Source organism: Vibrio sp. 10N.286.51.E5, from assembly GCF_041469125.1.
Taxonomy (GTDB): domain Bacteria; phylum Pseudomonadota; class Gammaproteobacteria; order Enterobacterales; family Vibrionaceae; genus Vibrio; species Vibrio crassostreae_C.
On sequence record NZ_JBFRJZ010000023.1, the window covers coordinates 1 to 57,671 of the forward strand.

Genomic DNA, 57,671 nt, shown 5'->3' on the forward strand with positions numbered 1-57,671 from the left:
AGTCGCTTCAAACACAAGTTTGTTATTAACGATAGTCACCAGACCTTTGTCCGAGCTCACACTGTCTAAAGTGAACTTAGCACCATCGTCTAAATCGGTGTCGTTAGCCAATACATCAACGGTTACGGTGCTGTTTTCTTCCACTGCACTAGTGTCGGCGTTTGCGATTGGAAGGTCATTAGTGCCTGTGACTGTGATAATTAACGTTGTTGTATCAGTTGCACCTTGGTCATCAGTTACTGTGACTGGTACTTCAATCTTTAGTTCTTCACCTTCGGATAGATAACCATAAGAAGACGCATCGAATTCATAACTACCGTCTTCGTTTAAAGTTAGACCTTCAACTAAGGTGTCCGTAGTAAACACTAGTGGTTCACCTACAGGTTGATCTACATCCGTAGCATTGATGCTACCGCTAATAACCTGGTCCTCTAATAAGGAACGGTCCTTAGGCTCTGCTACTGGCGCATCATTCACTGGCGTAACATCAATTGTGACAGTTAACGTGTCTGTCAGACCAGTTTCATCCGTCACGATAACTTGGAAGCTATCTGGGCCGTTATAGTTTGTATCTGGAGTGTATTGCCAAGAGCCATCTTCATTTAGGGTAAGGCTACCGTTAGAAGGGCCCGATTCAACTGAGAAGGTAAGAAGGTCATTATTTGCATCGGTCGCAGTTAACTGGCCGCTTAACAAAGTATCTTCTGGAACAGATGCACTTAGTGCATCTTCAAGCGCGCTAAAAGAAAGGTCTACAAAGATTGGCTCTTGTTGTGCGAAACGGAATTGCTCTAGAAGGCTCAGGCTTTGAGTTCGCGACATGCCCAGCGCTTCAAATCCCGTTGTTATAAATTCGGTTGCTGGGATCGTTTCTTCACCGTCTCGCTCTACAGTCCCACTAGTTGCCAAGCTAGAACCATTTTGACCAGCAGCGGTAGCGAACTCATCTCCTAACTCAGTAGGGTCTTCACCTTCTTCTAATGCGGCAAAAATATTTGCGATATCCTGGTCTAGTTCAACTTCACCGTCTTCAGGTGAAAAACGCTTAACTGATACCTGAGGTTCATTAGGTCCATTTTGAGATTCAAGAGTTACATCTCCAGCCTGTAGAGGCTCTCCCTCTTCGAGTACTCTAACCGTGCCATCAACTGAAATAACAATGCGCTGACCCAATGCAAGAGCACCGGTCAAATTCAATGCTGTAATGTCCATATCAACCCCTAAAAACCATTTTCGCTTGTCACGTCAACTTTGTGACATCTTATTTATAATATTAGCCGAAATATAACATTTAACATCACATAATTCCTAGTTATGAATCGTACATTTAACATACCGAGTGACAAGGTAATGACGCTGATCACATCACACAATAATGAAAGTGCTCACACTATCAATATAAGTTATTGTGTTTGCGAAAAATAACAGAGCTAAAAACGTAAAATTGACGTTCTCAAAATCATCATAAAACGCACAGCAAACTGTTAACAACTTTACAACCATTTACGGTAGCTTCTCGAGCGAACGTTATTTTTTTGGCGGTTCATCTAAATTTCGTATCTAGCACATTAAAAAGCGTAGGTTTAGATGCAGTCCAATTTGGAGAGATGGAAATTGAATTACATTCAAACGACAACATTAGGGTTAGCTATAGCGCTAAGTTTGCCGACAACAGCACAAACCTTAGAGCAAGCCGTTGCGTTTACATTAGAAAGCAACCCTGAAATCAAAAGTGCTTATAACGAATATATCAGTAAGCGTTATCTTAACGACGCTTCTGGTGGTGCTTATCTACCAAGTATAGACTTAGATGGTGGGATTGGTTATGAACATACTGATCTAGCAACCAACCAAGACACTACCGATCTGACTAGAAAAGAAGCAACGATCACCTTGACCCAGTTAATATGGGATGGCGCTAATACATCCAATGATATTGACCGTACTGCGGCTGATGCAGAGTCCGTGCGCTATCAACTACTATCTAACGCGCAAGACATCGCTTTAGAAGTAACAAAGGTTTATCTTGATGCAGTGAAAGCCTATGAAGTGCTTTCTCTTTCGGAAAGTAACTTAGCGACGCACAAAGAGATATATAACGATATTCGTAAGCGCGTGGAATCAGGTATTGGTTCAACCGCAGATATGTCACAAGTTGAAGCTCGTATTGCGAAAGCGCACGGGAATTTGCTTGCTGCTCAAAACAACCTTTTTGATACGCATACTCAGTTTAAAAGACTTGTTGGTCAATCTCCTTTAGGGTTAACTTTCCCTCGCGCAGATGCGGGTGCAATTCCTTATACCGTTGATGGTGCGTTGGCAAAAGCGTTTAACCAGCATCCAGTCATTAAGATTGCACAAGCCGATGTTGACTCAGCGAAGTTCCAATACAAACAATCTAAGAGTACCAACTACCCGACTGTTTCTTTTGAAGCCGCTCAAACTTGGCGTGATGACGCCGGTGGTACAGAAGGCAGCAGCGATGAGTTTTCTGCCATGGTTCGTTTAAGATACAACCTTTACAATGGTGGTTCGGATCAAGACCGCACAGAAAGTGCAGCCTACCAACTCAACAAAGCCAAGGACCTTCGCGAAAGTACTTACCGCAATGTAGAAGAGAGTCTACGTCTATCATGGAGCGCACTTGATTTAACGGTTCAGCAAAAAGAGTTCCTATCTGACCACGTAGACTCGGCATCAGACACGGTAATCTCATATGAGAAACAATACCGTATCGGTAAACGTACCCTTCTCGACTTACTTAACACTGAGAATGAATTATTCGAAGCTCGTAAAGGCTATTTAGATGCTAAGTATGACGAGCAATACGCAAAATATCGCGTAATGAACGCAACTGGTAACCTACTCATCGGTTTACGAGTTGAGATCCCAGAAGAATGGAATGAAAAGGTGGAATATTAATGAAGCTTACCAACACAGTATTATCGCTTTGCTTCATGGTTGTATCTGCCAATGTTTTAGCTGAAAACAACGAAGATGAATTCGAATATCGCGCTCTACCGCCGGCCACTCAAATTTACGATCTTCAAGATGATGACAATGACGGTGTAATAAACGCGCGAGATTTATGTCCCGATACACAAATTGGTGCCGAGATCGATAACGACGGTTGTGGATCATATTTCGAGTCATCGGAAAAGAAAGAGCTGCATATACTCTTCGCTAATAATTCAACGGAAATAAACCCTGTCTTTCTAGGGCAGATACGCCAAATGGCGGCATTTTTAAAGCGCTACGAAAGTACCAGCATTGAATTGCAAGGTTATGCCAGCAAAGTAGGTAACGCGGAACATAACCTAAAGCTTTCGAAAGAACGTGCATCACATGTAAGACGAGCGCTAATTAGCAACGGTATTCAGCCATCTAGAGTCAGCATCGTAGGTCATGGTGATTCTGAATTCAGCAGTGATGACACCCAAATCAATCACGCACTGCATCGAAAAGTTGTTGCTTCCGTTGTTGGATTTAAGGGTAATATCAAAGAAGAATGGCACATCTTCACCAAAATTAAAAAGTAGGCGTACCCAGCTTTTACCATACTGAAACGTTATCTTAAGTTAACGTTTCAGTATGGTGATAATTCCTTGAATAGCATATACCTAAGCCGTCTATAATGTTAATCTTGCCACGTTATCAACATAGAGAATTAATCCATGAGCAAACTAACAGCTGATACTCAAGCAAATCTAGAACTTTTCGTTTCTGAAACACAAGAAACTAAACTGGTATGGGGCCTTCGCAACGAAGAAGGTTGGCTAGCATGTGACTCAAGTGAATTCGAAAACAGCGAAGTGATGCCATTCTGGTCTTCAAAAGAAGATGCTCAAACTCACAACGTTGAAGAGTGGGCTGACTTCGAAGTATTAGAAATTCCACTAGATATCTTTGTAGAAGATTGGTTACTGACTCTTGCTGAAGACGGCGTTCTTGTTGGTACTAACTGGAATGCAACATTAGAAGGCAAAGAACTTGAGCCTTCTGACCTAGCGAAATTATACATCTAATTTCCGATATCGGTCGCACGATTCGCGCGACCGATATACCTCTGATTAGTATCAATAAATTAGAGACCTACCTCGCATAACCACGTAGTCGCACCATTCAAAATTTGAAGCAACATCAAACTAATAATAGAATATCGTTCTTTATCTGATTGATCGTCTCTTGTGAATCACTTCGTTTTTGTTACCTTTCTACTATTCATTAGCTTTTGTTCTTATAGCCAAGTATCAACATCAGATCGTGACCACAACTCACCAGTCTATACCTCCAATCTAAGCTCTACTCCAAATGCTGATTGGAACGCGCTTTATCTCTCTACTTTAAACCACTCTCCTGAGCGCGCATTAAACATGCTGCAAACACGCTACATCGGCTCAACGGTTTATGGAGATAAGCTTTACCTTGCGTCTCTTCTGTATCAATACATGAGCCACCGAGATCAGCCGTTCTACGGAATCGCTTCAAACGACAATGACTACCAAGCGATAGAAACAGCGTTTATTTCTGCTCTGAGGAAAGACGGCAAAGGCCAATATGAACAAGCACAACAAGGCTTTCTAACACTTTTGGCGAAAATGCAATCTCGCAGTGATTTAACTGGTAAAGCCTTACTAAAGTACCAGCTATGCCGATCGCTTAACGAGCAAGCTAAATACCATCAAGCGAACTATTACTGCTCTGCGCTTCAGTCAGATTTACATGACATCGCTGACCCTGTATTACCAAAATTCGGGAATTATCGAGTCATCGCGAACAATCACCATTTCCGCAGTGACTATCAAGCAGCACTAGATACCTACCTATCACTAATAAATGTGTTTCCACAAGGACATGATATTTCAGGGGTTTACAACGATGTGGGTAACTTGCTCAAAGAATTAAAGCAATATGAAAAATCGGCGGAGTATCTAGAGCAAGCTCTCATTCTCAGAACAAACGCTTCAGATTTAATGAAAGCACAAGTGCATCACAGCCTTGCGGATCTCTACCTCAACCAAGAGCAAAGTGACCTAGCAATTCATCACTTTCAGACAGCAAGAACACTGTTGAGCTCATCGTCGCATAGTTACGGTATCGCACTCACAAGTCTTGGCTTAGGAAAGGCGTACACTCAAACGAAAAACTATGATGTGGCGAGAGCCTTCCTAATCGAGTCTCTTTCAGCTTCGAGCGAACTGAGTAATGATGTCATTCGCATCAATGCTTACTTGGCGATCAGCGACATGTTCGAAGAACAGAAATTGCCAACGGAAGCGCTCAACTATGCTCAACAAGCGCTAGAAATAGCAGAACAAGTCACAAGGCATAAATACATCGCGCAGTCACTTCTGCAGCTTTCTGATATTCATCAATCACTCGGCGATTACCAACAAGCTTTCTATTTCTACCAGCGATACTCGTCAATGCAAATGGAAGCTAGAGACATCGATAATCGACTCGCACTCGAAGCGCTCGGCCTAACGCACGCCAAATATGAACAAGAACTAGAAAGCTCTTTCCTGACACATCAGACGAAACTCGACCGCGTTCAAATTGAAAAAATGGAACATCAAAGATGGATGTACAACATCGTTGTTATTCTGTTGCTTTGCGCTGCAAGCTTCACGGTATTGATAAACAAAACGGTTCGCGCAAAAGCAGCAATTGATGGCTTAACGAAAGCATATAGCCGAACTGAGATAATTCGAAGAATCAAAAGAGTGAAACGCTGTAAAGGGACGGACAAACAGCATGTGCTCGTGCTGCTCGATCTAGATAAGTTTAAGAAGATTAATGATGAGTATGGGCACCCTACTGGTGATCGGGCACTGGTCCATATTAGTGATCAAATTAGAAAACACTTAGTGAATGGTGAATTGTTTGGTCGCTTAGGGGGTGAAGAATTTGTCATCATGTTAACCGATACCCCACCAGCAGAGGTACGAGAACGCGTTGAAGAGTTGCACTACGCCATTTCAAGCACTGTCTTTTTATCAGAAAGCAAAAAGTCACTTAATGTGACCGCGAGTTTTGCTTATCTAGCAACCTCAAACGCATTAAGTGACTTTGATGACTTGTATTCAGTGCTCGACCAAGCACTCTATCAAGCCAAAAGCAACGGCCGAAACTGCATTATTGATGCATATAACGAACCGATTGATTTACCTGAAATTATTTATTCTCAGCCTGTTTGCGAACCAACTCAGCCATGATGCTTTCGCGATCACCGAGGTAATCGTTAAGGCCAACTTTACGCAGTTCACATGCCGGACAATCGCCACAGCCATCACCAACAATGCCGTTGTAACAAGTCAGTGTTTTGTTTCTAACAAGTTCAAGTGCTGAGTACTGGTCTGCTAGCGCCCATGTCTCAGCCTTGTTTAACCACATTAGCGGTGTTTTGATATCAAGCTGCTTGTCCATACCTTGTACAAGTGCAGAGTTCATCGCCTTCACAAAGTCATTACGACAATCAGGGTAACCAGAAAAGTCTGTTTCACACACACCTGTAATCACGGTTTCAGCACCGATTTGGTAAGCGTAAATACCCGCTAGAGTCAGAAATAGAATATTACGACCAGGAACGAATGAATTCGGCAGCCCATTCTCTTGCAGCTCATGAGACACAGGTATATCGTCACGAGTCAAAGAGCTGATAGCCAGTTCATTCAACAGAGTCACATCCATCACTTTGTGCGCTTTCACACCAAGCTCTTTCGACAATGACTCAGCAACTTCAATCTCGAGTCTATGGCGCTGACCATAATCAAACGTAATCGCATGAACTTCATCATACTCTTTTAATGCTTGAACAAGACACGTTGTTGAGTCTTGACCACCACTGAATACTACCACTGCTTTTTTCATCTTAAATCCTTACGAGAACCTTCTACTAGCGACTTATCTTGCCCAGTAAAAATACAACCTATGCGATGCTCAAATATTTGTGAGTTTGTATTGATAAGCGCCAATTGCGCTCAATGCAGGTATCAATACAAAGCTGAGTAGCGCGGTCTTTTTGGCTGATTGGTTGCAGAGCGATAACAGTGTCGTTAGGAACTGCTGCTCGCTCCAATAAACCGTCAAGTTGTTCGATGTCTTTGCTTGTACCTACTGGATGCTTAATTTCGTTAGCACGTTGCAAGGCGCTATCTAAGATTTCCAGTCTCGCTTTCATTGCCACTTTCGGTGACACCGTAACCCAAGTGTCCGGTGTGGCTTTAACTTCTGATGTTCCGCTAGTCTCAATCTGACAGCGACAACCGTGCTGCTCAAACTCTTCAGTAAGAGGAACAAGATCATAAATGCATGGCTCACCACCAGTAATCACAATGTGCTTAGCAGTGTAACCTTGCTTGATATATTCATTCACGATTCCTTGAGCATCGATTGCTGACCAAGTAGGTGAATCTTCTGTCTTAACCATAATATCGCCAAGGCTGGTTTCCTCTTCTGGCAACGCTTCCCAGGTCTGCTTGGTATCACACCAAGAACAGCCCACTGGGCAAATTTGCAGACGAACAAAAACAGCGGGAACGCCAGTAAACACGCCCTCACCCTGAATGGTTTCAAACATTTCATTAATCTTGTACAACTTTCCCTCAGCTCAATCATTTGATGAAATTAATCAACCGCAGACCTTAAAGCACTTCCCCCTTTTGGTCAAACAAATGAGTACTGATAAATGAGTTGATCAAAGCCCTAGCCTGAACTTTCAAGTTCCCTTATCCTTTCGCCCATAGATTTCGTTAGCTTTTAATTTTTTAGTAAGGAACAACATGTACAAACTGATTGCTCTTGATATGGATGGCACACTACTCAACAGTGAAAAAGTGATTTCTCAAGAGAACAAAGACGCAATCGCCAAAGCACGAGCTGCAGGTGTGAAAGTAGTTCTCGCTTCTGGTCGCCCTTTAGAAGGCATGCAAAGCAAATTAGATGAGCTTTCGATTGACGGCGAAGATGACTTTGTACTCTTCTACAACGGCTCTATGGTTCAGAACGTATCGACAAAAGAGATCATTCACAGTGAGATCAGCAACGGTAAAGCCGCAAAAGAGATTGCTGCCCTCGCTGAACAGCTTGGTGGTTATGTCCATGCTTTCAGCAAGATCCACGGCTTAATCACACCTGAGAACAATGAGTACACTGGTATTGAAGCGCGTATTAATTGCTTAGATATAACCGAGTTCGACTTTTCTCAACTAGAAGATGACCACGAAATCATCAAAACTATGATTGTCGCTGAACCAAGCAAGCTGACTGAAATCATCGGTAAGTTGCCACAAGAGCTTAAGACTCAGTTTACTATCGTACAAAGTGCACCATTCTTCTTAGAGTTCCTAAACCCGAAATCAAACAAGGGTGTCGGTATTGAAGCGATAGCGAAACACTTAGGCATTAAAGCGGAAGAAGTCATCTGCATGGGTGATGCTGAAAACGATCACCATATGCTTGAATACGCAGGCCTTGGCATTGCAATGGAAAACGCAATGGAAGAAACCAAGAAACTGGCGGATCACATCACAGCTAGCAACGACGACCATGGTGTAGCGGTCGCGATTGAGAAGTTTATCTTCAACTCATAAACGCTCAACAGGTTCTAATAAGAATTACTTTTTGCTTGTTTCAGAAATGACAAAGGCTGTGCACTGCACAGCCTTTTTGATTTTGTGTTAGTCGAGTCGCTTACTCTCTTTTCCATGGCAGACGAAATGCCACCACACCAAACAGAATCAAGATTGGGAAACGTAACGTTTCAACAATAAATGAAGCAATACCGCTGAAAGAGACAAAGCTTCCAGCCCAGCTAATCAGCAGATTTCCCGCTAACAACATCGCCATCACTCCAAGAACGATCTTGAATGAGAACTGACCAACCATAGGTTTCGAGTCTGTTAACGTCACTAGGCATGCAATCGTCATCAAAATCGCCACCCAGAATGAGAATGTTGGCAGTGGCCATATCACCGTCAGAACAATCGACAGTAAGCACAATGCCCACCAAACACCTTTAGAACTCAATAAGGCGCTAATATCAACATCCGGTTTCGCGTCTAATCTCACGATATGCCACGTCGTTAAAGCGCCTAATACGCCACCCATTAATACATCACTAAAAAACGCACTACCTGAATAAGACTTAAATAGCATGATCCACAGCAGGCCAGCGAGCACTACCAGAATGGCTTTTTGCTCCAAGAGGCGCTTTAGTTTCCAAAAGACTAACAAGGTTAAACTGACCCACAAGGCAGCCAACAGATTTGGAAAACTATACCCACTGCTCATCACCAGTTTCAATGTTGGCAAGTAAGCGTGTGGACGTGGAAAACCAAAACCTTGGTGCGCGATTAAAGTAAGTAGTGTCACCGAGATCAAAGTGAAGCCAAACTTCAACGCGAAGTTACGGCCAAAGTACCAAGCAATTAACGGCAATATCACAATGAAGACCCATGGCTTGGCCAACAAGTCAGTCAAAAGCACAGTATTCGCAAATACGCTTGGCATCTTATCGAACGTGTTTTGAAGTGACACAATCCAATTTAATTCAACTTGATGGACTTTCGGTGCCGCGCCCACCAGCTCAGTCACATACGTCACAGGTTGATCTGTCGCGGATAGGAAGAATTCGTTAATCTCAGACCATTGCTCTGGGTAACGGTATTGATTGGCTTGCAACTCCGTAGGTGGTAATAACATCGCGCGACTGACTTCCACACCATAATGAGGAGCAAACCAGATTGGTAGCTCAAAGCCACCTAACTCATTTCGAGCTTTGTAACTGATCACTTCAGAGTCAGAGACACAATCATACACAACGGCACTGTCGGTATATCCCAACACATCACCGACCGTTACCGACAACCCCGCCTCTTCCCAAGTTTCTCGTTGCGCCGCGACCGATGGCGGTTCACCAGAAACCACAGTGCCTCCCGGTAGAGACAATTGACCTGTAATCAACTCATCAACCAACACGATTTGGTTATCAGCACGTACTACACACAAGGCGCCCGCGACATGATCGGGCAAAGTGTTGCTTGCCCAAGCGGAAGTAGTACTCAAAAGAGACAGTATGAAAACTAATAAATATCGAATAACCAACGAGTTTACCTAAAAAATAATAGAAGAATATTGAAGACTGCTGTTGCAGTTGAACTATTGTAATCAAAGCCACACAAAATCGCTGTCTACGTTTTGTGCAAAGCCTTCCTCATCCATTGAATGTGAGGTGTGAACCCCATTTTTTGATAGAAGTCCTTGGCAGGCGAGTTAAAGTCCCAAACTTCTACAAAGACTTGTTCAACCCCATAATCATCAAAAGTACTTTCAACTTTGTTAAACAACTTTTCAGCAATCGATTCTTTTCGATAATCAGGCAAGACAAACAGTTCATCGACACTTCCCATCGGCACTGGTTTGCTGACCGTTGAGATAAGCTCACAAAAATGCCCAGAGATAAAGCCAACAATGAGCTCTCCTTTTAATGCCACATAAACCAAACATTCAGGGTCATCCAAGTATCGTGCAATGCTTTTTTCCTGCTCAATCTCTTCTGCCGTTTTAAAGTGCTCTGGGCTAGCAAGGTGGTGGTGATGGTGGAGATCGAACATTAACTCGTTAAGTTGTTCTAAATCCGCGTGCTTTGCGGCCCTTAAGGTGACATTCATGACTATTGCGCTTCTCAAACCAAATTAATATCTAAACTGAGTCTAGTTTACTTGGCGTGAGTATCTATACAAGTTATTGAATTAATTCATTGTTTGAAGTGTGTATTTTAGATACAAAAACGGCCACATTACGTGGCCATTCTGTTTGAATGATTTTGAATTAAACGAATATCGAAGCTATGGTTTTTGCTGTGGCTTTTGCTGTAGCTTCAGCTTTATGCACCGTTATCTTCTTTCTCTTCTTTGAGATCAGCAAGCTGTTGTTCCAGTTCAATAAGCTTAATTTCCGCCTCTACTTCCGCAACTCGCTTTTCTGCATCAGTGCGATTGTCTTGCGCTAGACCATCAGCAGTAACTTGGGTTCGTTGTGCGTTTCTTGCATCGTCCGTATCTTTCATTGAACCCGCAACACCACCGGTCACACCACCTAATGCAGCGCCCTTAACGGCTAAACTCGCATCTCCAGTTAGAGCGCCGGCTGTTGCTCCTAATAAAGCACCACCTACCGCACCACGATTACGTGCGGCATTCTCATTTTCGTTATCCATTGCTGGTGATGCGCAACCAGAAAGAGTCACAATCAGTGTCGCTAAAAGAAAAGGTTTAGTGAATTTCATAGGAGTCTCGGTTAGTTCTTCGTTTTGAGTAGAACCATCTTAAGCAGAGCCGTTAATGAGATAAATAAAGCCACGTTTAGACGATACATCATGTTCAGCTATGTATTATTCAGCCATCGCATAACTGATTAATGATATATAGCTTTGAGCTCGCTTTATCCTCACCAACAAAAAAGGCGACCAATAAGGTCGCCTCAATCGCGCTTTCTCTATAATTCTTGCCTTTCACATATCTCTTAGCCTTTAGACCAAAAGTTTTGCATGTTTGCTACGCTAGGTGGTGGCCTAACACCACAATCTCGATAATGATTTTTATCGCCGATCCCCAGTATCTTGCCATTTTCGTCATCAATCATAGCCGCAACTTTAACACCGTCTCCCACATGGCGAGTTAACACGACAATTTCACCAGCTCTTTCAGACCTTACTGCGCCTAAGATTTGATATTCGTAGCGGCCTTTCCTTGAATTAACGATCATCTTCGAGTTAATAGGGTCGGCTTCATATCCCACACCAATATCAAAAACCGCTTGATAGAGATCGACGCCAGTCTTTGATACACATTTAAATACCTTGGGATGACTCAAAGGTTCTAACAACGCTCTACTCGCTTCATCCTTTGAAATACTGGCACTAGCAGCACCACTGACCAATAAAGCAATCAACAAAAAGTAAGCTCGCATAAAAAGACCTCAATATGTGGGATTCATAATGAGGTCATAGTAAACGCAATGGATAAGCGGATGAATAAAGTAGAGTTTAGGTAAACCATCACGCCGGATTATGTATAAATCAACAAGCCGAAGGTGAGATTACCTAAACTGCGACGTCTATTTGCCGAGCTTTTCAGCAATTTCAGTTAAGCTGGTAGGGTCGTCAATAGTTGAAGGCACCACATATTGTTCACCTTCTGCGATCTGCCGGATCGTTCTACGTAAGATCTTACCTGAGCGCGTCTTAGGTAATCTCTCAACAACCAAGGCTTGCTTAAAACAGGCGACCGCGCCAATCTCATTGCGAACCTTGCCAACCAACTCCGCTTGTAACTCAATACCATCGACTTTTACGCCATCTTTCAGCACAACTAAACCAAGAGGTAGCTGCCCTTTTAAGTCATCATGAATCCCGACTACCGCACATTCTGCAATGGCTGGGTGACCACCCACAATCTCTTCCATTTCTCCCGTCGACAGACGGTGTCCCGCTACGTTTATCACATCGTCGATACGGCCCATAATAAATAGATACCCATCTTCATCGAGATAGCCACCGTCCCCAGAAACATAATAGCCTGGGAACTGACTCAAATAGCCCGATTCAAACCGATCATGATTGCGCCATACCGTGGGTAAGCAACCAGGCGGCAATGGTCGTTTAAGTGCCACAAACCCTTGTTGATTCGTTTGTGCGATTTCACCCAACTCATTGAGGATCTCCACTTGGTAACCGGGTACTGGCTTGGTTGAAGAACCCGCTTTTACAGGCAAAGATTCAAGCCCTGTCGGATTGGCAGAAATAGCCCAACCCGTTTCGGTTTGCCACCAGTGGTCAATAACCGGTTTATTGGTATGAGACTCAACCCAATCCAATGTTGGCGGGTCCAAACGCTCTCCCGCCATAAAAATCGACTTGAGCGATGATAAGTCATACTTGGTGAGTAACTCGCCTTCAGGATCTTCTTTCTTGATAGCTCTAAATGCCGTTGGCGCAGAAAATAACACATCGACGTTGTACTCTTCACACACACGCCAGAATGCCCCCGGATCTGGCGTTCTAACTGGCTTTCCTTCAAACAAGATGGTTGTGCAACCATGAATCAATGGCGCATACACAATATAGGAATGCCCCACTACCCAGCCGACATCAGAAGCCGCCCAAAACACACCATCTTGCGGCATATCGTAGATAGTGCTCATCGAGTATTTCATCGCGACCGCATGACCACCATTATCGCGCACCACGCCTTTTGGCTTACCCGTCGTCCCTGATGTATACAAGATATATAGTGGGTCAGTCGCTAGAACAGGCACACATACGTGAGGCAAAGCATCCTCAACAGCTTGCTGCCAAAGTACATCGCGTTCATTGTTCAATTCGGCTAGAGACTGCTCTCTTTGGAATACCACCACTTTCGCAGGCTTCCAACGACTGTCCATGATCGCTCGATCAACCATCGGCTTATATGGCAGGACTTTATTTATCTCGACACCGCAGGAGGCAGTAATCAAGACCTTCGGTTCAGCATCTTCGATACGAACGGCAAGCTCATGAGGAGCAAACCCACCAAACACCACCGAATGCACCGCACCTAGTCGTGCACAGGCCAACATTGCCATCGCCGCTTCAGGAATCATTGGCATGTAGATCACCACACGATCACCTTTGGTAACGCCTTGCGTGGCTAACATACCAGCGACTTTAGCCACTTGGTTACGCAATTGATTGTAAGTGTACGAGGATTGAGTTCCTGTAACTGGAGAGTCGTAAATCAGTGCGGTATTGTCACCTCGCCCATTTTCACAATGATAATCCAGCGCGAGCCAGCAGGTGTTCATCACCCCATCAGGAAACCAACGCTCAATTCCGTTATCGTCAGTTTGTAATATCGTTTTTGGTGGTTCAAACCAATCTATCGCTTGTGATTGTGTTTCCCAAAACGAATTTGGGTCTTCCCTCGCCCATTGATACTCGGTGATGTAATCTGTTTTTCTAGTCATTCGATTCGTAGCAGACATAGTGCCTCCTCCATGATTTATCCATTAGTCCAAGCGACTAGCTTTTAACAGTTTCACTTGGGTGCACTCTTTTCTCAGCGTTGTATTCGTGAACATTTAACCGTTCACGACAATCGCTTTACTTGGGAAAAGGCACACGAATGGCACCTTCCATGATCACTCGGGCACTACGACTCATAATCGCCCTCTCAATTCTCCACCCACTTTCGCCTTGTATCGCTTTAGCACCCACTTTTAAGGTTCCTGATGGATGACCAAAAGTCACAAAATCTCGGGAACCCTCACCGGCTGCCAAGTTCACTAAGGTGCCAGGAACACTTGCCGCTGAAGCAATAGCAACCGCAGCCGTACCCATCATGGCATGGTGCAGTTGCCCCATAGACAAAGCACGCACCAGAAGGTCAGTATCTTCGACAGCAACCGATTTACCACTGGAAGCTTGGTACGCTTGAGGCTTAGCAACAAACGCGACTTTAGGTGTATGTTGACGTGATTCAGCTTGTTCTAAAGAATCAATAAGACCCATTGCTACTGCACCATGTGCTCGTATGGATTCAAACAGAGCCAAGGCTTTGGTATCACTGTTAATATCCGATTGAAGCTCTGTGCCTTGATAGCCCACAGCTTCAGCATCAACAAAAATGGTTGGTATCCCTGCATCGATATATGTCGCTTTGATGCAACCCAGATCTGGAACATCTAAAAAATCGACAACATTCCCTGTCGGAAACATTGAACCACTCGCATCGGCTGGGTCTAGAAAATCAACTTGGATCTCAGCGGCGGGGAAAGTGACACCATCGAGCTCAAAGTCACCCAACTCTTGGACTTCACCACCAGCGATAGGCACATGAACAATGATGGTTTTCTCTATGTTCACTTGCCATACTCGCACCTCGACCACGCCGTTTTCTGGAATACGATTCGAGTCGACTAGGCCACTATGAATAGCAAATGGGCCCACTGCAGCAGACAGATTGCCGCAGTTACCGCTCCAATCAACGAACGGCTTGTCTATTGCTACTTGGCCGAATAGGTAATCAACATCGTGATCGGCTTTACTGCTTTTCGAAACAATAACGGTTTTACTGGTACTGGATGTTGCACCACCCATGCCATCGGTTTGTTTGCCATAAGGATCTGGACTACCAATCACGCGCAGAAGTAATGCGTCTCGAGCTTCTCCGGCAACTTGCGCATCTTCAGGTAAGTCACTTAAGTTGAAAAAGACACCTTTGCTTGTTCCACCCCGCATATAGGTAGCAGGTACTTTTATCTGTTTGATGTTCATAACTAGCTCCTAATTTGCAAGAAAGTCTTTGGCGAAACGTTGCAATACGCCACCAGCGCTGTACACATTCACTTCGTCTGCCGTGTCTAGTCGGCAGGTCACAGGAACATCCAGCTTGTCACCGTTTTTACGAGTGATGACTAGAGCCAAATCAGAACCTGCTTCAATGTCACCGTACACGTCGTAAAGCTCGGTGCCGTCCAGTTCTAAGGTGTTGCGATTGGTCCCCGCTTTGAATTGCAAAGGCAGCACGCCCATGCCAACCAAGTTGGTTCTGTGAATTCGTTCAAATCCTTCAGCCACAATCACTTCAACACCCGCTAAGCGCACCCCTTTGGCTGCCCAGTCACGTGATGAGCCTTGTCCATAATCAGCACCAGCAACAACAATCAAAGGCTGTTTACGGTTCATATAGGTTTCTATCGCTTCCCACATGCGAGTAACCTGCCCCTCAGGTTCAACTCTTGCTAATGAACCTTGCACGACTTCTCCAGCGTCCTTCACCATTTCGTTAAAAAGCTTAGGGTTGGCGAATGTTGCTCGTTGCGCGGTTAAATGATCACCTCGATGGGTCGCATAAGAGTTAAAGTCCTCTTCCGGCACTTCCATTTTGGTGAGGTATTCCCCCGCAGCACTCGAAGCGAGAATCGCATTTGAAGGAGATAAGTGATCCGTGGTGATGTTGTCACCCAGAATCGCTAAAGGTCTCATTCCAGAAAGACTTCGTTCCCCCGCAAGAGCCCCTTCCCAATAAGGTGGTCTGCGAATATAGGTACTTTGAGGTCGCCAGTCATAAAGCGGTTCAGTCGTCACCTGTTCCTCGTCTGGCTGGAACATTTTCACGTAGATTTGTTGGAATTGCTGAGGCTTAACATGTTCACCGACAACAGCATCGATCTCCGCATCACTCGGCCATAAATCACTTAAGTAGATTGGCTTGCCGTTGCTGTCAGTGCCTAAGCTGTCTTTCTCGATATCAAAGCGAATCGTGCCAGCCAAGGCATAAGCAACCACCAATGGCGGTGATGCTAAAAACGCTTGTTTGGCATAGGGATGGATTCGACCATCGAAGTTGCGATTCCCTGATAACACAGCGGTTGAATACAGGTCGCGGTCGATGATCTCTTGTTGGATAGCAGGATCTAGGGCTCCGCTCATACCATTACAGGTAGTACACGCATAGCCGACGATACCGAAGCCTAGCTTTTCCAGCTCAGGTAGCAAACCTGCCGACTCAAGATAGAGCTTGGCAACTTTAGAGCCCGGCGCAAATGATGTTTTCACCCACGGCTTGCGAACTAATCCAAGCTGATTGGCTTTCTTAGCAACCAATGCCGCGGCGACCACGTTTCTTGGGTTACTGGTGTTAGTACAAGAAGTAATTGCCGCAATGATTACGGCACCATCGGGCATCTGATCATCGCTGTACTGCTTAGCATGCTGCTCTTTCCAAGATGCTTGACTGATACCTTGTTCAGCCAGCTCTCTGGTTGGCAAACGGCGATGAGGATTTGAAGGCCCCGCAAGGTTACGCTCAACTTTAGACAAATCAAACTCAAGCACACGTTCGTATTGAGCGGAATCTAAGTCATCAGCCCAAAGTCCGGTTTGCTTGGCATAGCGTTCGACTAGTTCAACCTGCTCAGGCTCACGGCCAGTGAGTTTTAGGTATTGAATGGTCTGTTCATCGATATAGAACATACCCGCAGTCGCGCCGTATTCTGGCGTCATGTTAGATATAGTCGCACGGTCACCAATGGTCAGTGCACGCGCGCCTTCACCGAAGAATTCCAAATAGCTTGAAACCACTCTCTCATTGCGAAGGAACTCCGTTATTGCGAGCACAATATCCGTTGCGGTTATCCCTTCTTGTCGTTGACCAGTCAGTTTAACGCCCACAATATCAGGCAAACGCATCATTGACGGGCGACCGAGCATCACTGTCTCAGCTTCCAAGCCGCCCACACCGATCGCAATAACGCCCAGCGCATCTACGTGCGGTGTATGGCTGTCTGTGCCGACACAGGTATCAGGAAACGCGATGCCTTCTTTAGATTGAATGACTGGAGACATTTTCTCCAAGTTAATCTGGTGCATAATTCCATTACCCGCAGCAATCACACTCACGTTTTTAAACGCGATTTTACACCAGTCAATAAAATGAAAACGATCTTCGTTTCTGCGTTCTTCAATCGCACGGTTTTTATCAAAGGCTTCACTATCAAAGCCTGCATGTTCCACAGCTAAAGAGTGATCAACAATCAGTTGGGTTTCGACAACGGGGTTCACCTTGGCAGGGTCTCCGCCTTGGTCGGCAATCGCGTCTCTTAATCCAGCCAAATCTACTAGGGCTGTTTGACCAAGAATGTCATGACACACCACACGCGCAGGATACCAAGGGAAATCAAGGTCACTCTTGCGTTCAATGATCTGTTTTAAGCTGTCTTCAAGGGTTTCAGGATCACAGCGTCTTACTAATTGCTCTGCCAATACTCTCGACGTATAAGGCAAGGTTTTATAACTGCCCGGAGATATCGCTTCTACCGCTTCGCAAGCATCGTAATATTCTAAATGAGTTCCGGGTAAAAGTTTTCGGTACTGATTTTTATCAAGGTACTGAGCTTGTTCAAGTTTCACATCAGACATACATCCACCATTATCTGTTAAATTCTATTCGTTGGTTCTTGAGGCCTTGTCGTATGAAGACGGAAGTCACCTCAAGACATAAGTCGGCTCGTTATAGAGGGCTAACGTAGATGAATAGGTAACCAGTCTTGATGCTCTGGCCCGGTGTAGTCTGCACTTGGACGAATGATGCGATTGTTTTCTCTTTGTTCGAACACATGCGCCGTCCAACCTGTAAGGCGGCTCATCACAAAGATCGGAGTAAACAATTTGGTTGGGATGTCCATGAAGTGATATGCCGATGCATGGAAGAAGTCAGCATTACAGAACAAGCCTTTCTCGCGCTTCATAACCGCTTCAACACGTTCTGAAACGGCGTAAAGCTGTTTATCACCGACCTCTTGAGCTAGCTCTTTTGACCAACGCTTGATTAGAGCATTTCGTGGGTCGCTTTCACGATAAATGGCATGACCGAAGCCCATGATTTTGTCTTTGTTAGCAAGCATCTGCATGATGTTAGTTTCTGCTTCATCAGCGGATTTCCAATCTTGGATCATTTCCATTGCCGCTTCATTCGCACCGCCATGTAAAGGACCTCTTAGTGTGCCAATTGCTGCTGTAACGCACGAATGAATATCTGACAGTGTTGATGCACAGACACGGGCAGCAAAAGTAGATGCGTTAAACTCATGCTCTGCGTAAAGCGTTAGCGAACAGTGCATTACCTGCTTATGCAGTTCACTCGGCGCTTTATCTGTTAGCATTTTCAAGAAGTAGCCACCCAGACAGGCTTCACTTTGATCTTCAGTATCAATTCGCACGCCATCATGGCTAAAGCGGTACCAATAACAAATAATGGCAGGGAAAAGCGCGAACATTCGTTCAGTCGCAGGCAGTTGCTCGGAGAAGTCAGACTCTTGCTCTAGATTACCTAGCATTGAACAGCCCGTTCTCATCACATCCATTGGATGAGCGTCTGCTGGGATAAGCTCTAGTGCTGCTTTCAAAGGTTGAGGCAAGCCGCGCAGACCAACCAACAATATTTTATAATCATCGAGCTCTTTTTCAGTGGGTAAGTGACCCCTTAGTAGCAGATGCGCCACTTCTTCGAACTGAGCATGATTAGCAAGGTCGGTAATATCGTAACCACGATAAGTTAAACCCGTTCCTGACTGGCCTACGGTACATAGCGCGGTGGTTCCCGCACTTTGGCCACGTAGACCAGCACCACCGATTGCAGGTGCGCTGGCTATTTTTTCGCTTTGTTGTTGGTTTTCTGTTGAAGCCTTTTCGACAGCTGCTTTATCACTCAAAGATACAGACATGGTGAACTCCTTTTCTGTGTTAGCCGCCTGCACTCTTTGGTGCTGCCTGTTTATATGTCCGATGATCTTTATGATCGGTACTGGATATGGCGACTAACCATTTCACGTTATTGGATTAAGTTGATTTTTGATTAATTGAAACTGGTTTACCCTTCACTTGAAAACAACTGATCAAGCTTGTTTTCGTAGTCGTGGTAATTCAGGTGTTCGTAAAGCTCTTTACGGGTTTGCATTGAATCCAACAGAGCTTCTTGATTGCCTTCAACTAACAAGTGCTTGTAAACATTCTCCGCCGCTTTGTTCATCGCACGGAACGCACTCAATGGATAAAGCACCATGTCGACACTTGATTGGGCCAACTCATTACAGTTGTAGAGTGGCGTTTGGCCAAACTCAGTGATGTTCGCAAGAATAGGCACGTGCTTACCCGTTGCTAATTTCAACGCCGCCGAGAACTTCACGTATTGGTCTAGCTGATTCATCGCCTCAGGGAAAATCATGTCAGCGCCCGCTTCAACACACGCAATCGCTCGTTCAATCGCACTATCAATACCTTCAACCGCCAATGCATCCGTACGCGCCATAATCACAAAGCTCTCATCGGTTCTAGCATCTGTTGCCGCTTTGACTCTATCGACCATCTCTTGCTGGCTCACAATCGCTTTATTTGGTCGATGACCACAGCGTTTCTGGGCCACTTGATCTTCCATATGAATTGCAGCTGCGCCTGCCTTCTCCATAGCGCGAATGGTACGTGCAATATTAAATGCGCCACCAAAACCCGTATCGATATCCACCAGCAAAGGCAAATCACACGCATTGGTAATACGTTCAACATCCACCAACACATCGTTCAATGTGGTGATACCTAAATCAGGCAAACCGTAAGACGCATTGGCGATGCCTCCACCAGACAAATAGATCGCCTGATGCCCCAAGTTCTTTGCCATCATCGCGCAGTACGGATTGACCGTGCCGACGATCTGCAATGGGTCGTTGTCTTGCACAGCTTGTCGGAACTTAGCTCCTGCTGATAACTTCATAATGACGCTCCCTGTTAATTGTTTATTTCTAGCTAACCTTTAAGACTTACGGCTTTTGGTTATCGCCAGCTCTGACCCGCTGACAGATACCAGTCGCCAGTTAATCAAGATCTTTGGATTGGATTTGTTGTTCTATAAGCAGTCGACTTCCCGATATGTGTCTTCGCATAAGCATTTCTGCTAGCTCTTCATCACGGTTACGGATCGCTTGTAGAATGTATTTGTGTTCATCTAGCGCCTCTTTTGGACGAGACTGCGCCCTAGGTGATTGATAGCGATACATGCGTAATAAGTGATAAAGCTCGTCACACAACAACGAAATGAGTTTGCTGTTGCGACTCGCTTTGATAATGCGGTAATGGAAATCAAAATCCCCATGTTGATGAAAGTAAGAAGAACCTTCTACTTCATCGATATGCTTTGAATGTGTCGACAATAACCCTTCAAGCCCGACAAGCTCTTCTTGTGTGATATGTCTCGCTGCGAGTCGAGCAGCCATGCCTTCCAAAGCCTCTCGCACCGCGTAAAGCTCTAGCAGTTTTTCTGCCGAAAAAGTAATCACTCGCGCGCCAACATGTGGAATGCGTTCTATTAGGCCAAGCCCTTCAACTCGCATTATCGCTTCACGTAATGGGCCTCGGCTTACTTCGAAGCGTTTAGCCAATTCAGGTTCCGAAATCTTACTGCCCGGTAGTAATTCACCGCTAACAATCGCCTCAACGAGATACTCAGTGAGATTTTCTGATTTAGTGTTCTCTTTATCGCTAACACGTGTTTTCGTGTTTGCATTTAAGCTGAGATCTTTTATCGCAGTATTCATATTCACGCTGCTCACTTCTATTTGCTGAACCTTAATTGTCAACAATTCCATAACATGAACATAAAATACACGATTAAATTGTCAACAATCAATCAAATTGTCGACAATTTAGACTAAGGTAGTACTTTCTATAGGCGATAAAAACTAATCCAAAAGGACACTAAAAACAATTCAACCACTTGTTATTTATCGATTTAAGCAAAGAAAGAGCCGCTAAACCCTTCCCTACCCTAAAATCACTCGAAACCAATGTGTCGACAACTTATAGACAGACTTGACAAACGCAGAGCACTTTGTGTCGATCTACCTGTTCACCGATAAACAGATATAAAAAAGGCGCACTCATGTGCGCCTTTCATTCATAGACCCCGTTCTAACAAGCCACCTTTACTCAAGCAATCTGACGAGTAACATCTAGGTATTTGCTGATATCAACGAAATCAATTTGTTCCGGCTTCAGATACTCTTCTGCATAACGCAGGTGAGTGCCGCTGGTTAAGAACAATCTAAACAGTTCGATATCGAGATGCTCGTCCAATGCCATTTTATACATGATGTCGACAGCAACACTGATTGGCTTAGCCTTCTTATAAGGCCTATCTGCAGCGGTTAATGCCTCAAAAATATCAGAGATCACCAGAATACGTTCTGGGATTGAGAGGTCATCACCAGTCAGCTTCCTTGGATACCCTGTACCTTTAAGTGTTTCATGGTGAGTTGAAGCGTAGCGAGGAACACGACTTAGCTCTTTCGGGAATGGCAGGTTCTCAAGCATCTTAATCGTGCCAAGCATGTGCTCGTTTATCTTAAATCTATCTTCAGCAGTCAATGTACCGCGTGCAATACTCAGATTGTAGACTTCGCCTAGGTTGTATAAGTGCTCAGGCACATCCATTTTAATTTGATGTTTCGGGTCAAATTCTAACGGCCTATCTCTTTTCACTATGTGCTCTGGCTTATCACTCAAAAGTGGTTCTGTGGCTGGTAAACTTGAACTCGGATCTCGATTCATTGCCTCTATCGGTGATAGACCAAGTTGATCATCAAAGTGACGCGTCCAGGTCGTCTCAGCTATCGAGCGAATACGAGTGACTTTGTCATCACTCATGAACTCACCACCAACGTTCGACGTAGCGATAAAGGCAAAGTCATCTTGTAGCTGCTGCTTCGTTGCCGTAAGTTCATCGGCTATCAGTTGCGTTGATAGCGTACCATCAAGTTGTTTTCTCAAAGCGGTGATTTCCGCATCACGCCAAAGTACTTCAAATCGAGTTCTCACCTCGTGGATTCGGTTGTAGTTCGCTTCTAACTTCGTACCTTTATCGACGATGTGTTCCGGTGTCGTGATCTTGCCACAATCATGAAGCCAAGCCGCAATTCTAAACTCACGGCGTTCGTCATCATTTTTAAACTCAAAGTCTTTGAAGTGCTCAGACTGCGATTGTTCCGCCGCGTCAGCCAGCATCAAGCCGAGTTCTGGTACACGATTACAATGCCCTGCCGTATAAGCGGACTTATCATCGATCGCTTGAGCGATGAGCTTGATAAACGACTCAACAAACGCCTCTTGCATCTGTTCATGTCGTTTAATCCCCATAGCCATATCTTTTACAGCAACAGATAATTCCCACACTTCTTTGATTCGAGTATCAAGAATTGTCACGTTGTCATAATCACGCAGCTTAACCTTATGAGTCTCTTCCTCTAATTGGCGAATTGGATGCACTATCGGCGCACCAAAAACCCAAGCAATAGGCAACGTCAAACTCATCAGTAACACCGTTACACCAACAGAGGTTGCTAGACGTTTATTGACTGTACTGAAGACTTCAGATTCGGGAATCAATACCGCAAAATACTCAGAGTAGTGTTCGCCCGTGTCTATTTTCTTTAAATAGAGATGCTTGATCTCGCCATTCAACTCTACCCTTACCATACTGCCTTCAACCGTTGCTTCCTTAGTCAAATCATAAAGTTCAGTATAAGGAACCGTCGTATTCGTATTAAAGCCGGTATCATGCAGCCACTTTTTCGCTAAGGTATCAAGTTGTTCATCACTTAACCTGCCGATAGCTTTGTCAATAATTGGAAGCAATTGCTTATGCTTGCTCTGCAACACCAAATGGAATTGATTTGAGTAGTTCTGTTTTAGATCTTCTAGAGCCCCATTTACAACAAGGCCTGGTTGGAAAAACCTATCTAATGCAAACGAGAGTACGGGTTCAGCGTCTAAGAATGCAAAGTTCTCTCCGCTTTCAATTGAATCAAGTGCGGACTCTAGGTTTTCAAACTCAACTAAATCAATATTCGGAAAGTCTTCCCTTAGATTAGGAATAATTGACCACCCAGATAAAATGGCCACTTTTTTATCCTCAAGCTCGGCATAATTAGTAATAATCTTCGCGTCTTCTCTGGTCACGATAGCAAACGGTAAATCATAGATTGGAGTGGTGTAGAGGCCGGTTATGCCATTATTTTTATAATTTTGCACCGATTGCAGCCCATCTATAGTTCCTTCTTGAAACTTATTAACAAGCTCTCCCCAAGAAAAACCATTCACAAATTCAAACCTGATCCCAGTCATACCACCAATCATTTTGAGAAGGTCTATCGCATAGCCGTCTGGTCTTCCCGCCACTGAAAAGTCCATCGGCCCCCAATCATTTTGATTAGACACTAAAAGCGGAGGAGTATCATTAACCAAGGCTTTTTGCTCAGATGATAGCATCAGTTTTGATACATCAAACTCCGATTCCTGATTATTAACCTTGAGGTTAGACGCAATAATGTTACCCGATTTCGAATATAAGAAAGACTCAACCTTACTATCTTCTGCTAATCCAAGCGCCGTACCTGATAATTTGTTAGCCAAAGAAGACAGCACAATATCAATACCAATCACATGTTGAATTTCAGATTCGATTTTCGACTCAAACGCTAAAGAATAAGTTTGTCCGGTAATTTGTAAATGCTGAAAAAGATATGGCTGAGTTTTTTCGACCGACAGAACATTGGCAGCAACATACCAAGGCCTGGTCGTTGGAAAGTAGTTGCTCTGCTCCGTAGTTGAGCTTCTGAGGGAAAACTCTTGGTCAAAGTATTTCGTTGTCCGGACTCGCTCCTGCCCTATATTTTGAATCTCAACCACAACCCAACGATCCGTTTGTTGTGCTCCTATTTTTTCTCTAACGACAGGGGCAGATTCTAGGTTAATAATTTGGAAGAAATTTTCATCGGATGAGCCAATGTAAATACTATAAAAGAGAGGGTTATCTTTAATGGCTTCAGAAAGAATACTACGCGACTCTTCTTTCGATATTTTGTTACTGATAGATCGTTTCACTGTAGCAAGTAAACGCGCGGTGTTGGCTGCGTCAGAGTCAATCGCGCCGATATAATCACTCAGGTCATGAGATACCATCGTCAACTTTGACAGAGTATTCTCCGTCGCCATTTTTTTACTGAAGTAGTATTGAAGAGAGACCGCAACCACAGCCGTTAGCACAGTCGCGAGTATGAACATTGTTCCAACGGTAAAGCGTAACGAAATTTTTTTTAATGCCATTATTTCATCCTTGAATAATCGCCAACTCCAAAGTTAACAGCCTAGCGCAATCAATACCGCTTAAGTTGCATATCAACTATAGTAACTCATTATTCCACATCTAAAATCTAACACCTCTATACACCTGACTATTTTGCAGAAATAGTTATCGTAGTCACATCTAACAATATAGACCAACAACCAATGCACTCGAGTAGAAAACGCTAGTTAAATCCAACCTTTGTCAATGAATTCAATCATTCTGAGACAATAACTACGATTTTAGAATCCAGATATCATTCAACAGTAAATGGACAAAAACACGTTACCGTGAACTTTATGAACAATATTAATCCAATGTTCTTTATTCTCAATATCGCCGCATTACAGACATTTCATTAACACACCGTTAACTTTAGCTTCATCTGCTAAGCAATATCCTACTCATCTGTTTAGTAGCTGGAAATAAAACATAAGTTTCTCTCCATTGAAGAGATCCCCTACATAAGGAACGTGAACCATGTTCAAGGCACTGAAACCTACTCTTGCGGCTTCTATCATCGCAGCAACCTTTTCTTTCAACACTTTTGCTGCTGACGTAGAAAAAATCCACTTCCTAATCCCTGGCGGCGCTGGTGGTGGTTGGGATATGACAGCTCGTGGTACGGGTGATGTATTGGTGAAATCAGACATCGTAGAAAATGTCTCTTTCCAAAACCTGTCTGGTGGCGGTGGCGGTAAAGCGATTGCTCACCTAATCGAAACAGCACAACGCCAAGAAGACACGCTAATGGTGAACTCAACGCCTATCGTTGTTCGTTCACTAACAGGTATCTTCCCTCAATCTTTCCGTGACCTAACTCCGGTAGCAGCAACCATTGCCGATTACGGCGCAATCGTCGCTCCTGCGGATTCTAAGTACGACACTTGGGAAGACGTCGTTAAAGAGTTCGAAACCAACCCACGTAAAGTGAAGATTGCTGGCGGTTCAGCTCGTGGCAGCATGGACCACCTTGTAGTAGCGGCAGCGTTCAAAGGCGAAGGTTTTGATGCGAAGAAAGTACGTTACATTGCCTACGATGCTGGCGGTAAAGCGATGGCGGCACTGCTTTCTGGCGAAACACAGCTGCTTTCAACGGGCCTTGGTGAAGTGCTAGAGATGTCTAAATCTGGCCAAGTAAAAGTGCTTGCTGTGACGGCGCCAAAGCGTCTTGATGCTGCACCTAACATCCCAACACTGACTGAGTACGGCAACGAAACCGTATTCGCTAACTGGCGTGGTTTCTTTGCGGCACCTGGCACAAGCCAAGCGAAGATCGACGAGTGGAATGTAGCGCTTGGCAAAATGTACAAAACCGATGAGTGGCAAGTGGTTCGTGACCGTAACGGTTGGATCGACAACTACAAAGCTGACAAAGATTTTTACGCCTTCCTAGAAGATCAAGAAAAACAGATGGGCGACCTAATGCGAGAGCTTGGTTTCTTGAAATAACCAACAACCATAGAGGGCCTATGTGCCCTCTTACTCTTTCCTTGTTTCGCCGTGCATGAGTTAACTTCAAACTCCTTTGTTTATTCGTAGACGTATTACTAACGCTTGCCGATTCGTTGTAAACGCAAGTGGCTGATAAACCAGTACCGTAATTCGCTTACCTTTGGTTAGTGATCCCAGACATTTCATTGACTCGCTCATGTACGGCTTTTTTACTTTTTATACCACCCCAAATGGAGTTGGATATGTCGGACTTACCAACCAAATTTCTGAGTAAGGAATCTTTGCTTTCGAAGGATCGCATCGGAGCCATGATCTTTATGCTGGCGAGCTTGTGCTACGGCTATCAAACCACGCTGATTCCTCTGTTCCCCGGTGACGAGTACGAACCCTTCACAGCAAGAACCTTACCTACCCTTTTGACGTTTATCGGCATTGGCCTTTCGTTGATCCTGCTAATAACAGGACAACCGGATAAGAAAGTCACATGTGACACAACACCGCTGAACTGGAAACTGCTGATTGGCTTCTTGGTGTTAATGGCTCTGTACGGTGTTGGGCTGACTTATCTTGGCTTTGTTTTAGCAACCAGCTTCTTCTTACTTGCAGGCTTTTACCTACTGGGTGAGCGCCGCAAAGCTGTCTTATTTGGCGCGTCGTTTCCTTTCGTTATCGCGTTCTTTCTTTTATTAACTCAAGGCTTAGATATCTACCTAGAGCCGGGTTTAATCTTCACTCTTTGGTAGGGATAACATTATGTTAGACGGAATTTTACAAGGACTTTCGACCGCCGTGATGCCAATGAACATCATGATGGTAATTGTTGGCTGTTTTGTTGGTACCTTTATTGGGATGCTACCGGGACTCGGTCCAATTTCAGCAATCGCGTTGATGATCCCGATTACATACGGCCTAGACCCTTCTTCTGGCCTAATCTTGATGGCTGGTGTGTACTATGGCGCTGTATTTGGTGGCTCGACGTCATCAATATTAATCAACGCTCCAGGTTGTTCTTCAACGGTAGTAACCGCATTCGATGGCTACCCGATGGCACAAAAAGGCCAAGCGGGTAAAGCACTTGCACTCGCGGCTTACTCTTCTTTCACTGGTGGCACACTTTCGGCAATCATGCTTTTGATTGCGGCTCCGGCTTTAGCCAGCGTGTCATTGAGCTTCCAGTCTTCAGACTACTTCGCATTGATGTTGTTAGGTTTATCGGCAGTAGCGGCGTTTGCGGGCCCAGGTCAGGTAATCAAGGCATGGATGATGACTATTCTTGGTTTGATGCTGTCTACTGTTGGCATCGACAAAGGCGTTGGTGTTGAGCGTTTCACGTTTGGTCTAACAGACCTGATGGATGGCTTTAGTTTCCTACTTCTTGCTATGGCAACCTTCGCTTTAGGTGAGACTTTAATGGGTATTCTAAAACCAGAGCAAGACACCAGCGCGGAAGAAAGCCAAAAGATGTCGGATATTGGTAGCATGAAGGTCACCAAAGAAGAGTTCAAAGAAGTGGCACCAGTTTCAATTCGATCTTCTATTCTCGGTTTCTTTACCGGTGTTCTACCGGGCGCAGGTGCCACTATTGCGGCATTCCTAAGTTACGGCATGGAGCGTAGCCTCGCGCCAAAAGACAAGCAGAAAGAGTTCGGTAAAGGCAGTATTCGTGGTCTTGTGGCTCCTGAATCAGCAAACAATGCAGCTTCAAGTGGTTCATTTGTACCGCTGTTAACACTCGGTATTCCGGGCTCTGGTACTACAGCAATTATGCTTGGTGCATTGATTGCCTACGGTATTCAGCCGGGTCCTCGCTTGTTCGTTGATCACCCAGACGTATTTTGGTCGGTGATTATCTCGATGTACTTTGGCAACATCGTGCTGGTTATCTTAAACCTACCGTTGATCCCATATATCTCTAAACTGCTAGCGGTACCAAGAACGGTACTACTGCCAATGATCATTTTCTTCTCAATCACAGGCGTGTACTTGGTGTCTTTCAACACGATGGATGTGTTTGTGATGCTAATTGTGGCAATGGCGGCGATAGCGTTAAGGCTGGCCAACTTCCCATTGGCACCATTACTGTTAGGCTTCATATTGGGCGGCTTGATGGAAGAGAACTTAAGACGAGCATTGATGATCAGCGATGGTGAGTTGAACTTCTTATGGGAACGCCCTATTACGATGACCTTCACTATTCTGGCGGTATTGGTGCTGTCTAGCCCGATTCTAGTGAAACTATTTAAGAGTTTTAGAGCGAAGCCAGTAGAAGTGTAAAGCTTTATCGAATCAACTAAACCTCAACGAAAGGAGCCATTGGCTCCTTTTTTCATTTAAAGCCTCAATTAAAACCAGCGGTTAAAGATGGTAGCAAACTCACAAACCTATCTTTACAACACACATGGCGCTGATATTCATAACAAATTCAAGTAAGGTAACCAGTTAGTTAACGTATTGGATTCTAAAACTATGGATTGGTTGATTCTATTCTTATCAGGGGTGGTTGGCGGTGTGCTTAACTCCATTGCGGGTGGCGGCAGCTTCATCACTTTCCCTGCTTTGTTATTTGCTGGCGTTCCACCAATAGCAGCCAACGCGACCAATACCTTTGCTTCGTGTGCTGGATACATTAGCGGAGCCTACGCTCTGCGCCACGAAATTCAATCTGGTACCAAACAACTCAAGCTCGTTGTGGGGCTATGCGTAATTGGCGGCGGCATTGGTGCATTTTTACTACTACACACGCCAGAAGCGCTATTTACCCAATCCGTACCTTGGTTATTACTGTTCGCCGCTCTGCTTTTTACCTTTGGTGGCACTCTCAACAAATGGCTAAAGAAAGTAACCGCTAAACATAAGCACGCCACCAGCGCAGGGGCGTTCTTTTCCGCTGTATTGCTTTTGATCGTGTGTGTTTATGGTGGTTATTTTAATGCAGGCTTAGGCATTGTGACATTGAGCTACTTGGCGCTGGCTGGTTACACCAACATCAACGTGATGAATGGCATCAAACTGCTTGTATCCGCTTGTGCATCACTTGCGGCGATCGTGTTTTTTATCGTCAATGGTTCGATTGATTGGCCGTCCGGCATGGCCGTTATGATGGGGACACTAGTTGGTGGTTATTACTCGGCAAAAATCTCTCGCCGAATCCCACAACAGTATGTTCGTAACACAGTGATCATCGCGAGTTTCTTAATCACCGCTTACTTTTTCTATACTAACTAGGCTTTATACTAAGTCGGTTTGACACTAATTTAACCCGAGATTGAATCTAATTCTAACTGGAAAACACAGCGGGAAAGCTGACTCTCACATTACCTATGCCGCTATTTTATTGCTTATAAAACAACCGTGTCGATATATGTGAGACGAGTCCTTTAATTAGTAAATTTGATAACAATTTAGACTGTTTTTTAGCCTTTCTTTTAAGGAAAGTGGGATAATTCTCCTGTCGAAAGTGAGACTTCATTAGGAGGCGTTATGAACATTAAACTCGGTCATGTCATGTCATCAAGTCGACTCATTTGCTTTGTCGCTTTTCTTGCTGCCACATTCGCGTGGATCTTAAAAATGCCCGCTCTGTTTTCTGTGTCAGCGCTATTCTTACTGGTCAGTGCGATCGTTTATGTCACCGATCTTTGGAAGAATCAAAGAAAGAACCGCGAAGCTTAGCCAATTACGGTTTAATCGAACGAATTAAAAAAGGAGCTCATAGGCTCCTTTTGTGTTTTTCGCTTATCTAATTAGGCGTACTAATCGTCGACGCCTTATCTAACGACGCCTTCTTATTAACGACGGAAGTTACGACCGTTACCGCCGCGGCGCTCTTTAAATGCAGACGCAGCTTTAGCTTGAGAAGCGTGGATAGACTCAACCGTTAGTTCCATTGGCTCACGAGGCTCTAGCCCATGGCGGAATGTACGTGAACGCGGAGGCATCTGGTATTCGATGTCCGATGCTTTAGGCATGCGCTTGAAACGGTAAAGGTAGAAGTTTTCAACCTTCTCACGAGCCCATTCGGTTTTCTTCAGGTATTTAACTGCGCTTGCCACTGTAGGCTTAGTGTTAAAGCAGTTCATACGCATTGCCGCATCTAAAATTTCCCAACCATAATGATCCACTAATTCAGTGATCATGGTTTCAAGCTTTAAGCCGTGTAGCGGGTTATTTTGTTGCAGTTCGATTCTTTCTTCTTCAGTCATAACATTACCTTTTTCAAGGCAACTAAAGGCCTTGAATTTACTCTAGAACACCGTCATCACTGACCATTTCTAGCTCAATCACTTGGGCATTACATCCATTGCCCTTATTTATGCCTTTATGATGGCATAAAGCATACTCGTTATCCTATTTATCTTTTCATTTAATTTTAAAATGGTTATTTAACGTCCAGATCATCATTAACAGCACTTTAGTTAAGCAATAGCGCATACGCTATTAACTGGCAGACGTATTCGATGCGTTAATGAGTAAAAGAGCCTATAAACACGCTTGGTCACTGAATGAGGTGATGGCCTATATAGAAGCAAACACTGGTTCAATGTTTGACCCAGAGTGGGTTGAAGCGCCTAAACAAAACCTAGACAGCTTTATGGCCATTCGAGATCAATACAACGACGATGTACAACCACATATCATGACCGCCTAAGCGATAATTAGTTGTGTGTTTGAAGTGACCATCTAAAAATACGCAAACCAACAAAAAAGGATGCCACTGAGGCATCCTTTTGTTTTCTAGTTTGCAGCTGAAAGAACAAATTTGTTCTCTACTGATTCTAACTAACGATTATACGTCGTAAGTTGTAGAAGCAGTATCGCCGCCTGTACCAGTCCAGTTTGTGTGGAAGAATTCACCACGTGGACGGTCAGTACGCTCGTAAGTGTGAGCACCGAAGTAGTCACGTTGAGCTTGAAGCAGGTTCGCTGGTAGACGTGCAGTTGTGTAACCGTCTAGGAAAGATAGCGCAGAAATCGTACATGGCATTGGGATACCAGACTCTAGAGATTTCGCTGCTACTTTACGCCATGCCACTAGGCTGCCTTGTAGGATGTTTTTGAAGTACTCGTCAGAACCTAGGAACGCGATGTCTGGGTTTGCTTCGTACGCATCACGTATGTTGCCTAGGAATGCAGAACGGATGATACAACCACCACGCCACATTAGCGCTACGTTACCGTAGTTTAGGTCCCAGCCGTTTTCGTTCGACGCTTCACGCATTAGCATGAAACCTTGAGCGTAAGAGATGATCTTAGAAGCCAGTAGAGCTTGACGTAGTGCATCAACCCACTCTTGCTTGTCGCCTTCAACTGGAGTGATTGTCTTCTCAAACAAAGCTTCAGCTTCAACACGTTGGTCTTTAAGAGCAGACAGGCAACGAGAGAATACAGACTCAGAGATCAGTGTTAGTGGGATACCTAGGTCTAGTGCGTTGATACCAGTCCACTTACCCGTACCTTTTTGGCCTGCAGTGTCTAGGATCTTCTCAACTAGCGCTTCACCGTCTTCATCTTTGTAGCCAAGGATGTCAGCAGTGATTTCAACTAGGTAGCTGTCTAGCTCAGTCTTGTTCCAGTCAGCGAATACTGCTTGCATCTCGTCAGCAGACATACCTAGGCCATCTTTCATGAACTGGTATGCTTCAGTGATAAGCTGCATGTCACCGTATTCGATGCCGTTGTGTACCATCTTAACGAAGTGACCAGCACCGTCGTTACCAACCCAGTCACAGCAAGGCTCACCAGCGTCAGTTTTTGCCGAGATACCTTGGAAGATTGGCTTAACCGCTTCCCAAGCTTCAGCCGCACCACCTGGCATGATTGAAGGACCGAAACGAGCACCTTCTTCACCACCAGATACACCAGTACCGATGAAGTGGATGCCTTTCTCACGACAATGCGCTACACGACGGTTAGTGTCTGGGTAGTTAGTGTTACCACCATCAATGATGATGTCGCCTTCGTCTAGAAGTGGGATTAGGTTTTCGATGAACGTGTCTACAACGTCACCAGCACGAACCATAAGCATCACTTTACGTGGCGCTTCTAGCTTCTCAACTAGCTCTTCTAGAGAGTAAGCACCAACAATGTTAGTACCTTTAGCTGGGCCTTCTAGGAACTCGTCTACTTTAGCAGCAGTACGGTTATGAGCCACAACTTTGAAGCCGTGGTCGTTCATGTTTAGGATAAGGTTCTGACCCATTACTGCTAGGCCAATTACACCGATATCACCTTTCATTATTTTATCTCCTTGCGGCTATTCGCACTTATGCGATAGCACTTGCTGCATTTGAATCTAGGAACCACTCTGTTTCGCCAGTTTTAGACTGGATTTTCGCTGCCGGGTAAGGCAGTTCTGAAGCAGGAGTTGTATGAATTTCTTTAACGATCTCAACTTTACCTGCACCCAGTACTAGGTAGCTGATTCGTTTTGCTGCTTCTAAAACTTTCGCTGTTTTAGAAACACGGATTTGACCAGACTCAGGGTGAGAAGCTAATACAGATAGGTTCTCATCTTGGTAGTTGGTTGCACCTGGGAATAGTGAAGCTGTGTGGCCGTCTGCGCCAACACCAAGCAGAATCCAATCGAATACAGGCGTGCCGTTTTCTGTTGGGATTACGTCTGCCATCTCTTTTGCGAAACGCTCTGCTTCTGCTTTTGGTTCATCTTCACCACGGATGCGGTGGATGTTTTCAGCAGGAAGGTTTACTTGAGTAAACTCTTTTAGTTTTGAAAATAAGAGCGCGTTTGCTTCACCGAAATTGCTTTCAGCGTCGTCTGGTACAACGCAACGTTCGTCGCCCCACCAGAAGTGAAGGTTATTCCATTGAATACCTTCCGCGTATGGCGCCTGTGCTAAAAGTTTGAAAAGCATTTTTGGCGTGCTGCCACCAGACAGTGAAATGTGAACAGGTTTGCCCTGCTCGCTGTATGCTTTCATTTCATTTGCTAGGTTTTCAACAACCAGTTCAGGCGTTGCAAAGATCTTGTGATTGATCATAGTTCGCAGTAATCCGTGTCTGTTAAGTTTTTGCATGGGAAACGCCATGCGCGGCCATCACGTTGCAGAAGTTCATCTGCTTCCTGTGGGCCCCAAGTACCACAAGCATAGCCAAACAGTGCTTGAGGGTCTTGCTTGAAGTCTAAGATTGGTTGAACGTACTTCCAACATGCTTCTACCGCATCGGTACGTGCAAACAGAGTCGCATCACCGTTCAGTGCATCAAGAAGAAGACGCTCATAAGCCGTCAGCATCTGAGTTTCAGGCAAGTCAGAGTAAGAGAAGTTCATTTTCACTTCTTTTGCTTTGAAGCCTGCGCCTGGCTCTTTCAAACCAAAGCTCATCTGAATACCTTCATCCGGTTGAATACGGATAATCAGCTTATTCTCTGGTGCATCTTGACCAAATACTGGGTGTGGCGTGTTCTTAAAGTGAATCACGATTTCAGTCACACGTGTTGGTAAGCGTTTACCTGTACGTACGTAAAAAGGAACACCATTCCAACGCCAGTTATTGATGTGAGCTTTCAAGCCGATGTAAGTCTCGGTACGAGAATCATCCGCTACACCATGCTCTTCACGGTAACCTAGTAAGTGCTGACCACGAACATCTGATGCTGTGTACTGACCTAATACTAAGTCTTTACGCAGATCATCTTCTTCTAATGGTTTCAGACACTGAAGCACTTTAACCACTTCATCACGAATAGAATCAGCGTTAATTTGTGCAGGCGGCTCCATACCTACCATCGCTAGCACTTGCAGCAGGTGGTTTTGGAACATGTCGCGAACTGCGCCAGAACCGTCGTAGTATCCGCCACGCTCTTCAACGCCAAGGAACTCAGCACCTGTGATTTCAACGTATTCAATGAAGTTACGGTTCCACAGTGGTTCAAACATCGCGTTTGAGAAACGAAGCACTAGAAGGTTTTGAACCGTCTCTTTACCAAGGTAATGGTCGATACGGTAGATCTGGTGTTCTTGGAAGTGATGATGGATCTCTTCATCCAACGCTTGAGCTGATGCTAAGTCGTAACCAAATGGTTTTTCGATGATCAGACGACGCCAGCCGTTCGATTCATCGTTAAGGCCATGCGCAGCAAGGTTTGCTGGAATCACACCGTATAGGCTTGGCGGGGTTGCCAAGTAGAACAATGTGTTATGGTTTTCGAATTGGTAGTCTTGCTCAAGCTTGTCTAGACGTTGTGCTAAACGAGCATAGTCGTCTACATCTGAAGTATTGATCGCTTGGTAATGCAGATGTTCAATAAATGCATTCAGCGTCTCTGGTTCAGTTTTTTCCATTTCCTGAAGAGACTTCTTCAGCTTCTCACGGTAAGACTCATCGCTGTACTCAGTACGGCTCACTCCAAGAATCGCAAAGGATTCTGGTAGTTGATTGCTAGCATACAGGTGGTATAGAGCAGGAATTAACTTGCGGTAAGTTAGATCTCCCGACGCACCAAAAATAACGATGCTGCTGTTTTCAGGTATTACCATCATCTTTCCTATAAAAACAAGGTTTTTAGTATTCGCCAAAGGTATCAGCGACATACGAAAATAGATAATAGGTCTTAACTATTACATCAATAGTAAGCGCCTATTAAATTTGAGAATGCGTTTGGTAAACGAGGGTGAAAGCTATCACCTCTATTCGGGACAGTATTGTCTATGACTATTTGATTTACATCAACCACTGTGAAAGCAATCGATTAAATATTGACTCATTTCGAACAAATTCTAATCGATAGTTCCGTTCATTTAACCCACGGGGGAAGCAAATCGGCATTCTCAAACAGTGTAGTCAAGAAAGAACGGTATCTGGTCGGTGGAGTGAGCAATAGGAAAGGGAGAAAAAGGTAAAACCAGCTTATTCAACTGGCTTTATATTCATTTTGATGGTGTCGTGTTTATCTTTGCGCTTTGTTGTAGCAGCGCTCCGGGCGACCTACGGTACCGTAATTTAAGTCTGCGACTAACTCACCAGTGGTAATCAAAAATTCTAAATAGCGTCTGGCGGTGGTTCGGCTAGCACCAATTCGTTCTCCGGCTTCATCGGCGGTAATATTAACAGCATCAGCTTGCTGAAAAATGGCTCTGATCTTATCCAACGTTACGCCATCAATTCCTTTGGGCAAGGTTGATACTTTTCCTGAGTCCGCTTTGGCATTGGCTTGCAGCATCTTATCAACCAAACCTTGGTTCAAATCAGACACGCTTTCGAACTCTTGTAACTGTGACTGATACTTCTTCAGTGCTGCTTCCAAACGAGGAAACATGACTGGTTTTAATAGGTAATCCACCACTCCCCCGCGCATTGCCTGCTGCAGCGTATCCACATCCCGAGCAGCAGTAATCAAGATAACGTCGCAGCCTTGATTGCTCCCTCTTACGTGATTAAGAATATCGAGCCCACACCCGTCCGGCAGGTACACGTCCAATAACACCAAATCAGGTTTTAAGATGTCCAGTTGCATGAGCGCTTCAGACTGTGTGGTGGCAATGCCGACCACGTCAAAGCCACCCATCTGTTCTAAATAACGATGGTGTAGCTCTGCAATCGCAATATCATCTTCAATGACCATGACTCTCGTGATTGCGTTCATTTATGTTCTTCCTTTAACCATGCTTTTTCCGTCACGATGATCTTCGCAAGATCGTTTCGTGCTTAATTATTGTTCTTCTTTTGGCAGATAAACCGTCATTCTCGTGCCAAAATCGTGGTTGTCGACCATTTCAAGCTGCCCTTGATATCGGTCTGCCAGCTGCTTTATCAGATACAAACCCACACCACGATTTTGCTTCGCTTTGCTCGATACGCCTTTTTCGGTGAGTGCTTTGGTCGCCAACTCTTTCGGCAAACCGCACCCTTTGTCTTCTACTTCTACGATAATTTCATTACCAAAATCACTGATTGAAACTTCAATAACCCGACGCGCTGGCGCAATTTGACCCTCTTGCTTAATCGCCGTCATGGTGGCGTCAAAGGCGTTATCAATCAGGTTGCCAAGAATTGTGACAACGTCATCCGCGTTTAACCAGCTAGGCAGAGCTTCAAGCCTTGATCCCTCTTCCACTTTAAGCTCTAACCCAATCTCTCGAGCTCGCTCTGTTTTGCCTAAAAGCATGCCTGCAATAAGAGGGTCTTTCACCGTCTCTCTTAAGAACTCAATTAAGCTCTGGTAATGAGCGGTTTCTTGACCAATCAATTGTTGAACAGAGTCCAGCTCGCCCATCTGAATCAAGCCACTGATGGTGTTGAGCTTGTTTTGATGCTCGTGGGTTTGTGAACGCAGTAGATCAGCATATTCTTTGGTTTGTGAGAGCTGGTCTGTTAAATCGTTGATTTCATCTCGTAATCGGAAACTCGATACCGCCCCGACCACCTCACCTGCCACTATAATCGGGCTTCGGTTAGCAATGATTCGCTTATTGTTTAAATACAACTCAACATCGTGGTCGGTGTCGCCGGTTGATAGCAGTTGTTCTAAATCACTGCCTGGCAATACATCAGAAAGGCGCTGTTGATTGAGTGCTTTATCCCTGTCTATCGATAAAATATCGCAGGCACTCTTATTAATTGAACGTAAAATGCCGTGCTTATCGATGCTCAGAATGCCCTCTTTCACGGTACTCATGGTTACATCTAGCTCAACATACAACCGGCCTATCTCTTCAGGCTCAAAGCCCAAAATAGCGCGTTGAAAACGGCGAGATACATAACTCGAAATCAAAGCGTTGACCGCAACCACCAGCAACGCCATCACAATCAAAAAGGCTAAGTAAGGTTCGATTCGATCTTGCAACGAATCCAATAAGTAACCAACTGACACCACACCAATAACGGTACCTTGGGTGTCTTTTACCGCGGATTTACCACGAACTGAAAAACCCAGCGATCCTTTGGCTGTCGACACATAAGACTCGCCCAATACCAATGCTTTTTGGTTATCGCCACCACGCATGGGTTTACCGAGCCTGTCATCATAAGGGTGAATCAGGCGGATACCTTTATCATCTCCAACAACGATAAACGCCGCGCCAATGAGCTGAGTAAGGTTACGAAATTTAACTTGGGTTTCTTCAGACAAAACGTAGGGAACGCCATTAGGGTCCAACGTTCCATTTTCTTGAATAATGCTGGTGACAAGCGGCGATTCAGATAGAAATTCAGCAACACCTAACGCTTTCAAACCCATCTCTTGTTCTTGAGATTGTTTGATGTAGTAAAAACCAGCAGCTGCAAGAATCAAAAGTTCAACGAGGCCAGTGACCGTCATGATAATCAGTAACCTTTTACGGAAACTGATACTGCTCCATTTCATATTCCACCGTCCCTAGTGTTAGACGATCAATGTTAACACCAAGTTAATCGCATGACCTTTCTAGGGGCGTGAATTTGTGACTGCTACTCAACTAAATAATTGAGCAGATTGTTAATTGATAATCCTTTACGTTGTTCATCTCGATTAATCGTTCATTTTTAGGACTGATTAGCTTAAAAACCAAAATAAACGAATAAATATTGAGCTAGATCACTAAGCTTTTAGGTGTTTTTTAGGTTGTTTAAAATAAATACAATTATAATGGTTGCATATGAAGAAGTTTATTGTTGCTAAGCCATAGGTCATGATTTTCAGACCGCGCTTTGAATCGAAACTTCGATTAACAAAATAGCAACAACCCTTCGCTCGCTGGACGTATCTATAACTAAAAGTTGCACGCTCGCCGTTACGAATGATGAACAAACGGATTAAGTATTCTCCCCTATTCATCCATCGCTATTTCAAACTCGGCTAGCCAGACAACGAAGAGGTGACTGATAAAAGCATCACCCAATAATAAAACATTGATGAGCAGGAAGTATCGATCAGTGGCAACGTCCAATAGAAACAGGATAACAAACATAACGTATAAACATTGTTGAAAAGGAAACAAGGCAATGAAACGCGATAACTTTGGAATTTGTCTTACTAAGACTATGCTGTTCAAACACTTACAATCGACTTTTACTCACGTAAGAGCCTATGAGAAAGATGGCACCTCCCCACTCGATCTCAAGGTATTGTTAGCATTCCCGCAAATGTCAGGGAGAGATTTATTACAAACAATGCAAGGTTCAAGACAATTGGTATGGCGCGCCGATCACCATTGTCCTAGCTTTAAATAAGCCACTTCATTTTGTAAAAACACTTCTATACTGAACTTAAAGAGCACGCTTATGCGTGCTTTTTAAGTTTCATTTATCTTTGATATTCACGTCACTCAATCTTATTTACACTTGATTAACGAGTTATGAAAATTTCTATTCATATGAGACAATCTATTCAAGACAAATGACTATCGCCCTGTTAACATTAGAGTTAATACTCTAATTGGTATTTAATGCAGATGACCAAACCAAAATTCCGATACCTTGCGATCGCCAGTATGCTTCTCGGCACTATGGCTTCGCCAGGCTATGCAGCTCCGCTCACTTTTTCTGAAGCGTGGCAAATATTGCAAGAAAACAACAACTCACTTGCGGCTCAACAAGCCAACGTTGAACGTTATCAACACCTTCAGAACTCAACAAGTAGCCTTAATCTACCTTCTATTACCTTAGGGGCTAACTACACGCACCTTGATAGTGATGTGACGATTAATGGTGAACAGTTCGGTGACAGCTTAAGCGGCGTAAATCCAGCATTTGCTCCCTTCTTAGCTCAGTTAGGTGGCATCACCTCTACCATTACCGAACAAGACATCTTTAGCTCTTCCATTCGTGCTGTGTGGCCTATCTTCACTGGTGGTCGAATAACCGCTGCGCAAAATGCCGCTGAAGGTAAAAGCGAAGAAGCGCAAAGCCAACTGTTGATGGAGAAACAAGCTCGCTACGAAGACTTAAGTAAGTATTACTTCTCGGTGATCTTAGCGGAAGACGTGGTGAGAACGCGTCAAGCCGTTGAAGCAGGCTTAACTCAGCATCGTGATTTCGCCATCAAGCTTGAACAGCAAGGACAAATCGCCCGAGTAGAACGCCTACAAGCCGATGCTTCTTTAGATAAAGCGATTGTAGAGCGCACGAAAGCTCAGAACGATCTTAAAATTGCGCAATTGGCGTTGACCCAAATCCTTGGTCAAAATGAAAGTGTAGAACCCTCTGAACAACTGTTTATCAATAAGAACCTGCCTCATATGGACGTGTTCATTGACCAGACACTCATGACCTACCCCGGCCTTAAGATTCTTGATGCAAAAGAGAAACAAGCAAGCAGCTTAATTAAAGCCGAGAAAGGTAAATACTACCCAGAGGTTTACCTTTATGGTGATTACAGCCTGTATGAAGATGACTCTCTAGCCAGTGAAATGAAACCCGATTGGTTGGTTGGCATTGGTGTGAATGTGCCACTGCTTGATACCTCTGGCCGTTCCGACAAAGTCGCTGCGGCTCACAGTGCCGTATCACAGGTTCAATTCCTTAAGTCACAAGCTAAGCAAGACTTAACCGTGTTGGTACAAAAGACTTACCTTGAAGCAAACCAAGCCATTGAAGAGGTTCAAGGCCTAAACTCGAGCTTGTCTTTAGCTCAGGAAAACCTATTACTTCGTAAAAAAGCCTTCACACAAGGGTTATCTAACTCATTAGAAGTGGTTGATGCCGAGCTTTATCTTGCGAGCATTAAAACCCAGCAATCTGCTGCTCGCTTCAAATACCTAATCTCTCTCAACAAGCTGTTAGCGCTAACCAGCGAAATGAATGCTTACTCCAGTTACTTAACCTCCTCTGTTCCGTCTGATTTCGACTCAAAAACAGACACCGTTAGCCAGTCAAAAGGATAATTCATGAAACCTATTAAGCCCCTTCTTCTATCTTTAGTTGGTATCGGCGTTATTGGCTGGGTCGGATACAGTTTCTATCAAGCTTATCAACCTCAGCCGGTTAAGCTTCAAGGTCAAATCGATGTGCAGCAATACAGCATCTCATCGAAAGTACCTGGCAGAATTGATGAAATATTCGTGCGCAAAGGCGATTCGGTTGAAAAAGGCGAATTGATCTTCTCTCTACTAAGCCCTGAGATTGATGCGAAGCTAGAGCAAGCAAAAGCTGGTCAGAAAGCCGCTGGTGCATTAGCACAAGAAGCAGAGAATGGCGCGCGTACTCAACAGATCCAAGCGGCTAAAGACCAATGGTTGAAAGCCAAAGCAGCTGCCGATCTGATGGACAAAACCTACCAACGTGTAAACAACCTTTACAACGATGGTGTGGTTGCCGAGCAGAAGCGTGATGAAGCCAAAACACAGTGGCAAGCGGCGAAGTACACCGAAAGCGCTGCATTCCAAATGTATCAATTAGCGCAAGAAGGTGCGCGTGACGAAACCAAAGTGGCCGCCGCTCAAAAAGCGTTAATGGCAGCGGGTGCGGTAGCGGAAGTTGAAGCTTACGCAAAAGACACACAGATCCACAGCTGGTTTAATGGCGAAGTCTCTCAGGTTCTATTGAGCAGTGGAGAACTTGCACCACAAGGCTTCCCTGTTGTGACTGTTATCGACACCAAGGATGCTTGGGCTGTGCTCAATGTTCGTGAAGACATGCTTAAGCATTTCGAGAAAGGCAGCCAGTTTGAGGCGTACCTACCGGCTCTGGATAAATCATTAACTTTCCAAGTAACTCACATCGCCGTAATGGGTGATTTCGCAACTTGGCGCTCAACAGACGCAGCACAAGGCTTCGATTTACGTACTTTTGAAGTAGAAGCACACCCTGTCGATACGAGCGAAACACTGCGTATGGGCATGAGCCTAGTGGTTGAGCTTTAGGTGACTTATGTCTGCTAAAGCTCAATATACTGGATCGCAATCTAGAGGCTCGCAATCAACTGAGCATCATAGAGCGAAGAATACCTTGCTTCGGCAGTGGGCGATTGTCCGCAAAGACAAATGGTTGTTGTCTTGCCTAACTTGGATTCCTTTGCTGCTTGCTGCCAGTATCTGGCTGATTTTTTCACAAGGGATCGCTCGTGACTTACCGGTCGCAGTTGTCGACCTTGAGCACAGTCAAATCTCGCAACAGTTCACACGCCTTGTTGATGCGTCACCAACGCTGCAAGTCACTCAGAAATACAGCTCTGCGAGTGATGCGGCGAAAGCGATGATCGAACGTGATATCTATGGTTATGTTGTGATACCAAGGCACTTCGACCGAGACCTTCTGCTCGGCTTGAATCCGCAAGTGTCTGTATTCTATAACAGCCAATTTATCTTAATCGGTAAGCTGGTGAACTCTGCCTTGCTGCAGGCTCAAGGGACTTTTAACGCGCAACTTGAAGTCGTGAAACAGCTGTCACACGGTGATACCACGGTGCAATCCGCATTAGGCCAAGCAGTAACGGTACAAAGCCAGATCACGCCGCTGTTCAACAAGAACACCAGTTATGCACAGTTCTTGGTGTCTGCGGTTATTCCTGCACTGTGGCAGATCATGATTGTGGTGGGCACGATATTGGTTTTGACGGCGAACGTTAGAGCTCGTGGGCTTCACGCTTGGTTATCCAACGCCCCTATGAAGTCACTCGCATCAACATTAACGCCCTACCTTGTCTTGTTTTTGATGTTTGGTATCGCGTTTAGTTTTTGGTTCTATGTGCTCTTAGACTGGCCATTTAACGGCAGCTTTGTGGCATTGACTATTGCCCAACTGCTAACCGTGATCAGTTGTATCATTATGGGTTGTTTGTTTTTCTTCTTAACACTTGATCCAGCAAGGGCGATGAGTTTCGCTGGCGCATTTACGGCACCAAGCTTTGCGTTCATGGGTATTACCTTTCCAGTAACAGACATGAACACAGCTGCTCAAATTTGGAGAAGCTTATTGCCCGTGAGTCATTACATCGAAGTACAAACGGCGCAGTCTAGTTATGGTGTGAGCGCAGCACAGTCTTTGATCAGCCTCTCTTCTATGTTGTGGTACGCAGTTCCTGCTTTCGTGGTAATGTTGCTAATTAAGAAACACTTGGCGCAATCAACTCTAACTGCACAAGCAGATCCATCTACAAAAGCAGCTATATCTGCAAAAACAACGCCGTCAACACAGCCAGAAGCATCAGCACAACAAGGAGTAAAACGATGAGCTTTACTCAACTGCTCAAGCAAGAACTCTTAGCGGTATTGCGCAACCCTGTCGTGCTTCTTACGGTATTTGGTGGTGTGGTCTTCTATTCCTTCTTGTATCCATTGCCTTACGCGAACCAAGTTCCTCAACAACTGAAAGCTTCGGTTGTGAACTTGGATAAGAGTCAAAGCAGCTATCAATTAGAGCGTATGGTGGATGCCACCTCTCAGATCGAATTGGTCCGTCGAGACTCCACCATCGCCGATGCAAAACAAGCCGTGCTTAACCAAGAGATTGGCGGATTCCTTGTCATTCCAGAAGATTTCTATAAAGACTTGTTGCTCGGTAAGAGCCCGACACTTTCTTACGCTGGTGATGCTTCTTACTTTTTGGTCTACGGAACCATTGTTGAAGGGCTTGCCAAGGCCGGTGGTACGTTAGCTGCGCAAGTTAAGGTCAGCCATTTGTTAGTCGAAGGTGTGCCTTTAGAATCGGCAGCCAAAGGCTACAGTGCATTCAGCTTGAACCTGAAACCAACGTTTAATAGTCGCATGGGATACATCGATTACGTAGTTCCAGCCGTCTTTGTGTTAATCCTGCAACAAACCTTAGCCATGGCTTCTGGTTTAGTGGGTGCAACCCAAAACGCTCAATCGACATTTGGCTACTGGAGTAAGACCTCTCCAGCGAAACTGATGCTTGCTCGCTGTTGTACCTTAGTCGGCATTTATTACTTGTTGTCGATGTACTATTTCGGCGCTAGCTTTTCGATGTATGGGATAAACCAGATCGCCTCAACAACACAGATCTTAACCTTACTTCTGCCCTTCTTACTGGCCAGTTGTTTGATAGGGATTTTGATTGGTGAGTTAGTACCACGAAGAGAGCTAGTCACGGTTGTAGTGTTAATCAGTTCAATGCCACTGATCTTCTCTTCAGGTTTTATCTGGCCGGTTGAAATGATGCCTGAATGGTTAGTTCTGTTATCACAGCTATTCCCAAGCACACCGGCTATCCAAGGTTTCTTAGCACTTAATCAGATGGGTGCATCTTGGCAAGAGGTGGCGTCTCAATGGACATTACTCTGGGGACAAGTTTTGTTGTGGGGTTCATTATTGGCACTTAAGCTCTACCACAAATCCAGTAAAGGCACAGTTGGCAATAGCAATAGTCATCGGGCCGTTTAGTTTTATGTTCTAGCGGAAAGTACTCATGCTTTCCGCTAGAACATAAAAGCTCTGATAAAGGGCTTTTTTAATATCCTCAGATCCAAAGACACCTTCAGCCTTCGAATGTTTAAACACCGCCATACTCGAACTCTCCTACGTTCGCTCTATGTCCCCCTCTATGTCCCGACAGCCCATCACTCTGAATTATCCTTCACCCGCCCCTAAAACAACTACTGCATATACTTTTCTCTGCCTAAAAAGCATCGACTTATTCCCAAATGATGACAAAACCCGAACAATTGTAAATTTATTGTAAAAATTTCTTTGTTGGCATTATTTTTATGTATAGGATTATCAGTAGGGCTTGGTAGCCCGAATACCATAGTCTTATTGGTGCACATACCAAAAGGATATCCATACAAAGCAAGATCAGTACTTATATTTATTTCGTTTTTCGACCTAGCTACAGCCGTTTATGTTGCCGTCGAATGAAGTAGATAAACCACTGAGATATACAAATCAAATAGAAAACAAACACAACAGCAACAAACATAATTTATTAAAAAGACAGGGAAAACCATGAAAAACATACGTGAATTATTTTTTGGGTTTATATTATTGTTTAGTTCCAGTGCATTTGCAGAAGAAGGATCATTTAACCAAGCTATCAGCAACTTAAGTAAAAGTGTTGATGGATTTTTCAACGAATACACAGGTTGGTTCGTTGGGCTGATATTTAAAAGTGTACCGATTGGTGAAGCTAACTTCCCCGTGATTGTTGGCTGGCTGTTGCTGGCTGCAATCATCTTCACTGTTTACTTTGGCTTTGTTCAATTTAAACGTGTCGGCATGGCGATAGACATTATCAAAGGTAAGTATACCGATCCTAACTCTAAAGAGGACGGCGAGGTTTCTCACTTTCAAGCGTTAACAACGGCGCTTTCTGGTACTGTCGGGCTTGGTAACATTGCCGGTGTAGGTGCTGCACTTGCGATTGGTGGCCCTGGCGCGACATTCTGGATGATCTTGTGTGGCCTTCTGGGTATGGCTTCTAAGTTCTGTGAGTGTACCTTAGGTGTGAAATACCGAACTATCCTACCTTCAGGTGTTGTTTCGGGTGGTCCAATGTACTACCTAAGCCAAGGTCTGGGTGAAAGAGGTTTAGGCGGACTAGGTAAAGTGCTCGCTATTGGTTTCGCATTAATGTGTATTTTGGGCGCATTGGGCGGCGGTAACATGTTCCAAGCTAACCAAGCACACGCCATGTTAACTTACGCATTTGATGTACCAAGTGAATACGGTGTGATCACTGGCCTTGTACTTGCCTCTTTAGTTTTCTCTGTGATTGTTGGTGGTATGCCTTCTATCGCATCGGTAACAGAAAAAGTTGTTCCTTGGATGGCTGCTCTGTATATCGGTATGGCTCTGATTGTTATCGGTTCTAACCTTGATCAAGTTGGCCCTGCGTTCAGCGCAATCTTTACAGGTGCATTTACTGGTGAAGGTGTTGTTGGTGGATTTATTGGTGCGCTAATTCAAGGCTTGAAACGTGCAACATTCTCGAACGAAGCAGGTGTAGGTTCAGCAGCTATCGCTCACTCAGCGGTTAAAACAAAAGAACCAATCACCGAAGGTCTAGTATCACTATTAGAACCGTTCGTTGATACGGTAATCATTTGTACAATGACCGCATTGGTTATCACTATCGCTGATTTAAACGTAGGTCCATTCGATGGCTCTGGTTTAACGGGTGTAACGCTGACTGCTGCATCGTTTACTGAAACGGCAGAAGTATTCAAATACACACTCGCTCTCGCAGTAATCATGTTTGCGTTTTCTACCATGATCTCTTGGTCGTACTACGGTCTTAAAGCTTGGACTTACCTATTTGGTGAAGGCAAAACAACGGAGCTGATTTTCAAAGTGATGTTCTGTGTGTTTGTTGTTATTGGTGCCACGATTCAATTTGGTGCGGTAATCGACTTCTCTGATGCGGCTATCTTTGCGATGTCTATCTTCAACATTCTTGGTCTGTACTTCTTGATGCCAGTTGTGAAGAAAGAACTGCAATCGTTTGTTGCTCGTGTGAAATCAGGCGAAATCAAAACGTATGAGAAATAACGTTTAGTGGAATGAGGTTTTGCTCTAGTAGCTAACTGCATTCTAAGAAACGACACAGCTCTAAAAACGAAACTGTTCTAAAAATTTTTGTAAGACCCTTTGCTTGAGAAAGCGAGAACAGGACTGCAACTTATCCAAAATCCCTACCAGCTTGGCTTGTGGGGATTTTTTATGTCTGAACGATTAGGCGAATAACTACCTTCAATGCCCTGCTCACTCTTTTCACCCTTTTCACTCTGTTCATCATCGTGTTCAACATCGACACGACGAACCAACTCTTCTACTTTGATCATCTCTTTTTGCGCTAATGGCGAGCGACAATCATCGAAACAATAAGCTATGGTGCAGTTCTCACAAAGATACTCTGGCATCACTCCATCCCTTGTCGTCAAAGCAGCCAAATGCGAGCTAGCAATCGACTGCGTGTTCATCCTGAACAACACTATTATGCAGCGACTCTGAGCTGAAAATATGTATGCAAAGTCATTTAATAGACAACAAGTAACATATCATTGTGGATATACGTAACTATTCACAAATATCTAAGCAAACAATGAAAACACTTAAATAATCAATAATGAGAACGCACCGGATCTATGCTCTCGACAAACGCAAAACGCCCACATCACGTGTGTGATGTGGGCGTTTCAATATTTAATGCAAAACTAACGTTAGGTTGGTAAAGCCTTCGGCTTATAAATCCATCTCTTCAGTGAGCGTTTTGATCTGCTTGAGATCCATGGTGTGGACTTCAATCATTTGTCTGATATCGCTCAGTCGAGAGTTAGCGTTATCTTGCTTCTCACACGCGTCAGATTTCGCATCCCATGATGTGCCATCTAAGTAAACATCACACGCTTTCTTAAGAGAACCAAGATTCTGCTCGAGTTGATCTCTTTCTTTCTCAAGTTTTTCAAGTTCTTGAGAAATCTGTAATTCTTTTCGGAAAACTTCACGCGCACGCTCAAACAAAGTCGATTGCATGTCAGCCTGACGATTAAGTTTCTGGTTGTCTTGCTGAGTTTGCTCTAACGTTTGCTTCTGTTCATTTAGCTGTTGCTCTAACGAGTAGTTCGCCTTCTCTAAAACCGAAGACTGCTTCGCTAATTCCTGGAGCTCTTTTTGATGCTCTTCTGTTTGTTTCACTAGAGCGGCTTCTACTTTCGCATCGATTTCGGTATCAACTTTTGCCACTTTAGTTTCAACGGATGTCATCAACTGTGCTCTGCTGTCATGCAGTTCTTGATAACGAGTTTCGAGTACCTGATAAGTGGACTCCCACTTAGAAGCCGTAACTGTAGAACCAATTAAGCCACCCAGTGCTAAACCTATAACCGCAGCAATGCCGATATAGAGCTGACTGCGCTTATCGCGTTCTTCTATAACAACCACTTCATCTTGTTCGCTTTGTCCAGATTGCTGGTTCACTAGCGGGTACTCCCAAAAATTTATTTAACGTTACGCGGTCACTGACACGAATGCCAATACTGATTGTGAAGGCTCAGTTAAACCTATCGCTCAAGCCAGAAGCACTTAAGCTTTACTAACACATTCATCCCACCTGTTTACAGGCAGGCTTAACGAGTTAACTCCGAAATCATCAAGCTGGCAGTATACAAAAGGAAACTGCTAACGATAACTATCACTACCCATTTTTGCAGTTTTTCGTTTGTCCGGTAACGAAATAGTACAAATGCCAAAGCCAATAAAAAAACAATCGCTATTAGTCGAGTCATAACTCCTCCTTGTTTCTCTATTTTATACCATTTAAATAAGCAAGTTACGTCAGAGACTCGTTGTTTGATCATTTAGTTGAACAACATTTGTGCAAACAGATATTTTGTAGCTGACATCACATTTTATATGATCTAGGATACGCCTACAGATTACCTAATTATTTAGGTAATTGTTCTGATGAAGACTGCAGGAGAGTGGTTTTTAACTAAACATTAACATTTAGTTAGGTTGACCCGCCGAAGAAGTAAATCTTTCAGGTGCTTTATGCTGGAGAAATCCAGAAAAGTGAGGACTGTCGTTGGAGGAACCTCTGGAGAGAACCGTTAGATCGGTCGCCGAAGGAGCAAGCTTAGTGCCCGTTACTTATCTATAAGTGATTCGCTAAGTGAAACTCTCAGGCAAAAGGACAGAGGAGTGGAAAGCAACAGCCTTAATTAACACAAGAATTCTATCTAGAAATCCGTATGTATTAAGTAGTGCCCCCGATCCCTGAGATCTGCACTGCCTTCCCTCTTCTCCTTAAATTTTTAATTTATTAAGGGGAATCTATGAACCACCTACAAGCTACACTACAAACCATCAACCAATTCGTTTGGGGACCACCACTGCTTATTCTGCTAGTGGGTACAGGTATCTACTTTACTTTTCGCTTAGGCTTACTCCAGTTTAGACACCTCCCAACTGCACTGAAAATGGTGTTCAGCAAAGACAAATCTGGTACGGGTGACGTATCGAGTTTCGCGGCTTTGTGTACTGCACTTTCAGCAACCATTGGTACAGGTAACATCGTTGGTGTAGCGACCGCAATCAAGATTGGTGGCCCTGGTGCCCTATTCTGGATGTGGCTTGCCGCTGTATTTGGTATGGCGACCAAGTACGCAGAATGTCTACTCGCCGTTAAATACCGCAGAACCGATAGCAATGGCGAAATGGTTGGCGGCCCAATGTACTACCTGCAATACGGTGTCGGCTCACGAATCTTAGCGGTAATGTTCGCTGTCTTCGCGCTCGGCGTTGCTTGCTTCGGTATCGGTACCTTCCCACAAGTCAACGCTATCTTGGACGCAACTCAAATCTCATTTGGCGCTTCGCGTGAGATGTCTGCTGTCGTTCTTACGATATTAGTGGCAGTGGTTACCCTTGGTGGTATCCAATCTATCGCTAAAGTGGCAGGGAAAGTTGTTCCTACTATGGCGGTTATGTACGTCGTCGCGTGTTTAAGCGTTCTGATTTCAAATGCCGACCAACTACTGAATGCCATTACCCTTGTTGTGACTTCTGCGTTTACCAACACAGCAGCAACCGGTGGTTTCTTTGGCGCGAGCATCATGCTTGCTATCCAATCAGGTATCGCTCGTGGTGTGTTCTCGAACGAATCTGGCCTAGGTAGCGCACCAATGGCTGCAGCAGCGGCTAAAACAGACTCATGTGTGAAACAAGGACTTGTCTCTATGACAGGTACCTTCTTCGACACCATCATCATCTGTACGATGACAGGTTTGGCGCTTATCTTAACGGGTGCTTGGCAGACTGATCTTTCAGGCGCTGCGATGACCACTCACGCATTCGCTGTTGGTCTGAATGCAGATACCCTTGGCCCTATGTTGGTTTCTGTTGGCTTAATCTTCTTTGCGTTTACAACAATTTTAGGTTGGAACTACTACGGTGAGCGCTGTGTTGTGTTCTTGCTAGGTACCAAAGCTGTATTGCCTTACAAGATCATCTTCATTGCGTTGGTGGCTTCTGGTGCATTCTTAAAGCTCGACATGATCTGGATAATGGCTGATATCGTGAACGGCCTAATGGCAATTCCGAACCTAATCGGGCTTATCTTGCTGCGCCACGTTGTTATCGAAGAAACCAAGCTATTCTTCAAACCGTTGACGTCTTCAAATGATTGTGAAGCAGTTAAAGCGTAACCTGAATTGATTGAATACCAAGCCCGCACTCAACTGCGGGCTTTTTTATTTTCATCACATAGCGAAACGTCTTAAATTATTATGCAGCACATATGCCCTTATAAATAACAAGAATATTAAATCGACTACTATGCGATTTAATAAAGCGAATAGAAGACTACTAAAAAGGACACTAATAAAACCAACACTTAATTAGATATTACTTATATTTAACAGGTTGTGCGTTGGTGTCAGGCGCTTTGTCACAAACATATTAAATTTCTTTTTGTTTCAACAACACAAAAAACCAGAAGAATAAAACATGTGACTTTAATTCATATATTAGTCAGTTTATAGTCATCTACATTGTAGAAAGAATTATAATAAAAATAAAACGTTGGCTATATGATCAGATTCGACCCAATTAAAAACCGTATTTATAACGATGAACGTTCTATTAAAGTAGGATACCGTGAAACTCGAGTTCTGGAGTTATTATATAAAAACTCACCCGATATTGTTAACAAACAAGATATTATTAGCTTCGCTTGGGGAAACGAGTTCATAGGGGATACGTCACTAGCGAAAAGTATAAGTTTGCTGCGCCAAGGGTTCGTTAGATTAGGCATCAAAGAAACCCCAATCGTCACCGTTCCTAAGGTGGGCTATCGCCTTATCGATGAGTGCGTGGTGATCGACTCCCCCATCAATAATGCAGCCACAACTCCCCTTGCTGATGCGAGCAACCTAATACCCGTCGGCAATAACGGTATTGCTATCGGTGCAGCAGTTGCAGTCGAACCTAAGCTTAACCCTAAACAAAGTTCGTCGGCTTACTTTCCTACTGCTGAAAACCGAAACAAGTTGTGCTACTTCACCACTGGCTGCTTACTGTTGGCATCAGCGTTATTGGCTTTTGCTAAGGTTAATGAGAGAAACCTCAGCGAGATCAATCCCGTTAACCGACTCAGCGAGCAATGGATAGGTCAAATACAAGTTTTCCAAGCCCCTGAAATGGCGATGACGCCAGAGCTAGAAAGCATTCTCTATCAATATCAATGTGATTGTGTGGCGTACATTAGCGAAGAAGCGGAATATTCTGAGCTCTCTATTCTCAACAAAGCCACACGCCAGTCCGTCAACATCTTTTACACGCCAACCCAATTAGATCAAGCCAGTACCGAACTTGCCCTATTCCTAGAAAGAGGTCAATTATGATGCCAATCGTTGCGCTCATTTCTGCATTCGTTTTATTGGTTGGCATATGGAGTATCCCTTCGCCCCAACCAGAAGAAGAGCATCGCTACCAACATAGCGTGGTGGACCTGATAGTGAATGACAATGTATTACGTACCGACGGATTAACGAAAATAAGTAACAACAAGGTGCTGCACCTGATGTCCGTTCAAGACGACAACATGCCCGACCCACTTGTTCTGCGATTCAGGGGAACAGCCCGCCCTTCTCAATCACTTTTCTTTTCTATTTCTGGCACCATCGACTTAGTCTCTGTGCAAAAAATAAATAAAACAATGAATGACAGCCGATTGTCGCCTTACCTGTTAATCAACGATGACCCATTAACGGTAAAGATTGATATCTTAAGTTCGAATAATTTATTCGCCATCATTAAAACGTGTAATACAGGCCGAACACAACTTCTGGCCAAACGATAATTAGAGATAGTTTAACCACTAGTAACAAGTGCCCTATTATCAAGTAGCAAGCTTTGCCGATATTACACATAGAAAACGGATGGTTATTTTCATTATTCTATCAGCAATGCAATTATTACCGTCATCCTTACTTTAAGTGTTTGCATTTTAAAACCGATAGAAAATCAAAGTATTCAAGTTAGACTTTTACTCCTTGTCACTCACTACCAGCCCACCTTAAAACTACGAGCATTATGAATGGTTATATCTTTTCTTCTAATTAACCATTCATACAAGCGCCAAAAATAACGTCAAATAATTTTGATGTCTAAGCCCGAATAATAGGCCTTAATTTTTCTAAAAACGGTTTGAGCCCCATCAAACAATTTATGTTTAGTTGCATACTCTTTCACCGTAAAAACACTAATAACAATACAAATCATTGAATTGACGGGGTAATTTAATTCAACGCTTTTCAGTATCTATCTATTTATCAACATGAAAAAGTGAACTTGTCTTGTTAACTGCACGGCACACAAAACATTATCAAAATAGAAAAATTACAAATGAGGGAATTGTTAATGATCACAGTAAACAGAAGTCTCTTAGCAACCGCAGTGTTGTCTGTTCTATCAACCGGTGTAAATGCGAAGATTTACCCAGACCAAATAGTGTTTGACCAACTTGGTGAAGATGTATGTCGCTCTGGTTATCGTCCTATAGACCGTTATGAAGCCGAAGAGCAGAAGAGTGCTTTGGTCGCTCGTATGGGCACTTGGCAGATCACCGGGTTAAAAGGAAACTGGGTAATCATGGGGCCTGGCTATCATGGCGAAATTAAACAATCAAGCAGTGGGTCAACGTTCTGTTACCCAAACAACGACCAATCTGAAATCCCTAATTATTCCGCCAAATCGGTTCAGGAAGGCAGCGAAATCGATGTTCAGTATGAATTAGTGAACAACCGTAACGACTTTGTTCGCCCATTAAGCTATTTAGCTCACAACCTAGGTTACGCTTGGGTTGGCGGTAATAACAGTCAGTATGTTGGCGAAGACATGACGATAAAGCGCTCTGGCAACAGTTGGGTGATACAGGGAAATAACAATGGTTCTTGTAGTGGCTATCGCTGTGATGAAAAAACCAAAATCACCGTCGACAATTTTGCCTATACCGTTAACGACGACAACTTTTGGCATGGTGATGTTGTCGAGTCAGATCGTGAATTAGTGAAGACGGTTTACGCGACGGCAAGAAACAACAGCAATATCGCGCAACAAGTGGTGGTCGACCTAAAAGTAGACGAATCAACAAACTGGTCGAAAACGAACAGCTATGGATTCTCACAAAGCGTTCAAACAGAGAACACCTTCAAGTGGCCTTTGGTTGGTGAAACTAAGCTCACAGTTAAGTTCGAGGCTAACCAAAGCTTCGCTGAAACAAATGGCAACTCCACTAGCGAACAAGTAACACTTCAAGCTCGTCCTATGGTTCCTGCGAATTCGGAGCTGCCGATTCGAGTTGAGTTGTATCGTTCAAGCATCTCTTACCCGTACCGATTCAACGCCGATATTAGCTACGATGTTGAATTCAACGGCTTCCTTCGTTGGGGTGGCAACGCGTGGCACTCTCATCCAGATAACCGCCCATACAAGGCTCATACCTTCACGATGGGTCGTGGCAGCAGTGAATCTGCCGACATTCGCTACCAATGGGATCACCGTTACATCCCAGGTGAAACAAAATGGTGGGATTGGGGCTGGGCGATTAAAGAAGCTGGCTTATCAAGCATGCAATACGCGACTGGCGGAAGCTTACGCCCCTTCCACTCTTACGTGTCTGGAGATTTCTACGCTGAATCTCAATTTGCAGGTACTATCGAAATTGGACAAGCAACACCAATTACTAACAATCTACGCAGCAAAAGAAGTACTGATTCCGTCAACGAATCTACTGAGCGCATTGGCGACATCGAAGTTACCACCAACTTTAACGCCGATGAGTTGAGTGACTTAGGTTTCGAAGGTGCTGAGATGAACATTAGCGTCGTTGAATAACTGCGCTGTTGAATAAGATCGGTACAAAGATCTACCAGTAATAAAGCACAAAGCCCACGACACATCGTGGGCTTTCATATATTCATGTTCAACTGAAAACGGTGAACTACACAGGCTCTTCCATCAGAAGCTTAACACCCAGCCCAACCAGCACCATGCCCGTCACGCCTTCCATCCACTTCATAAAACTCGCGTTTTTGAGCAAATTTTTAGCCGAGTTAAGCGCGCCAGCCAAACCACATTGCCATACCATCGCAATCATAAAGTGTACCGAAGCCATCAACATAGATTGCAATAAAGGCGAACCTTCAGGGTTTACAAATTGAGGTAAAAAGGCCAGATAGAAAACTGCTGTTTTTGGGTTAAGAACGTTAGACAGAAAGCCTTCACGCAAAGAACGCTTTGCACTGTAAGCCTGCTGAGCTTGTTCTCCGACCTTCAAACCGCCACCGTTTTTCATCAACGCTCGCAAACTGCTTAAGCCAAGCCAGATGAGGTAAACCGCACCTACCATCTTAACGGCTTGAAAGAGTTCAGCGGATTGGGCGAGGATTGCAGATATACCCACAGCAGAGAAAAACGCGTGTACATACAAGCCGCTACAAATACCAAAGCTCGTCATACAACCGTCAGCTAAGCCAGAGCGGCTAGTATTGCGAATCACCAAAGCCGTATCTAAGCCCGGCGTTAGCGTTAAAATAGTGATGGCAATTAGAAATGCCTCAAAGTTCAAAATATCCATATCATTGTCATTTTTGTTCAGAGATCTATCATCAATACCGTGTATCTGAACAATTCGCAAGCAACAATTGCCACCAGCTATACAACTCACTGATTTTGTGCACAATAGAACAGTTTGATTTGTTAAGAAATAGTAAATTCAAGGCATCGTACCGCCTCATGCTTTTCTCGCTATATCTTCGACTGCGAAGGTCGGCGTCATTAAAAAGCAAAGCCATAATCAAAGTACACGAGATGAACCTTAACGCTGACGCAGCCCTAAGGATCATTTAAAGAAACCAAATTAAGAGTAGTCAAATGAGCGCATTCAAAAAACTAGTCGAACACTCTCAAAAATGTTCACGCTTTCAACACCTAGCTTCTATTTGTGGTTGGGACCAAGCTTCAATGATGCCAGCAGGTGGTAACCAAGCTCGTAGTGAAGCGATGGCCGAGCTTTCTGTTCATATTCACGGCTTAATGACTCAACCACAGCTTGGCGATTGGATTGCAGACGCTGAAAATGAAGCGCTGAACACTGAGCAACAATCGTCACTTCGTGAAATAAAACGCCAGTGGCAACAAGCAAACCTACTTCCAGAAAAACTGGTTGAAGCGAAATCTCTATCGGGTTCAAAATGTGAACATGCGTGGCGTAGCCAACGCGGTAACAACGACTGGGTTGGATTCGAAAAGAACTGGCGTGAAGTGGTTGAGCTTTCTCGTGAAGAAGCGCAGATTCGCGCAGACGCAGCCAATCTAACGGCTTATGATGCGATGCTGGATATTTATGAACCGGGCACCAGCTCTACTTCACTTGATACCCTATTTGCAGACGTTAAAACTTGGCTTCCAGGTTTAATTGATGAAGTGATCGAAAAACAATCGAGCGAGCAATTTAACGCACCATCAGGTATCTATTCGACCGAGAAACAGAAAGCACTGGGTTTAGAAGTCATGAAGCTGCTTCAGTTCGATTTTGAACACGGCCGATTGGATGAAAGTGTTCACCCATTCTGTGGCGGTGTCCCTTCAGACGTGCGTATCACAACACGCTATGACGAAGCGGAATTCGTTCAAAGCTTAATGGGTATTGTGCATGAAACAGGCCACGCACGTTACGAACAAGGCTTACCAAAACACCTAGCAGGACAACCAGCGGGGGAAGCTCGTTCTATGGGCATTCATGAATCTCAATCTTTATTCTTCGAGATGCAAGTCGGCCGCAGCGACCCGTTCATTGGACACTTAGCGAACTTGGCTGGTCAGCAATTCTCAGGCTCAGAATTTGAGAAAGAAAACTTCCAGAAGATCTACACGCGCGTGAAGAAAGACTTCATCCGTGTCGATGCTGATGAACTGACCTACCCTGCACACGTTATCCTGCGTTACGAGATTGAGCGTGACTTGATCAACGGCAAGATCAAACACACTGACGTGCCAGAGTTATGGAATACCAAGATGCAGTCTTACCTTGGTTTAAGCACTCAAGGTAACTTCACTAACGGCTGTATGCAAGACATCCACTGGACAGACGGCGCATTTGGTTACTTCCCATCGTACACATTAGGTGCGATGTACGCGGCGCAGTTCATGGCTTCAATGAAGAAAACGGTAGATATAAACTCTGTGATTGAAAGCGGTGACCTATCCCCTATCTTCACTTGGTTAGAATCAAACATTTGGAGCAAAGGCAGCCTGCTGACCACTGATGACTTGGTGAAAGGTGCAACGGGCGAAACCTTGAATGCGCAATACTTCAAAGACCATTTGAGAAGTCGTTATCTGTAGATAAAACGCCCAACCACATTGAAGGTTTCTACTTGCAGAGCTTGCTGTGTAAGTAGAACCAAGCTGAAAAAAGCATAGTACAAGTATTGTAAGTCAAAAGTCACAATTATGGCTGAAGGGTAGCTTTGGTTCTAACTAGAAAAGGGGCACTTCTGAGTTACGAAGTGCCATCTGTGAAGGTTCTGGACATTTCCGAGTTGCGTTTTATCTAATTTAGTAAGTCATGAATTAACAGAAGTAGGGCAACTCGCTTAGTCGAGTGTCCAGTATCACTGGTGCAGATCAGTTATCATATTTTAAGTAAATCACTCTAGAAAGGAAGCGAAACCTATGAATTTTAGTTTTGAACAACTTCTCGCGTTCGTGACCGTTTATGAACAACTCTCGTTTAGCAAAGCCGCGGTCAAACTCAATAAGCACCGAACTACGATAGGGCAGGTGATTACCAACCTTGAAGACCAACTAGCGGTCAGTTTGTTTGAACGAGTGGGGCGTTCGGTAGAGCCAACTGAAGATGGTCACCTTCTTTATCACAATGCTAAATTAACCATCGAGCAAGCGCGTACTTTCGATAAATTGGCGCTAAGCCTCTCTTATGGTGGATTAGAAAGCGTCAACATCGCTTATTCTAGTGTGATTCCTCATCGCGCTTTGGTTGAAATCCGCCAGCAATTTCTTCGCGATTTTCCGCTAATGCGCGTGAACTTTTTTGTTAGGAATAAACAGGACATCAAAAGAGGCATAGATAGTGGCGAATACCATTTTGGTATCGTCAATGTGCATGACCGTCAGGCGATGTATAGCTTTGATGCGACTTTCCTTGGGCATTTCGAATTTCTCCCTTTTGTTCAAAAAGGTGGAGATCTATCTAGGTTGGAGAAAAGTGCAGTCTTGGTAGCTCTGAAAAACAGCAAACAATTTGTCTTACGATCTTTTATTGAAGAAGGTATGTCAGAGAAGATTATTTACAGCTCAGACAATGAAGCAATCGATCAACTTGCCCTAGTGATAAAGATGGTCGAAGCGGGGTTGGGTTGGGCGTTACTGCCTAAAACCTTCGCTAATACTGAGTTTGCCAATCATGCCATTGAGCCAGTTGAAGCCGATGAGATGCTAGAGGGCTTCAAGTTTGGCTTCGCGCTTTGGTGTCCACATTCCAAACAAATTGTTGATATTAAAAAGTCGTTAATCACCGTGATAAACAATTATCGCAAGCGATTTGAAGACGGTCTCCGTCGTTAACTCATAGACTCATCCAATTTTTTAACAAGGTTCAATTAGAGCCTTGTTTTCGTTTCAGTTAACTTTAAGTTCGAGTTTTGATGGATTACACCCTTTATATAGGAGTGTGAGGTATCAAGCTGACTATCTCTTCAGTCATGTCACTTTCCCTGTACCTTTAAATAATATAAAAGATATCATACAGTTTGTTGTGATTTTACCCCCAGCCCGTGAAGATAAAGTGACTAAATGGTTGATGTGATACATAGCAATTGTTCACAACTAAAGTTCATAAGGATGGATGACTTTTAGTAGGGAAAATGTTCGCATCCTAAACGATGTAGAGTATTCAATCTAAGTGATTTTGGGGCAGATCTGAGCTAGCAGGCACTTTGCAAGAAAAGCGCCACGAGTAAAGCTTCAGGCTTATGAAGCCTCTGGACATTTCCGTTTTAGCAAGATTGCCAATTAAGCAAAGCATGAATTAAAAGGATAGAAAAAGTCGCTTACGTGATTGTCAGGGATCATTAGACCACTACAACTTCAATTGTCAGTTATAACTAAAACGGCACCTAGCCTTTGAGCAAAAAACCCTATATAACTCATCCCCACCTTCATGCACTCTTACTCGAAAGAAAAAAATACTCTTCCCTCCCTCCTCATACGCGAGAGCTAGCTCAGCATCATCTCTTATCAAACCTTCAGCTACTAAGTGAACTTCTAATGCATCGAGTGCTTTTTCTTCTAAGGCTTTATCGTGAATTGGTTTAAAACCTCCAAATGAAAGGGAAGAAAAAAAAAGAGCAAAAACAAAAAAAACAATTCGCATAACTATTCCTTTTTTATTAGTTCAATACTAATTCCAGTTTAGTAAGAAATTAAGATTGTCGCAGCAGTGAAACTAAATAGATAGCTCTCGTTTCATGCAATTAAAGTCGGAGTTCATCATTCTTATTATGGTAAATGGGTAAATTAGCTACCAAAAACAACCCTCAGACCTCCTCAAACGCTCTCAGCGAGGATTTTGGGCTTGTTCAAGGCTATGCTCA

General features: G+C 44.1%; 46 protein-coding genes, 1 pseudogene and 1 riboswitch. Of the genes and pseudogenes, 23 read left to right on the top strand and 24 right to left on the bottom strand.

Going from position 1 to position 57,671, the window contains the following annotated elements:
• Positions 1-1,212: Ig-like domain-containing protein (locus tag AB4161_RS08345; protein WP_372083187.1), on the bottom strand; the 1,212-nt coding region annotated here is incomplete at its 3' end.
• A 402-nt stretch (positions 1,213-1,614) separates the two neighbouring features.
• On the opposite strand from AB4161_RS08345, the gene AB4161_RS08350 reads away from it, so the two are divergent.
• From AB4161_RS08350 to AB4161_RS08365, 4 genes are all read left to right on the top strand, one after another.
• Positions 1,615-2,922: a TolC family outer membrane protein gene (locus AB4161_RS08350; protein WP_372083188.1), complete on the top strand. Its 1,308-nt coding sequence runs from the start codon at positions 1,615-1,617 to the stop codon at positions 2,920-2,922.
• On the top strand, positions 2,922-3,539 hold the full coding sequence (locus AB4161_RS08355; RefSeq protein ID WP_136982597.1) for an OmpA family protein: 618 nt from the start codon (positions 2,922-2,924) through the stop codon (positions 3,537-3,539). Before AB4161_RS08350 ends, AB4161_RS08355 begins: the two co-directional genes overlap by 1 nt.
• 135 nt (positions 3,540-3,674) lie before the next feature.
• Positions 3,675-4,025 carry a DUF2750 domain-containing protein gene (locus AB4161_RS08360; RefSeq protein ID WP_017062305.1) on the top strand — a complete coding sequence of 117 codons (351 nt, stop codon included), beginning with the start codon at positions 3,675-3,677 and terminating at the stop codon, positions 4,023-4,025.
• Between the two features lie 162 nt (positions 4,026-4,187).
• Entirely contained in the window at positions 4,188-6,215 is a 2,028-nt protein-coding gene (locus AB4161_RS08365) for a diguanylate cyclase (RefSeq protein WP_372083189.1), read from the top strand.
• Here the strand turns inward: AB4161_RS08365 and queC are convergent.
• Together queC and queE are read right to left on the bottom strand one after the other, a co-directional pair.
• Positions 6,175-6,870 carry a 7-cyano-7-deazaguanine synthase QueC gene (queC, locus tag AB4161_RS08370; RefSeq protein ID WP_017063822.1) on the bottom strand — a complete coding sequence of 232 codons (696 nt, stop codon included), beginning with the start codon at positions 6,868-6,870 and terminating at the stop codon, positions 6,175-6,177. The two genes, AB4161_RS08365 and queC, sit on opposite strands and share 41 nt — an antisense overlap.
• Positions 6,871-6,928: 58 nt before the next feature.
• Positions 6,929-7,597: a 7-carboxy-7-deazaguanine synthase QueE gene (gene queE, locus AB4161_RS08375; RefSeq protein ID WP_372083190.1), complete on the bottom strand. Its 669-nt coding sequence runs from the start codon at positions 7,595-7,597 to the stop codon at positions 6,929-6,931.
• A 184-nt stretch (positions 7,598-7,781) separates the two neighbouring features.
• Between queE and AB4161_RS08380 the strand changes: the two genes are divergently transcribed.
• Positions 7,782-8,591 carry a Cof-type HAD-IIB family hydrolase gene (locus tag AB4161_RS08380; RefSeq protein ID WP_017062301.1) on the top strand — a complete coding sequence of 270 codons (810 nt, stop codon included), beginning with the start codon at positions 7,782-7,784 and terminating at the stop codon, positions 8,589-8,591.
• 100 nt (positions 8,592-8,691) lie between these two features.
• Here AB4161_RS08380 and AB4161_RS08385 read toward each other — a convergent pair whose 3' ends face one another.
• The 11 genes from AB4161_RS08385 to AB4161_RS08435 all read right to left on the bottom strand — a co-directional run bounded on the left by AB4161_RS08385 (position 8,692) and on the right by AB4161_RS08435 (position 24,691).
• Positions 8,692-10,104: an NUDIX domain-containing protein gene (locus tag AB4161_RS08385; RefSeq protein WP_372083191.1), complete on the bottom strand. Its 1,413-nt coding sequence runs from the start codon at positions 10,102-10,104 to the stop codon at positions 8,692-8,694.
• Positions 10,105-10,190: 86 nt separating this feature from the next.
• The gene (locus AB4161_RS08390) at positions 10,191-10,670 is read right to left on the bottom strand and encodes a GNAT family N-acetyltransferase (RefSeq protein ID WP_009846623.1); all 480 of its coding nucleotides are present in this window, start codon (positions 10,668-10,670) and stop codon (positions 10,191-10,193) included.
• A gap of 215 nt (positions 10,671-10,885) precedes the next feature.
• Positions 10,886-11,287: a glycine zipper domain-containing protein gene (locus tag AB4161_RS08395; protein WP_017062298.1), complete on the bottom strand. Its 402-nt coding sequence runs from the start codon at positions 11,285-11,287 to the stop codon at positions 10,886-10,888.
• Between the two features lie 236 nt (positions 11,288-11,523).
• Entirely contained in the window at positions 11,524-11,970 is a 447-nt protein-coding gene (locus tag AB4161_RS08400; protein ID WP_050648228.1) for a hypothetical protein, read from the bottom strand.
• Positions 11,971-12,117: 147 nt separating this feature from the next.
• Positions 12,118-14,022, bottom strand: coding sequence for a propionyl-CoA synthetase (locus AB4161_RS08405; RefSeq protein WP_137002342.1), 1,905 nt, complete (start codon positions 14,020-14,022; stop codon positions 12,118-12,120).
• Positions 14,023-14,140: 118 nt separating this feature from the next.
• On the bottom strand, positions 14,141-15,313 hold the full coding sequence (prpF, locus tag AB4161_RS08410) for a 2-methylaconitate cis-trans isomerase PrpF (RefSeq protein WP_137002343.1): 1,173 nt from the start codon (positions 15,311-15,313) through the stop codon (positions 14,141-14,143).
• 9 nt (positions 15,314-15,322) lie between these two features.
• The gene (gene acnD, locus AB4161_RS08415) at positions 15,323-17,959 is read right to left on the bottom strand and encodes a Fe/S-dependent 2-methylisocitrate dehydratase AcnD (protein ID WP_372083192.1); all 2,637 of its coding nucleotides are present in this window, start codon (positions 17,957-17,959) and stop codon (positions 15,323-15,325) included.
• A gap of 101 nt (positions 17,960-18,060) precedes the next feature.
• Complete coding sequence (prpC, locus tag AB4161_RS08420) at positions 18,061-19,263, bottom strand: 2-methylcitrate synthase (RefSeq protein WP_372083193.1); 1,203 nt, start codon at positions 19,261-19,263, stop codon at positions 18,061-18,063.
• Between the two features lie 146 nt (positions 19,264-19,409).
• Positions 19,410-20,306 (bottom strand): methylisocitrate lyase, encoded by an 897-nt coding sequence (gene prpB / locus AB4161_RS08425; RefSeq protein WP_065204711.1) that lies wholly within the window; start codon positions 20,304-20,306, stop codon positions 19,410-19,412.
• Between the two features lie 100 nt (positions 20,307-20,406).
• Positions 20,407-21,126 (bottom strand): GntR family transcriptional regulator, encoded by a 720-nt coding sequence (locus AB4161_RS08430; protein WP_102428969.1) that lies wholly within the window; start codon positions 21,124-21,126, stop codon positions 20,407-20,409.
• A 391-nt stretch (positions 21,127-21,517) separates the two neighbouring features.
• Positions 21,518-24,691, bottom strand: coding sequence for an HD domain-containing phosphohydrolase (locus tag AB4161_RS08435; RefSeq protein ID WP_372083194.1), 3,174 nt, complete (start codon positions 24,689-24,691; stop codon positions 21,518-21,520).
• Between the two features lie 499 nt (positions 24,692-25,190).
• Here AB4161_RS08435 and AB4161_RS08440 point away from each other — a divergent pair, with 499 nt between their 5' ends.
• From AB4161_RS08440 to AB4161_RS08460, 5 genes are all read left to right on the top strand, one after another.
• Positions 25,191-26,162, top strand: coding sequence for a tripartite tricarboxylate transporter substrate binding protein (locus AB4161_RS08440; protein WP_017062289.1), 972 nt, complete (start codon positions 25,191-25,193; stop codon positions 26,160-26,162).
• 245 nt (positions 26,163-26,407) lie between these two features.
• Positions 26,408-26,908, top strand: coding sequence for a tripartite tricarboxylate transporter TctB family protein (locus AB4161_RS08445; RefSeq protein ID WP_136982896.1), 501 nt, complete (start codon positions 26,408-26,410; stop codon positions 26,906-26,908).
• Positions 26,909-26,918: 10 nt separating this feature from the next.
• Positions 26,919-28,439, top strand: a complete 1,521-nt coding sequence (locus tag AB4161_RS08450; RefSeq protein WP_372083195.1) for a tripartite tricarboxylate transporter permease — start codon at positions 26,919-26,921, stop codon at positions 28,437-28,439.
• Positions 28,440-28,631: 192 nt separating this feature from the next.
• Positions 28,632-29,390 carry a sulfite exporter TauE/SafE family protein gene (locus tag AB4161_RS08455; RefSeq protein ID WP_372083196.1) on the top strand — a complete coding sequence of 253 codons (759 nt, stop codon included), beginning with the start codon at positions 28,632-28,634 and terminating at the stop codon, positions 29,388-29,390.
• A gap of 255 nt (positions 29,391-29,645) precedes the next feature.
• Positions 29,646-29,837, top strand: coding sequence for a hypothetical protein (locus AB4161_RS08460; RefSeq protein ID WP_065583598.1), 192 nt, complete (start codon positions 29,646-29,648; stop codon positions 29,835-29,837).
• Positions 29,838-29,953: 116 nt separating this feature from the next.
• Here the strand turns inward: AB4161_RS08460 and AB4161_RS08465 are convergent, their stop codons facing one another.
• Positions 29,954-30,367 (bottom strand): VF530 family DNA-binding protein, encoded by a 414-nt coding sequence (locus tag AB4161_RS08465; protein WP_010438513.1) that lies wholly within the window; start codon positions 30,365-30,367, stop codon positions 29,954-29,956.
• A 239-nt stretch (positions 30,368-30,606) separates the two neighbouring features.
• On the opposite strand from AB4161_RS08465, the pseudogene AB4161_RS08470 reads away from it, so the two are divergent.
• Positions 30,607-30,813, top strand: a pseudogene (locus AB4161_RS08470) (metal-dependent phosphohydrolase); the annotation flags it as partial.
• A 138-nt stretch (positions 30,814-30,951) separates the two neighbouring features.
• Here the strand turns inward: AB4161_RS08470 and gnd are convergent.
• From gnd to AB4161_RS08495, 5 genes are all read right to left on the bottom strand, one after another.
• Positions 30,952-32,400, bottom strand: coding sequence for a decarboxylating NADP(+)-dependent phosphogluconate dehydrogenase (gene gnd / locus AB4161_RS08475; RefSeq protein WP_017059712.1), 1,449 nt, complete (start codon positions 32,398-32,400; stop codon positions 30,952-30,954).
• Between the two features lie 28 nt (positions 32,401-32,428).
• On the bottom strand, positions 32,429-33,163 hold the full coding sequence (gene pgl, locus AB4161_RS08480; protein WP_017066266.1) for a 6-phosphogluconolactonase: 735 nt from the start codon (positions 33,161-33,163) through the stop codon (positions 32,429-32,431).
• Positions 33,160-34,662, bottom strand: coding sequence for a glucose-6-phosphate dehydrogenase (gene zwf, locus AB4161_RS08485; RefSeq protein WP_017059714.1), 1,503 nt, complete (start codon positions 34,660-34,662; stop codon positions 33,160-33,162). Before zwf ends, pgl begins: the two co-directional genes overlap by 4 nt.
• 410 nt (positions 34,663-35,072) lie before the next feature.
• The gene (locus tag AB4161_RS08490) at positions 35,073-35,768 is read right to left on the bottom strand and encodes a response regulator (RefSeq protein ID WP_017059715.1); all 696 of its coding nucleotides are present in this window, start codon (positions 35,766-35,768) and stop codon (positions 35,073-35,075) included.
• A gap of 66 nt (positions 35,769-35,834) precedes the next feature.
• On the bottom strand, positions 35,835-37,487 hold the full coding sequence (locus AB4161_RS08495) for a sensor histidine kinase (protein WP_032545674.1): 1,653 nt from the start codon (positions 37,485-37,487) through the stop codon (positions 35,835-35,837).
• Positions 37,488-38,104: 617 nt separating this feature from the next.
• On the opposite strand from AB4161_RS08495, the gene AB4161_RS08500 reads away from it, so the two are divergent.
• The 6 genes from AB4161_RS08500 (at position 38,105) to AB4161_RS08525 (ending at position 45,543) form a co-directional block, all read left to right on the top strand.
• Positions 38,105-38,332, top strand: a complete 228-nt coding sequence (locus AB4161_RS08500; RefSeq protein WP_009846577.1) for a hypothetical protein — start codon at positions 38,105-38,107, stop codon at positions 38,330-38,332.
• 215 nt (positions 38,333-38,547) lie between these two features.
• Positions 38,548-39,984 (top strand): TolC family protein, encoded by a 1,437-nt coding sequence (locus AB4161_RS08505; protein WP_017059718.1) that lies wholly within the window; start codon positions 38,548-38,550, stop codon positions 39,982-39,984.
• 3 nt (positions 39,985-39,987) lie between these two features.
• Positions 39,988-40,962, top strand: a complete 975-nt coding sequence (locus AB4161_RS08510) for an HlyD family secretion protein (protein WP_017070946.1) — start codon at positions 39,988-39,990, stop codon at positions 40,960-40,962.
• A gap of 7 nt (positions 40,963-40,969) precedes the next feature.
• On the top strand, positions 40,970-42,271 hold the full coding sequence (locus tag AB4161_RS08515) for an ABC transporter permease (protein ID WP_372083197.1): 1,302 nt from the start codon (positions 40,970-40,972) through the stop codon (positions 42,269-42,271).
• On the top strand, positions 42,268-43,440 hold the full coding sequence (locus tag AB4161_RS08520; protein ID WP_372083198.1) for an ABC transporter permease: 1,173 nt from the start codon (positions 42,268-42,270) through the stop codon (positions 43,438-43,440). The genes AB4161_RS08515 and AB4161_RS08520 overlap by 4 nt, the downstream gene beginning before the upstream one ends.
• 561 nt (positions 43,441-44,001) lie before the next feature.
• On the top strand, positions 44,002-45,543 hold the full coding sequence (locus AB4161_RS08525) for an alanine/glycine:cation symporter family protein (RefSeq protein WP_372083199.1): 1,542 nt from the start codon (positions 44,002-44,004) through the stop codon (positions 45,541-45,543).
• Between the two features lie 143 nt (positions 45,544-45,686).
• Here AB4161_RS08525 and AB4161_RS08530 read toward each other — a convergent pair whose 3' ends face one another.
• On the bottom strand, positions 45,687-45,914 hold the full coding sequence (locus AB4161_RS08530) for a hypothetical protein (RefSeq protein WP_065584878.1): 228 nt from the start codon (positions 45,912-45,914) through the stop codon (positions 45,687-45,689).
• A 322-nt stretch (positions 45,915-46,236) separates the two neighbouring features.
• Positions 46,237-46,971: a chromosome partitioning protein ParA gene (locus AB4161_RS08535; protein WP_372083200.1), complete on the bottom strand. Its 735-nt coding sequence runs from the start codon at positions 46,969-46,971 to the stop codon at positions 46,237-46,239.
• Positions 46,972-47,580: 609 nt separating this feature from the next.
• Positions 47,581-47,700, top strand: a riboswitch (glycine riboswitch).
• 128 nt (positions 47,701-47,828) lie between these two features.
• Between AB4161_RS08535 and AB4161_RS08540 the strand changes: the two genes are divergently transcribed.
• The 4 genes from AB4161_RS08540 (at position 47,829) to AB4161_RS08555 (ending at position 52,890) form a co-directional block, all read left to right on the top strand.
• Positions 47,829-49,199, top strand: coding sequence for a sodium:alanine symporter family protein (locus AB4161_RS08540; RefSeq protein WP_017059726.1), 1,371 nt, complete (start codon positions 47,829-47,831; stop codon positions 49,197-49,199).
• Between the two features lie 384 nt (positions 49,200-49,583).
• The gene (locus tag AB4161_RS08545; protein WP_372083201.1) at positions 49,584-50,396 is read left to right on the top strand and encodes a transcriptional regulator; all 813 of its coding nucleotides are present in this window, start codon (positions 49,584-49,586) and stop codon (positions 50,394-50,396) included.
• Positions 50,393-50,854: a hypothetical protein gene (locus AB4161_RS08550; RefSeq protein ID WP_372083202.1), complete on the top strand. Its 462-nt coding sequence runs from the start codon at positions 50,393-50,395 to the stop codon at positions 50,852-50,854. Before AB4161_RS08545 ends, AB4161_RS08550 begins: the two co-directional genes overlap by 4 nt.
• A gap of 560 nt (positions 50,855-51,414) precedes the next feature.
• Positions 51,415-52,890, top strand: a complete 1,476-nt coding sequence (locus AB4161_RS08555; protein ID WP_372056477.1) for an aerolysin family beta-barrel pore-forming toxin — start codon at positions 51,415-51,417, stop codon at positions 52,888-52,890.
• Positions 52,891-52,996: 106 nt separating this feature from the next.
• Here the strand turns inward: AB4161_RS08555 and AB4161_RS08560 are convergent, their stop codons facing one another.
• The gene (locus AB4161_RS08560) at positions 52,997-53,632 is read right to left on the bottom strand and encodes a LysE family translocator (protein WP_017058961.1); all 636 of its coding nucleotides are present in this window, start codon (positions 53,630-53,632) and stop codon (positions 52,997-52,999) included.
• Between the two features lie 296 nt (positions 53,633-53,928).
• Between AB4161_RS08560 and AB4161_RS08565 the strand changes: the two genes are divergently transcribed.
• Positions 53,929-55,401, top strand: a complete 1,473-nt coding sequence (locus tag AB4161_RS08565) for a carboxypeptidase M32 (protein ID WP_372083203.1) — start codon at positions 53,929-53,931, stop codon at positions 55,399-55,401.
• Positions 55,402-55,731: 330 nt separating this feature from the next.
• Positions 55,732-56,643, top strand: a complete 912-nt coding sequence (locus AB4161_RS08570; RefSeq protein ID WP_017069525.1) for a LysR family transcriptional regulator — start codon at positions 55,732-55,734, stop codon at positions 56,641-56,643.
• Between the two features lie 529 nt (positions 56,644-57,172).
• On the opposite strand, the gene AB4161_RS08575 is transcribed toward AB4161_RS08570, so the two are convergent.
• Positions 57,173-57,451, bottom strand: a complete 279-nt coding sequence (locus AB4161_RS08575) for a hypothetical protein (RefSeq protein WP_102321458.1) — start codon at positions 57,449-57,451, stop codon at positions 57,173-57,175.
• Between the last annotated feature and the right edge of the window lie 220 nt (positions 57,452-57,671).

Bases quoted from the DNA above. Each gene is read 5' to 3' on its own strand.
- AB4161_RS08355 (WP_136982597.1), top strand. From the start codon at position 2,922: ATGAAGCTTACCAACACAGTATTATCGCTTTGCTTCATGGTTGTATCT.
- AB4161_RS08360 (WP_017062305.1), top strand. From the start codon at position 3,675: ATGAGCAAACTAACAGCTGATACTCAAGCAAATCTAGAACTTTTCGTT.
- queC (WP_017063822.1), bottom strand. From the start codon at position 6,870: ATGAAAAAAGCAGTGGTAGTATTCAGTGGTGGTCAAGACTCAACAACG.
- AB4161_RS08380 (WP_017062301.1), top strand. From the start codon at position 7,782: ATGTACAAACTGATTGCTCTTGATATGGATGGCACACTACTCAACAGT.
- AB4161_RS08390 (WP_009846623.1), bottom strand. From the start codon at position 10,670: ATGAATGTCACCTTAAGGGCCGCAAAGCACGCGGATTTAGAACAACTT.
- AB4161_RS08395 (WP_017062298.1), bottom strand. From the start codon at position 11,287: ATGAAATTCACTAAACCTTTTCTTTTAGCGACACTGATTGTGACTCTT.
- AB4161_RS08400 (WP_050648228.1), bottom strand. From the start codon at position 11,970: ATGCGAGCTTACTTTTTGTTGATTGCTTTATTGGTCAGTGGTGCTGCT.
- AB4161_RS08405 (WP_137002342.1), bottom strand. From the start codon at position 14,022: ATGTCTGCTACGAATCGAATGACTAGAAAAACAGATTACATCACCGAG.
- prpF (WP_137002343.1), bottom strand. From the start codon at position 15,313: ATGAACATCAAACAGATAAAAGTACCTGCTACCTATATGCGGGGTGGA.
- acnD (WP_372083192.1), bottom strand. From the start codon at position 17,959: ATGTCTGATGTGAAACTTGAACAAGCTCAGTACCTTGATAAAAATCAG.
- prpC (WP_372083193.1), bottom strand. From the start codon at position 19,263: ATGTCTGTATCTTTGAGTGATAAAGCAGCTGTCGAAAAGGCTTCAACA.
- prpB (WP_065204711.1), bottom strand. From the start codon at position 20,306: ATGAAGTTATCAGCAGGAGCTAAGTTCCGACAAGCTGTGCAAGACAAC.
- AB4161_RS08430 (WP_102428969.1), bottom strand. From the start codon at position 21,126: ATGAATACTGCGATAAAAGATCTCAGCTTAAATGCAAACACGAAAACA.
- AB4161_RS08435 (WP_372083194.1), bottom strand. From the start codon at position 24,691: ATGGCATTAAAAAAAATTTCGTTACGCTTTACCGTTGGAACAATGTTC.
- AB4161_RS08440 (WP_017062289.1), top strand. From the start codon at position 25,191: ATGTTCAAGGCACTGAAACCTACTCTTGCGGCTTCTATCATCGCAGCA.
- AB4161_RS08445 (WP_136982896.1), top strand. From the start codon at position 26,408: ATGTCGGACTTACCAACCAAATTTCTGAGTAAGGAATCTTTGCTTTCG.
- AB4161_RS08450 (WP_372083195.1), top strand. From the start codon at position 26,919: ATGTTAGACGGAATTTTACAAGGACTTTCGACCGCCGTGATGCCAATG.
- AB4161_RS08455 (WP_372083196.1), top strand. From the start codon at position 28,632: ATGGATTGGTTGATTCTATTCTTATCAGGGGTGGTTGGCGGTGTGCTT.
- AB4161_RS08460 (WP_065583598.1), top strand. From the start codon at position 29,646: ATGAACATTAAACTCGGTCATGTCATGTCATCAAGTCGACTCATTTGC.
- AB4161_RS08465 (WP_010438513.1), bottom strand. From the start codon at position 30,367: ATGACTGAAGAAGAAAGAATCGAACTGCAACAAAATAACCCGCTACAC.
- gnd (WP_017059712.1), bottom strand. From the start codon at position 32,400: ATGAAAGGTGATATCGGTGTAATTGGCCTAGCAGTAATGGGTCAGAAC.
- pgl (WP_017066266.1), bottom strand. From the start codon at position 33,163: ATGATCAATCACAAGATCTTTGCAACGCCTGAACTGGTTGTTGAAAAC.
- zwf (WP_017059714.1), bottom strand. From the start codon at position 34,662: ATGGTAATACCTGAAAACAGCAGCATCGTTATTTTTGGTGCGTCGGGA.
- AB4161_RS08490 (WP_017059715.1), bottom strand. From the start codon at position 35,768: ATGAACGCAATCACGAGAGTCATGGTCATTGAAGATGATATTGCGATT.
- AB4161_RS08495 (WP_032545674.1), bottom strand. From the start codon at position 37,487: ATGAAATGGAGCAGTATCAGTTTCCGTAAAAGGTTACTGATTATCATG.
- AB4161_RS08500 (WP_009846577.1), top strand. From the start codon at position 38,105: ATGAAACGCGATAACTTTGGAATTTGTCTTACTAAGACTATGCTGTTC.
- AB4161_RS08505 (WP_017059718.1), top strand. From the start codon at position 38,548: ATGCAGATGACCAAACCAAAATTCCGATACCTTGCGATCGCCAGTATG.
- AB4161_RS08510 (WP_017070946.1), top strand. From the start codon at position 39,988: ATGAAACCTATTAAGCCCCTTCTTCTATCTTTAGTTGGTATCGGCGTT.
- AB4161_RS08515 (WP_372083197.1), top strand. From the start codon at position 40,970: ATGTCTGCTAAAGCTCAATATACTGGATCGCAATCTAGAGGCTCGCAA.
- AB4161_RS08520 (WP_372083198.1), top strand. From the start codon at position 42,268: ATGAGCTTTACTCAACTGCTCAAGCAAGAACTCTTAGCGGTATTGCGC.
- AB4161_RS08525 (WP_372083199.1), top strand. From the start codon at position 44,002: ATGAAAAACATACGTGAATTATTTTTTGGGTTTATATTATTGTTTAGT.
- AB4161_RS08530 (WP_065584878.1), bottom strand. From the start codon at position 45,914: ATGCCAGAGTATCTTTGTGAGAACTGCACCATAGCTTATTGTTTCGAT.
- AB4161_RS08540 (WP_017059726.1), top strand. From the start codon at position 47,829: ATGAACCACCTACAAGCTACACTACAAACCATCAACCAATTCGTTTGG.
- AB4161_RS08545 (WP_372083201.1), top strand. From the start codon at position 49,584: ATGATCAGATTCGACCCAATTAAAAACCGTATTTATAACGATGAACGT.
- AB4161_RS08550 (WP_372083202.1), top strand. From the start codon at position 50,393: ATGATGCCAATCGTTGCGCTCATTTCTGCATTCGTTTTATTGGTTGGC.
- AB4161_RS08555 (WP_372056477.1), top strand. From the start codon at position 51,415: ATGATCACAGTAAACAGAAGTCTCTTAGCAACCGCAGTGTTGTCTGTT.
- AB4161_RS08560 (WP_017058961.1), bottom strand. From the start codon at position 53,632: ATGGATATTTTGAACTTTGAGGCATTTCTAATTGCCATCACTATTTTA.
- AB4161_RS08565 (WP_372083203.1), top strand. From the start codon at position 53,929: ATGAGCGCATTCAAAAAACTAGTCGAACACTCTCAAAAATGTTCACGC.
- AB4161_RS08570 (WP_017069525.1), top strand. From the start codon at position 55,732: ATGAATTTTAGTTTTGAACAACTTCTCGCGTTCGTGACCGTTTATGAA.
- AB4161_RS08575 (WP_102321458.1), bottom strand. From the start codon at position 57,451: ATGCGAATTGTTTTTTTTGTTTTTGCTCTTTTTTTTTCTTCCCTTTCA.